The sequence below is a fragment of the Streptomyces sp. NPDC043812 genome (assembly GCF_056436245.1).
In genome coordinates this window covers 56,690-99,746 of sequence record NZ_JBWKCY010000029.1, presented here as the reverse complement: position 1 = coordinate 99,746, position 43,057 = coordinate 56,690, and the positions used below count along the sequence as shown (strand labels likewise).

Below are 43,057 nucleotides of genomic sequence, written 5' to 3'. Positions count from 1 at the left end.
CCGGTCCGACAACCGCTCACCCGACGACTTCACCTGTCCAGGCCTTGGCACACCACATCCAACGACCAACACCAGCCAAAGTCACCGGTATTGGGCCTAGGGCCAGTCTGAACAAACACCGCGTGGTTCCGCGGAGCCAGAGGATCGAACAGGCCAGCCACTGAACCTCTTTCGGCCCCTGCTGCAGGGGGAAATGAGCTGATCAGCAGGGATGCTGACGAGGCAGGGCCGGCCTCTGGTACGTGTGATCGCCTGATCAACTGTCGCCGGTTCCCCGAGGAACCCGGCCAACTGGTGACCGACTGTGGTCGCCGGCGGCGTATCGACTCCGGGCCCCACCGGTCTCGTTGCGGAGCCGGTGGTGGTCTTGTCGTGGTGGCCGAGAGCGTCCGCGACGGGCACGGGGCGGGAGAACGGCTGCGAACGGCGGGTGTTAACTTCCTTCCCGTGGTGGAGCACCAGGATGAGACCAGGGCGGCCTACGACGGGATCGTCGAGCTGTATGCGTCGATGTTCGCTGATCGGCTGGAGACGCAGCCGTTCACGCGGGCCATGGTCGGCACCTTCGCCGAGTTGGTGCGCGGGACGGGGAACCCGCGGGCGGCCGACGTCGGCTGCGGGCCCGGACATCTGACGGCCATGCTGCACGACCTGGGGCTGGATGCCTTCGGGCTCGACCTCTCCCCGGCCATGGTCGACCACGCCCGACGGGCCCATCCGGCGCTGCAGTTCGACGAGGCGCGGATGGAGGCCCTGCCTGTCGAGGACGGCGCGCTCGGCGGCCTGCTGGCCCACTACTCGATGATCCACACCCCTCCTGGGGAGCTACCCGCGCTGCTCGCCGAGCAGGCGCGTGTCCTGGCACCAGGTGGCCTGCTCCTGGTCTCGTTCTTCGCGACCGACGGGCCCGAGCCGGTCCGCTTCGACCACAAGGTGACGCCCGCCTACAGCTGGCCGGCGGACCGGTTCGCCGAGCTGCTGGCCGGGGCCGGGCTCGTCACGTTCGCCCGGCTGCTCCACGACCCGGCCTCGGAGCGGGGCTTCCTCGACGCCCACTTGCTGGCCCGCCTCTGCTAGAGCATGGCCGGCTGCGGCGGGAACTCCGACTTCGTTCAGGAGCTCGGATGTTGTCGAGGTTCGCGATGTGTTCCAGCAGCAGGTCGGCGACGGGTGCGGGAACGGGCGAGGCCGGTTCCCCGAGCCGTAGCAGCACGGTGTCGCCGTCGCGGATGATGTCGTCGACGCCGAGCCGGACGATGCGGCTCACGGGCTGGGCGTAGAGGAGCACGATGACTCCGGCGAGCCCGGCGAAGACGTGGAAGACGAGCCGGCCGCCGGGGGTGGTGGTGTCCAGGCGCTCGTGCAGCGAGCAGAGGCCGATCTCGCGGCGCCGCAGTTCGCGCCAGGTGGCGCCTTCTTGCGCAACCCGAGCCAGCGAGCACCGCTAGATGCTGTGGGAGCCGTCGCGCAGAGCGTCGAAACAGTCGGACCGAGCGCTGTCGGCCTGCTGCGGCAGGTCGTGACCGGCCTGGTCGGTCCGGGGGAGGTTGAGAGGGCGCGCATCGTTGCGCTGCCATCGGTGACGAGCGCGGGCAACCTGGAAGTTTCTTCGGGTGCCGGGGCATTGAGGGACGTGACCGGGGCAGGCGGGCCGGTGAGGGCTCCTGTCGCGCTTCCCCCGGTGCGGCAGGAGCCCTCGATGTGTTCGCACGTGCATGCGAGGTGAAACCTGGTGTGCGAAGAAACGTACAGAACGGCTGTTACCAAGATCGGCTCGAGCGTTCGGGTGGCGCGCCGGGTGGCGCGACCGGGTGTGCGCCGGAGCACGCAAGGGCTTTCTGTTGATCCTTCAACGGGTGGGTGTAGCGGTCAGTGAATGTCAGGGCCACGCCCGTCGCATATGCGTGTTCTGTGCAGGCGACAGTTACGGAAATGTCAGCACTCGGTAACCGGCCCCGGTTGTCCCGCCACCGGCTTCACGGAAGCTCCACAGTTTGGTTCCTCGGTCCACACGGACCGGGAACCCGCACCGCCACCACCTGCCTGTATCGGCCGGTGGGGCACCGTTCTTGAGGAGACATCACCTATGTCCGCTTCTTCGACCGCCCGCCGTATCGCGGCGACCGTCCTCGCCGCCGGCGCCGTCGTCACCGTCGTCGCTGTGCCGGCCTCCGCGCACGACGGCGACCGCCACCGCCAGCAGCCGCGGGTCGAGATCAGCCGCGTGCAGGCGGACAGCCCCGGACGCGACAACGGCTCCAACCGCTCGCTGAACGCCGAGTGGGTCGAGGTCACCAACAACAGCCGCCGCTCGGTGAATCTGGACGGCTGGACGCTGCGCAACAGCGACGGCGACCGCTACCGCTTCAACAACGTCCGCCTCGCCGGCCGCGCCACGGTCCGCATCCACACCGGACACGGCCGCGACTCTCGTGCCGACCTGTTCCAGGACCGCAGCCGCTACGTGTGGGACAACCGCTCCGACAAGTCGACGCTGCGCGACGACCACGGCCGCACCGTCGACACCAAGTCCTGGGGCCGCCACCACCGTCACTGATCCAGTCGGCAGGTGAGCCGGGGCGTCCGCCCGTCCATGGCGGACGCCCCCAGCTCGCCGGCAGGACGCTGAGCGTGTGTGCTGGGCAGCCTGACCTGCCCGGCGCACACCCGCACCGCCACCTGTCACACCGGCCGTCCGGCAGCAGAACACACCGTGAAGCCGAATGTCCGGGACAAGAAATTTGAAACCGCAACCAGCAACTCGTTCCGTCTGTAGGCTTCTGCCGCTCATCAGCACTATTGAGGGGGGACCTCACCATGCGCACCACCCATGCCGCCATAGCCGCTGCCCTCGCGGCCGGCACACTCGCAGCCTTGACCGCGGGCCCGGCTCAGGCCGCCGAATACTCCTCAGCGCTCAAGGTCGCCGGCGTCCAGTACGACGCACCGGGCCGGGACTCCAACAGCTGCTCCACCGGCAACACCCGCCACGAGTACCTGACGATCAAGAACTACTCGTCCTCGGCGACCGTCAACCTCAAGGGCTATGTCGTCAAGGACGCCGTCGGCAACCGGTTCACCTTCACCGCCAACCACTACCTGCAGCCCGGCGATTATGTGAAGCTCCGGGGCGGCAACGGCACCGACTCCGATGGCGGCAACGTCGTCTACCGCGACAACTGCAACTTCATCTGGAACAACGACCGCGACACCATCAACCTCTACAAGCCCACGGGCAGCCGCGCCGACGTCCACTCCTACACCAAGAGCGCGAACGACCGCGACGGCAACGGTTACGTCACCTTCCACTGACCCACGCCGCCACCGGCATGCGGCCGCTCGAGCCCGGGACACAAAGCGCCGGGCTCGATCGGCCTGCGCCATCGAGCGATCGTGCGGAAGTCCATGACGCCTGCGGAACGTCACGCGTCGCCTGGTCGGTCGCTGTTCGTCGATCAGCCATGTCGTGACCCGATCTGTCTGCTGGCGCACCAGGCTCCGGGCGTGTGCGGGCCCGAGGACCAGCACAGGAAACCGGGGGTATCACTGCATTGGCGACGAGCAGGCGTGAAAAGAGATGGTTCGGTGGCTTGGCCGTCCTGGGTGGGGTGTTGCTTCTGCTCCTGCTGAGGTCGTGTGGTGATGACTGTGACGACAAGGAGTCGGCGCCGGACGTGACGGTCACTGCGACCGTCACAACCACTCCGAGTCCAGCGGGGAGCCAGATCGGGGAGATGGTCGCTACCGCACGGGAGCGCATTCGGCGGATGGGGCTGAGCGTTGGCGTCCACGACGCCAGCGACAAGGACGAGACGCCCGCCGGCGACTGGACGGTGTGCTTCGAGAAGGCAACGCTGAGCAGGGTCGACTTCGCCGCCGTGCCGCATGCGGCGCCGTGTCCGAAGGGGGACGGCAAGCGCATCCCCTGGCCCGAGATGCTCGACGTGAAGGGCATCACCTACGCAGCAGCGGTGGAGAAGCTGGCGGGCCGGGCGGGCGACGTCGTGATCGTGGCCGCGTACGAGGACGAGAGCGCCTACGACACGAACAACGAGAACGGTGGATACGCAACGTGGAGAGTGTGCTTCCAAAGCGTCGAGGCCGGCACTGCTCTGGTGGCCGAACCGGAGATCCTCCTGCATGGCGTGGAGAACGGGGACGGCTGCCCGTCGGCCAGAGGGCTCTACAAGGACCCCGCCGCTGACCCTGACTACGTTTCCCCTGACCCGGGCCCCACAGCCGACTCCGACGCTGGAGTATCAGAAGACGACGACAGCGGCAGTGGGGGAGGCGGAAGCAGTGACGAGGACTACCACCCGGGCGACAAAGGCGGATGCCCACCCGGCGGCTGCTACAACCCCTGCCCGCCCGGCTGCCAGTAGGGTCGGTGGGAGCGCGCCAGGAGCACGGTCTCCGTCCGCCCCGACACCGCAGGGCAGCCAGTACGCGCGTCGCGACGGAACCTGCGTCTACTGCACACCGGGCTGGAACTCGATGCGCACATCGTCGGCTTCCCGAATGACAAAGACGTGGTCGGTCTTTGCCCTCCACCCGATGGGCACGGCGTAGTACCGCCCCTGGCGTGCCGAGATGATCCGAAGGCCCGTGTAGCGGTGGCGAAGGTGGACGTCCTCGCCGAGGTATTCGTATCGGAGTCTCGTTGCTGGTGCTGTGAGGCCAAGTGGCTGCGCGCTGTAGACCACCAGACCGGTGCGCGTGATCACATCACGGGCGTCGCTCCTGGCATTCTGCGCGCCCAGCTGGCCGGCGGCCAGGGTGACCGCCCATAGCAGGAACACTCCGGCGGCGAAGATCGACACAACTGTGTCCCGCAGGCCTCTCCGGCGATCCACGTCAGATTTCCGTGCTTCACCGAGCAGCAGGCCGACGGCGATGAGAAACGGGCCCGTCCAGCGATACGGGAGCAGCAACTGCCATTGCCACCACATGATGAGCAGGAGCAAGCCTGCCGCCACGACGACCAAGTAGTAGCGGGCCAGGGCCGACATGCACAGCGACGTGGCGCGCACCAACCCGCCGGGTAGTCCTTGGCGCGGCCGGCGCCCGCTGAGGCCAACCGCGATGAGCAGCACGACGGCGCACACGAGGACCGGGAAGGTCATCAGATGCAGGCTCTGCAGGACGAATTCAGCAAAGCCGAAGCCCAGAGAGAAGGGGGACAGGTGGAAGTAGCCGTAGTACGCGGTCGTATAGATGACGCCGACGTAGAACATCAAGGCGGCGATGAACGACGCCTGCGCGATCACGACATTGACCAGCGCGGTCGGCGACGCCCGGTCCGGGCCAGTTTGCTTGGCCGGCCGGGTCGGGCGAGGGTCCGTTTCGCTCACGTGCCGTCCGGCGTGGGCTCTTCAGGCGTGCGGTTCCCCGGGGACGGCGGGCAACCAGGAGCACCAGGGCAATCGGGGTAGTCCGACTCCGGCGGAGCGATGCCGGGTTCCTGCTTCTCAGACGGTCCTGTGCCCTTCGGAACAGCTGGAGGCCGAGAGATCGGCTCGCCGCCATAGGAAGGTGAGCTGTCGGACGGCGAGGGTGTGGGGCTCGGGGCTGCTGTCGCAGAGTTCGGCGACGACGGGGTGGGGCTCAGGGCTGATGTCGCAGGGCTCGGCGACGACGGGGTGGGGGAGGAGTCGTCCCCATCGCCGCCCCCTGCCGAACCACACGATGCGACAAGCCCGAGACACGCCGCGAACACGCCGATACGGGTCACCCAACCGAGGCCATGCCTCATACGCGCTCTCCGTGTCCTTTGGTGCGATAAGAGCGGAGCGTAACGCTGTTTCTGCTGCTCACTGAGGGTCCCACGGCAGCAGTGGCGCCTCACCGCTCGATCGGAGCAGCGCGGAACGCGCCGCCGGCAGCAGCAGGCCGATGCACCAGGTGGTCAGGCGCCTCGACCGACAGGAGGGCTCGTGCCTCCGCGTCCTGGAGAATCCCGACGACAAGCGTCTGCTGCCTGATGGAACAACGTACAAGCAGCACGGCGACCGGTACGAGTTGACGGCTGTGATCGCCGAGAAGTGCGCTGCGCCCGTACCGGTCAGGCAGTCTTCGCGCTGCGAAACGAGCGCCGGTAGCTGTCAGGTGGGACCCCGACGATCCGTTTGAACTGGCGCCGAAGTGTCGTGGCGGTACCCATGCCGGTGGCGAGGGCAACCGCCTCGATGCTCTCGTCGGTGGCCTCCAGCAGCTCCTGGGCGCGGCGTACGCGCTGGGTCAGGAGCCACTGAATCGGTGTCTGCCCGATCACTGATCGGAACTGCCGTCCGAGATTGCGCGGACTCGTATGCGCCCTCCGTGCCATGTCGGTCACCGTCAACGGCTGGTCCAGCCGTTGCTGGACCCAGGCGAGCAGGTCGGCAAGCACGTGGTCGCCCGAGACCTGTATCGGCGTAGCCACGAACTGGGCCTGACCGCCGGGCCGATGTGGCGGCATGACGAGGCGACGGGCGACGGAGTTGGCGATGGTGGCGCCGTGGTCGAGGTGGATCAGGTGCAGGCAGAGATCCACGGCGGCGGCCTTGCCCGCGGCCGTGAGCACGCTGCCGTTGTCCGTGTACAGCACGTCCGGGTCGACCACGGCCCGCGGATGACGTGCACTCAGTTCCGCGGCATGAGCCCAGTGGGTCGTGGCCCGCCGACCGTCCAGCAGGCCCGCGGCGCCGAGCACGAACGCTCCGGTGCACAGGGAGGCAACCCGGGCACCCGATTCGTGGGCCGCACGCACGGCTTCGATCAGCTCCGCCGACGGCGGATCGTCGATGTCGGCGCACGCCGGCACGATCACGGTGTCGGCGCCGACCAAGCCCTCCAGCCCGTGGTCAGGCTCGACCATGAACGGGCCGACCTGCACCGGGCCGGGCCCGCAGAGCAGTACGTCGTACCAGCCCGCCGTGGCTTCGCGCGGGGGATTGCCGAAGATCTCGTAAGCCACCGCCAGCTCGAAGTGCAGCAGGTGACCGGCGGTCAGCAGCGCGACAGTGGGCATGTCCGAAAGTGTACGGGTGATGTCGTTCCGGACCATCACCGTCGGGTCGCGCCCGCGGCGAGACTGGGCTCATCAGCACTTCGAGATGGGGAACTGTGAGTACAGCGGCTGCAGTAGTGGTCTACGGGGCGACAGGGCACACCGGTCGTTTCATCGTCGCCGAACTACGAAGGCGTGGCTTCGCCACTGTCATCTCCGGCCGTGACGCAGCTCAGTTGGGGGTGCTGGCCGCCGAGTGGGGAGATGTGGTGGTGCGGCCGGCCACCTTGGATGACGCGAGCTCGTTGGATCGAGCCCTCGCCGGAGCGGCGGCTGTCATCAACTGCGCCGGACCGTTCGCGGTGACGGCAGGCCCGGTCGTCGAGGCAGCCTTGCGCGCGGGGATCCCGTACGTCGACGTCGCGGCAGAGATCGAAGCGAATGTTTCGATGTTCGCCGACTATGCGGAAGCAGCACGCAAGACAGACACACCCGTGGTGCCGGCGATGGCGTTCTACGGTGGACTGGGTGACCTGTTGGTGACCGCGGCGATGGGGGAGTGGACTGCTGCGGACATGGTGCATGTCGCGTACGGCTTGAGCAGTTGGCATCCCACGGCGGGCACTCGGGTGGCGGGTCAGGTGTCCCATCAGCGTCGCGCGGGCCGTCGGGTGCGGTTCACGGACGGCGCGCTGGAATACCACAACGACAAGGCGTCAGAGCAGGACTGGCTCTTTCCGGAGCCTCTGGGCCGACGAGCGGTGATCGCGGAGTTCACCATGGCCGATGTCGTCACCGTTCCCAGCCACTTGGCCGTGCCTGAAGTCCGCACCTACATGACGGTCGAAGCCGCGAGGGACTTGGCCAAGGAGGACACGCCGGCGCCGGAGCCGGTCGACGCACTGGGGCGGTCGAACCAGACTTTCGTCGTCGACGTCCTGGTCCAAGCAGGTGGCGTCGAGCGACCCGCCACAGCCCGTGGCCAGGACATCTACGCGGTCACCGCACCACTGGTGGTGGAGGCTGTCCAGCGAATCCTGGCCGGGCACACGCGCACAACGGGCGTGGCCTCGGCCGGTGCAATGTTCGACGCAGCGGACTTCCTCCGGGCGCTGACCCCACACGTGTCGGTTGAGCTTCCGCACTGACCGGTCACGCGCTTGTGCCGCTGTCCCGGCACCACGAGTATTTGATCTTGGGGTCGATTCGACGCAGTCGTCCAGCCATGGGGGCCTGGTGCCGAATGCAGCCTCAACGCCGCGCGTGGCGGATCTTCAACCGTCCGAACCCCATGGTCCCGGAGATCCGGATCCTCGGCCCGCCGGAGTGGGGGTGCCGCCGGGCCTTGTAGTGCGTGTCCTTCCACCCGGTGTGCAGGTCTTCGAGGTCGACCGTCGCATCGCGAGGGACCGTGATCTTGGCATTGCCGGTGCCGAGTTGCAACTCGATGTCGACCACCGGATGGTCGATGACCGCCCGGGACAGGTCCAGGTGCACCCTTCCGAATGCGGACTCGACCTTGAGGATCCGAGGTACCCGCCATGCGCCGCGCCGCTGGATCCGTCCGCTGTGGGCGGCGATCGTGGACGGGGGGCCCGCATTCTCTGCCGGGAGCGAGGCCACAGTCGACACGAGCTCGTCGGCGGTCTTGGCGGTGAGCGCCTGGTGGAGGCCTTCGTCCATCTCCTCGTGCGAGATGTGCCCTGCGGCGTACGCCTCCTGAAGTCGCTGCACGGCCGTGTCGCGGTCGTCTTCGCTGATCAGTGACAACGGGTCTTCCGGCAGAAAGGTCACCGCCTCACTCTAGGGCCGTACCGGCGAGGCGAAAACATCAAAGTCCGTAGCGGGTAAGGGATTCGATGGGGCGGCCGGCCGCTCGTCATCATGGCCGTCACCGGCTGACGTGGCTCGGCTCCTCACAATCGCTGGCGGCTTCCCGGTCGAGGACGTCACTGGGGAGGTACGGCCGGATGCCGTCGAGGATGCGACGTTGCTCGCGGTCGATGTGCTGCTGCCACAGCGACAGAAGCTGCTCGATCCCGGGATCGTCGAGCGACGGGTCGAGTTGACGGATGCCGGCGCGGATACCGGCGGGTTCGTCGACGAGCGTGCCGAGCACGTCGAACACGACGGCATCGATCTCCAGCTCTGACATGGCGGAGGTCTCCTGAACGCGGCAGGGGCGTGAAAGTGGCCCGCCGGCGGCGTGCTGGTGGGCACGGTCGACGGACGCGCATTCGTCAGCACGGCCATCAGCGCGGGCGGTTGCGGCCGGGAGGCGGGTACTTCCTCTCCCGCAACTCGGGCAGCGAGTTTGGCCTGGGAGTCAACGGGGGCAGAAGCCGCCGTTCGGATCACCGGAGGCCGCCCTTCAGGTGATTGCCGGACTTCTGACGAGCCGGCCGCTTTCCCAGGGGTACGACGACTCAGCAGTGATGAATGCGCAACCCCGGTGAGGAGCTCGACGATGTACGCAGCAGTTCGGCGGTACGAAGGGGTGAGCGATCCAGCCGAGGCGGGACGCCTGGTGCAGGAGGGGTTCGTGCCGCTCATGCGGCAGGTCTCCGGCTTCATGGCCTACTACTGGGTCGATGCCGGAGACGGAGTGATGGTCTCGACCAGCGTCTTCCAGGACCGGGCCGGTGCCGAGGAATCGGTGTCGAGGGCGGCAGACTTCGTGCGGGACAACCTTGCGTCATTGCTCCCCAACCCTCCTCAGGTCATGGCCGGAGAGGTCGTGGCTTCCGCGTGAGAGTGTTCGGGCTGGAGCGTGCCTCTCCGATGGGTTGGTCAGTTGATCGGATGTGTCTGTCCGGTTAGTGATCACTGATGCGATGTGGGACCGGATCGAACGGCTGAGGCCCGCCGATCCGGTCCGTGGACGACGGTGGGCCGACCACCGCCGGGCCCTTTGGGCAATCGCGTGGAAGTTGACACCGGTTAAGAGCCGTCGCTGAACAATCAGGTCTCGATCACGCGCACGACCGTCTCACGACCGAATCTGGGCGACAGCCTCTAGTCCGCGGCTGCTCGCTCGGCCGCGCTGCGCTCGACGCAGAACTCGTTGCCTTCGGGGTCGCTCATCGTCGCCCAGCCGGTGCCGTCGGGGCGGCGGTGGTCGGCCACGAGGTTGGCGCCCAGAGCCAGGAGCCGTTCGATCTCTTCGTCCCGCGTACGGTCCTGCGGCTGCAGGTCGAGATGTACACGGTTCTTCACGGAGGCGGCCTTGCGCTCCGGGACCGTGACGAACAGCAGGGTGGCACCCGACGACGTGACAGTCGCTTCCGGGTCGCCCGGGTAGTCGTCGTCGGCCAGTGGAGAATCCAGGGCCTCTGCCCAGAAGCTGCCGAGGCCGTAGGCGTCGGCGCAGTCGATGGTTATGTGTCTCACCAGGGAAGCCATGCGCGTCACTATGTACGTGCAGACCACCGGCTTTCAAACTGGGGGGCTCAATTCACCCCGCCGGGCCAGCACTTGACAGGCTCCGCCGACCTGGAGGGGCAACGAGAACCGTACGGGTGGCCGCAGAGCTGACTGCAGCGCACCGAACGTTGTCGCCGGAATGCCGGGCCGGCCCCGATCGGTCGAACAGACACTCGCACTGGGCTGTGATGGTTCGCCGCTTCTGGTGTCGGCTGAAGGTCGGGTCATGGCGACCTCCGTCCGACTCCCGCTCCGCGGTGCCGTCACCGTGGATCAGGAAACGGACGACTGAGGCGTCATTCTCGGTCGTAACATCGCGGGCTGCCCAGGCGTGCTTATGACAGGACGCACTACGGGGTGCGGACGGAACACGGGAACAGAGGCACATGTCGACCGACGTAGAGTTCGACGCCTTCTACGCCGCCACGGCCAAACGGCTGGTCGCCACGGTCTACGCAATGACCGGGGACCTGGCCGAGGCCGAGGACGCAGTGCAGGAGGCTTATGCACGGGCCTGGCAGAGATGGAGCCGGCTCACACGGGAGGGGGACCCGTTGCCGTGGGTGCGCACCGTGGCATCCCGGCTGGCCATCAGCACCTGGCGGCGTACTCGCAATCGGTTGCGCGCCCAGCTGCGGCACGGCCCTGCGCCGGACGTGCCCGGGCTCTCCGAGGATCGCGTCGCCCTGGTAGCGGCGCTGCGCGAGCTGAGCCCGGACCAGAGGCGGGCGGTGGTGCTGCACCACCTGCTCGATCTGCCGGTGGAACAGGTGGCGCGCGAAACGGGTGCGTCGAGCGGCGCCGTACGAACCAGGCTCAGCAGGGCGCGCAAACTGCTCGGCGCCCAGCTCACGAGTATCGAGGCATGCGACGAGGGGGTTGTCACCAATGGCTGACGTCGAGGAAATGCTGGACGGCGTTCCGGTGCGGCTTGCGCCCGCACAGGCCGTACGTGCCCGTGGCGAGCGCCGCCGGGCGCGGCAGAGGGTGGGCATGGCCGCAGTCGTGGTGGTCGTCGCGACGGCAGTGGGTATCGGCTCGTGGACGGATCCGACGCCGGGGCCGCGCGGATCGCAGGTGGCCGCTCAGGGCGAGAACCCGTTCATGTCGCACGGGGTGGTGCAGCATCTGAAGCCCTCGGATCTCCCGAGGAACGCGGACCTGCACTGGAAAATCGACAACGAGCTCTCCGGCAGCGATGCGTCGCCGGCACTGCCGGAGGCCGGGCTGGGGCAGGTGTGCAACGGCCGGCCCGGTGGCATCGAGGAACCCGACCAGCAGTTCACCAGCACCTACACAGGTAAGGGCGATGCCAAGGCCCGGTACCGCGTCGCTCAGTACGCGACCTCTGAACAGGCCCTCGACGCGATCCGCGGACTCGGTCAGACACTGAGCGACTGCGGTCTGAAGGAGCGCAAGGACGGCGGCTACAGCGGCAGGACCAACGGCAACGGCCCCTTGCTCGACGTCGACGTGCGGCGCTGGGGAGCATGGGTCGGGGTGGTTGAGGCGCAGTACAGCCCGACATCCTGACGTGCAAGGACAACTTCGGTGGCGAAGGGAAACGCGGGGAACAGGCGGACGGCTCGGTAACCGCGCGACCGAGCCCTGCCCGGGACTCGGCTCGGAAGGACGGGCCCTCACGGTCCGGCAGACGGACGGCCACGTCATGGGTGGCGATCCGTCTCGCCGGCAGCCGGGGGCGCACGCCATACGTGCTGCGAGGTCGGGATTGGCGCCGGCCCACTGCAGGGAACGGCGCGACCGCCACCGCCGACTCGGGTTCGGCGGGGCGGTCATCCGGGAGCAAGTCCGGGGCCTCGGCCGTACGCGCGCAGCTCTCCACCGCTTCAGCGTCTCGATCGAGGCCCCACCCCTTCGGGCCACAACCGCGCGCTCAGCTGCCGGCAGCGCCGAACCACTCGGGCAGCCGGCTGAGGAGATCCTGCTGATCCTCACCGACCCACGCCACATGGCCGTCCGGCCGCAACAGCACCGCGGGCACGTCCAGTTCCTCGCTGACGTCGACGACGTGGTCGACCCGATCTGCCCAGCCCGCCACCGAGAGCCGGCCCGTCTGGTCGAGCAGCAACCCGCGGCCGCCGTGCATCAGTTCGTAGAGGCGCCCCCGCTTGAGCTCCACGTTCCGCAGCCGCCGGCCGAGCAGTTCATGCCCCTCGCCGAAGTCGTAGCGGACCCCGATCGCGGTGATCTTCTCGGTCAGGTACCGGTTCACCTCCTCGAAGTCCATCAGCTCCGACACCAGCCGGCGCACTGCCTGAGGACCCGGCTCGAGGGACATCAGCGTCATCTGTGCGCGGGTGTTGTCCAGCACGTCGGCGGCCACCGGGCGCCGTTCGATGTGGTAGCTGTCCAGCAGCCCCTCCGGTGCCCAGCCGTTGACCTCGGCGGCCAGTTTCCAGCCGAGGTTGAACGCGTCCTGGACGCCGAGGTTGAGCCCCTGCCCACCGGTCGGCGGGTGGATGTGCGCCGCGTCGCCGGCCAGCAGCACCCGGCCGGTCCGGTAGCGCTCGGCCAGCCGGGTGGCGTCGCCGAAGCGGGAGAGCCAGCGTGGTGAGTGCACGCCGAAGTCGGTCCCGGCGGTCACCTGCAGCTGCTGCTTGACCTCCTCGAGGGTCGGCGGGACCGTGCGGTCCTCGGCCACCCCCTCGGCGGGCACGACAATGCGGTACACCCCGTCCCCGAGGGGCATGGCGCCGAACCGAAATTGGGTCTTGCGGACTTCGGCCATCACGGCGGCCAGCGTCTCCGGCGGCACGGCCACCTCCATCTCGCCCAGCAGCGTCTCGACCCTTGAGGGCTCACCGGGGAAGCCCACGCCGAGCAACTTGCGCACCGTGCTGCGGCCGCCGTCGCAGCCGACGAGGTAGCGCGAGCGCAACTGCGTGCCGTCGGCCAGCTCGACGGTCACCCCGTCCTCGTCCTGGCTCAGCCCGACGAGTTCGCAGCCGCGCCGGATCTCGACGCCGAGTTCGGTGGCGTGCTCGGTCAGCAGGCGGTCGGTGGCCGGCTGCGGGATGCCGAGGACGTACGGATGTGCGGTGTCCAGCCGGTCCGGCGACGGCTTGGGGATTCCGGCGAAGAAACCACCGACCGGGTGCTGCCGGCCGAGCGCGAGGAACCGCTCCAGCAGACCGCGCTGGTCCATCACCTCGATGCTGCGCGCGTGCAGGCCGAGCGCGCGGACAACCCTGGTCGGCTCCGTCGCCTTCTCCAGCACGACCGCATGCACGCCGTGCAGCCGCAACTCGCCGGCCAGCATCAAGCCGGTCGGTCCGCCACCGGCAACGATCACGTCGATCATGAAAAGACCCCCCATTTGATCAAGGTTGCATTTCGGCCAGCTGCTCCGCTCCGTCCGCCGGCGCGCACACCCGCACCTGCGCGCCGAGTGCCTGCAATCGCACCGTGAGTCCCACCGGCGGTTCGACGTCCCGCGAGACCGATACGTCGACAGAGGCACACGTACTTCGCGAATCCCCGATTTCCGCAGACGCTGGCTTCGACCGGAGATTCTGCAGTACGACCAGGGTCTTGCCGCAAGGCCCCCCGTGCGCTATACGTTGAGAGTGGCAAGGAGCGGGTGACCTCCTTGCCTTTGCTTTGTCGTCCGCTGTGGACGGACACCCTCCTCCCGAAGCGGCGACGCGCCGGCTGCGGCCGCACCGCTGACGGGACCAGCGTCACCATTCGCCGGGGGACCCGCCTTCTCCGCTCCCGGAGCCCGTCGCTGACCTGATGATGTGGCCCTGCCTCGGCTGCCCCGGCCGCCGCGAGATCCCCAACTCGTCGCCCGAGGTACGGTCTTCATGTGATCTACCTGATTGGCGGCCCGCCGCGGGTGGGCAAGAGCACCCTCGCGTGGATGTTGCTGGACCGAGAGGGCCTCCCGGGATGCCCGACCGACGCTCTGGTGTCGATGCTGCAGCGCGCTGCGCCGGAGCACGGCGTGCGGCATGGTACGCATCCGGACAAGGCAGTGCCTGCCCAGACGTTCCTCGTCGAGTTCATCCGTGCAGCTGCGGAGGCTCTCGACGACTCCGATCCCCAGGATGGCTATGTGGTCGAGGGCGACATCGTCACGCCGGCGGCGGCCACGGCCGCCGCCGATCTCGGGTTGCCTCTGACCTCCGTATTCCTCGGAAATACGAAGCTGACCCCCGAAAACCTGCGGGCCGCCCCGGACTGGCTCGAGGGAGCCGATGACGCCACCTACCGGGAGATCGCCGCGTGGGTCAGGGACCAGAGCACTGCCCTGCGTGAAGCGTGTGCGGCCAGCGGCCATGTCTACGTCGAGTTGGGGACCGGCCACACACAGGGCCTCGAGCGGGCTTACACCACACTGGTCGAGAGGACCTGACCCGCTGCCGATGACAGGCCGGGCCCATCGCGTGATGCGTTGGCCGGCGAGGCGTCGCAGCTCGTTCATGTCACTGTTCTCGTCGGCGAGTTCGATGAGACTCGTTCCGTAGAGCCCGAGGAAGATGCCGCCCGGCGTGTTGAGGTCGTCGTTGTACAAGTGGAAGGCGCGGAGAGGAACCTGAGCTGCCGCCGCACAACAACTGCGGCCACGCCCATGTGGGGTGCGAGCAGAGTCTGCTCGCACCCCACAGCCGCCGAAACTCGCCGTGAGACAGCGGCTCCAAACAGTGTCTGCGTTCAGTTTCCGGTTGTGGTGAGATGCGGCGAGCGATCCCTGCGCGCGCTGAGCGGGACAGGTGCGCGCACTGTCTCGGTGGTCGGTTCCTGCGGATCGCGCAGGAGGTCCACCAAAGTGGCTCGGGCTCGGGCCACGCGAGAACGGACTGTGCCGATGGGGCAGCCGAGGGCGTCCGCCGCGTCCGCATACGGCAGGCCGAGCATCTGGGTCAGTACGAACGCTTCACGGCGTTCCGTTGGGACGGTCGCCAGCAGTTCGGCCAGAGCAACTCCCTCTTCGAAGCCCGGTGTTCGCGGCTGGTGCCTTTCCATCACCCTCTGCCAGTCGTCACGGTCGGAGAGCCGGGGGCGGGCGGCCGCATGCCGGAGACTGTCGACGACGGTGCGCCGAGCGATGGACAGCAGCCATGTCCGTGCGGAGGAGCGCCCTTCGAAGCGGTGGAGGCTTCCCAACGCGCGCAGGAATGTCTCCTGGGTGAGGTCGTCGGCTGCCTGCGGATCCGCGCTGAGATAGGCGACGTAACGCCAGATGTCGCGGTGCAGGGCACGGACGAAGCACTCCACCGCGCGCGCGTCGCCACTCCGGGCGGAGAGCGCGACGCGGGTGATCTCCTCATCCGGCACGGCTGGAGTCCGGCCGGACGATTCGGGCGCGTGTCGGTGAGGGCGTGCGAGGGCAGGGGGCATCGCCAGATGTCCTTCGAGTGTCGGTTTCCGACGCGCGCGGGGCGGCCGGTGAACGGTACGGCCTGCCGGATGGCATGACCGATGCCCGAGGCGCGGCTGAAGGCGCGCGTCGGGGTGCCGGCTGTCAGATGACAGCGATCCCGACAGGTGGTCCCCGTGTGTCACAGGATGAGGCGAGCAGGAGGCGCCGAAGGGGCACGGCGGTGCGCCTGCGGCGCACGCGCGTACGTGGTGCGCCGAGGGGTGGTGCGAGACGGACGACGAGGCGGAGGGGTGCCGACAGCCAGCCGGCGATCGCGCGGAGGGCACGGAAGGCGGTGCGTTCGCCGTGCGCGAGCCACAGTCCGCACAGCAGGGCTGCGATGAGGTGTGCTGCCGGCATGCCGACAGGCGACATGCCGGCCATGTCGTGACCGCCCCACATCGCGCCGTGGGCGAGATGTTCAGCGGTCTGGTGCGAGTGGCCGAGGGCGGACGACATGCCGTCGACGTCGTGGGATGTGGCCGCGGAACCCTGTCCCACGGCCCCGTGGCCGTCCGCCATCGGTGCGGACGGCATCCGGCAGAGCAGGTGGTCGGCCCACTGGCCGAGGAGTGATTGCCCCGGAGGCCGGGGCCAGGTCAGGGCCTGAGACAGCGAGAAGGCCGAGTGGAGGCCGGCCTGGACCGCCACGGTGGCCGTCGTCACCGCGCCCGTGGTGCGTTCGCGACCGGCGAGGGTCCATGCGACCGTCCCGGTCACGGCTAACGCGATGGCCAGGCCGGGCCAGGCGACGGGCGCGCCTGACATGAGGATGTGGCCGACGGCCGCGAGCAGCACACAGGTGGCCGCGAAGGTCGCGGCCCTCACTGCTCGGCAACATCGGCCTGAAGTCATGGCGGGCTCATCCTCGCACTCCTCTGCGGGGGCGGTGGAGGTTGGTACGGAAATCAGCGACCGGCCCCCTCATTCCACCTGGTGTGGCCCACGCCACAACTCGGCCTGGGAACTGGCAGGTTGACGCGTACGACTCCTGATCGCGGGCCGACGTCCGCGCGGCGGGAGCGAGGAGGCGGGCGTGAGGCAGCAGACGGCCCGGGCGGGCTCGGACGGCGGAGCGGTCGGTCCCGCCAGCAGTCGTTCCTTGACAGCCCTGCTCACATCGGCGATGGCGTTGTCCATGTTCCAGCTTTTCCTCCTCGGCGCCTTCGGGCCCCGGCTCACGGACGAGTTGGGCATCTCTCCTGTGGTGCTGGGGCTGACGACGACCCTTGGCTTCGGGACTGCTGCGGTGCTGTCGCCGCTGAGCGGCCGGTTGGTCGACCGCATCGGTCCACGCCGGGCGCTTGTCGCGCTGGCGCTGCTGACCGCGGTCGCGCTGGCTCTGATCGCCTCGGCTCCCGGGGCGGGATTGCTGCTGGGAGCCGTTGCGTTGGGCGGACTGCCGCAGGCGATGGCGAACCCTGCGACGAACAAGGCGATCATCGCGGCCGTGCCGCCGACCGCACGGGGTGCGGTGACGGGATGGAAGCAGTCAGGCGTTCAGTTGGGAGCATTCGCGGCAGGTCTGCCGTTCGCCGCGATCGCGGCCACGCTCGGGTGGCGGGGGGCGGTGTGGACGGCCTCGGCGGTGGCTGTCGGCGTCGCGATCTGGGCGGCGCGGCTCCTGCCCCAGGACAGTGTGGCGCCGCCCGCGGCCGGGCGCGCGTCGCTCGTTCCGCACGGGCATGTGGCGTGGCTGGCGGCATTCTCCCTGTTCCTGGGGGCGGGTATCGCGTCGGTGAACACCTATGTGTCGTTGTTCGGCGACCGCCGGCTCGGGATGGGGCCGACCGCTGCCGCCGCCCTCGTCGCCGTTCTGGGAGTCGCCGGCATCGCCGGCCGCGTGGGCTGGTCGAAGGCCGCACGGCCGGGGCGTGCCGAGTGGCTTCCCTCGGTGCTTGCTGTTGGCGCGGTCGGCGCCGCGCTGCTTCTGGCCGCCTCGGCGCGAGCTGCGTGGCTGGTGTGGGCGGCGGCCGTAGTCTTCGGCGTCTTCGCCGTCGCCGGCAACGCGGTCTCCATGGTGCTGGTGGTCCAACGGGCCTCCCCGGGCCGGGCGGGTCAGGACTCCGCGCTGGTCGCGGCCGGGTTCTTCGCCGGATTCGCGGTCGGACCGCCGCTGTTCGGCCTCCTCGCGCAGAGCGACCGCTATCCGGTCGGCTGGCTGCTCGTGGCCGCCGAGTTCACACTTGCTGCCGCCGTGGCGTGCCTGTGGGCCGTACGCGGCCGCAGCACCGGCGGAACGCGAAGGTGAGTGCGACCCCGTCCGGCTGGGCAGACGCCGCTCTGGACTCTGTGCTGGAACGCGTGGCGGTCACCCGTGCCGTGGTGGGATCGCGCTTCCCGCTGTACGCCGACCCCTGCACGGGGAGCTGGACCACGACCCGGCGCGGATCGTGGACCGGCGGATTCTGGGCGGGGCTGCTGTGGTTGAGGGCCCGCAGGACAGGCAGCGACGACGACCGGTCCGCTGCTGCCGCGTGCACCAGCGCACTCGCGGGCTGGGCGGATGCCGACACGGTGACCCGCGGTCTGATTCTCTGGTACGGCACCGCGCTCGCCGAACCGGGCACGGGCGCGGCGGAGTTGCGCGATCGTGCGGCTCGCGCCTGCCGTGCGGCGTTCGACAGCGAACTGGTGCTGGTGCCGTGGGGTGCCGCTCTCGGCGGCGAGCGGTTGCAGGCTCGTGCGGACGGGCTGCCCGGCATGCTGCAACTCCTCGTCCGTGCGGGGCCCGAGGGTGTCGTGGCAGCTGCCGGGCATCTTCGCAGCCATCTGGACCTGTGCCTGGCCGGCGGCCCTGGTGCGCGGATCCATCCGGCCTGGCGCTTCGGCGATCAGGGTTGCGGGTGGCAGCAGTGCGAGGACCCCGGTCCCGGATGGAGCCGGGGACACGCCTGGCTGTTCCTCGGCGTCGCCGACGCCGTGCTCCACCCGCAGATCGCCGGGGAAGAGCAGGAGTCGCTGGTGTCGGCTGCCTCACGGCTCGCCGACGCGCTTCTCGACGGACCGCCCGTACCGCGCGCCGACGCCACGCACCCGGAGGGGCCGGTCGACACCTCCGCGGCGGCGATCGGGGCCGTTGCCCTGCTCAAACTGGCCCGTGCCCGCGTACCGGGCGCCGGGCGGTACGAGGAACGGGCCGTGGCGGTCCTGCACAGCCTGACGACCTCGCACCTGTCCTCGGCGGGGGATGGCCGCCCTCCCGGAATGCTGCTGGACGGCTGTTACGACGCGGGCCGTGGCCTTGCGGTGCAACACGAGCTGATCTGGGGGGACTTCTTCCTCGCTCTGGGCCTGGCCCAGCTCGTCGGGCTGGTCGGCGTCAGCGAGGTGTAACGGCTCCCTCCGCCGCTCCGGCGCCGTCCCCGTAGCTGCGCAGGACCCGGCGGGCGACCGCGGTGATATGGAGCTCGTCGGGGCCGTCGAGGATGCGGGCCGCCCGTCCGACGCGGAACAGCGCGGGCAGCGCGGTGTCCGGGCCGAGCCCGGCGGCGCCGTGGACCTGGACGGCCGCGTCGGTGACCTGCTGGAGCATCCGGGCCGCGGCGACCTTCGCGAGGCCGACCTCCGTACGCGCGTCCCGTCCCGCGTCGACGAGAGCAACCGCCTCGTGCACGAGCGGCCGGGTGGTGCGCAGGGCGAGGAGCGCGTCGAACACGTGCTGCTGGACCAACTGGTGTGCGGCGAACGGGCCGCGAGAACCGATGCGGCCGACCGCCCGCTCACACATGAGGTCGAACGCCCGCTGGGCCTGGCCGAGCCACCGCAACGCACGCAGGGTGCGGCCGAGCTGAAGGCGCTCGCCGGCGACGGCCAGTCCGTGCCCCGGTGTCCCGAGGAGGTGGCCCGGGGGCACAGGGACATCGTCCAGTTCGATCTCCCCCTGGCCGGCCGCCCCGAGGACGGGTACCTCCCGCACGAAGCGGAATCCGGGTGCGTCGGTGGGGACCAGGAGCAGCGACAGCCCGTCGCGGTCACCCGGGCTGCCGCTCGTGCGCGCCAGGACGGTGACCAGATCCGCGTGCGCGGCCCCGGAGACGAACCACTTGCGGCCGCTGACCCGCCAGCCGCCGTCCGGGGACGGCTCGGCACGCGTCCGCGTGAGCAGCGGGTCGGTTCCGGGGACGTCGGGCTCGGTCATCGCATAGCTGCTGGACAGCTCCCCGGCCACCAGGCGTCGCAGATACCTGTCGCGGACCGCCGTGCCGGCGTGCCGGGCCAGCATCCCCGCGTCGAGGAGGGACGCCGAGCCGAGGGCCGCCGGGCCGTGGTCGCTCGCTCCCTCGGCTTCCGCCACCGCAGCGTACTGGCGCAGAGTCATCCCCCCGCCTCCCAGCTCCGTCGGAAGCGGAAGCGCCCACAGGCCGGCCTCCCTCGCCTCTCGGCGCAGTTCCCCGAGTGTGCTGCGAGCAGCGGGGCCGCCGGCGTCCAACTCGCCTTCCTTCGGGACGACTCGTGCGCGGACGAACTCCTCGACCCGCGCCCGAATGTGCTCCCCCTCCTTGTGGGCGGGTCCGGCGATGTGCGGGGACGTGGTCATGGCTTCTCTCCGGTCTGCCGGGAACTCCCGGCCACTGCGGTCCGACTGTCTGTTCCGTGGAACGGGTCGGGTGCGAGACCCGCACAGTTCCCGCAGTCGACACAACCTCGGGCGCTGCCACCGCCGCGCCGGGAGAGGAGAGGCATGGCGTCACCAGTCACCACGAGGACGGACCGGCCACTCGCATCACTCACCTTCGAGCCGTCAGGCCCGCCGCCGATCGCGCGGGTCGTCACGGACCACCTGCGGATGCTCGGCGCCGACTGCGGCGACCTTCGCGCTGCGGACGCCGGCGGGAGTGCACTGTCCGGCGGCGGTTTCGCCCCGGTCGGCGTCCTCACAGCATGGTCCGGGGCGGGAAGCTGCCTCACCGACGAGGCCACCGTGCAGGCGGCGACCGGAGTGATGGCCGTACACGGCCGCCGCGACGGCGCACCGCACGGCCTCGCCGCCGACTACGTCGCCACGGCCACCGGCCTGCTCACCGTGCAGGGGCTGCTTGCCGCCCTCGTCACACAGGCCCGGGGCGGCGCTGTCAGCCAGGTCTCCACCCGCGCCGATCTCGCCGGGTTGCTCGCGGTCTCCCAGTACCTCGCCGCCGCCGGGGCGGAGGAGGCCGAGGCGGCCGAACTGGCGCCCGGCGGCCCCCCGTTCACCTCGGCCGACGGGACCCTGTTCGAACTGGAGACACTCGACCCGGCCGCCTGGGCCCGGTTCTGGCGAGCCCTCGACGCCCCCAACGACGCGATACGAACAGGGTGGCTGCCCTTCCAGTTCCGCTACGCCACAGCGTGCGCGCCGTTCCCCGACGTCCTCCAACGCACTACGCGGCGGCACACGTTCGACACCATCACACGTGCGGCATCGCAGGCGGGGGCCGACGTGTGCCGTCTGCGCAGCCTGCGCGAGCGGGCTGAGGAGCACGACGGCGCCGCCCCGCTCTCGCTCTCTCCCCTGGGGCCCGGCCGGCCGGCCCGCACAGAGTCGGCCGGCCCGGGCGGACCACTGGCCGGAATCACCGTGCTGGAGGCCGGTCGGCGAATCCAGGCTCCGCTCGCCGCCCACCTGCTCGGGCTCCTCGGCGCCGACATCGTGCGCATCGAGCCGCCGGGCGGTGACCCGCTGCGCGGCATGCCGCCCGCCTGCTCAGGAGTCTCCGCGCGCTGGCTGGCCCTCAACCGCGGCAAGAAGTCCGTGGAGATCGACATCAAGGATCCGGGGGACCGGGACCGCTTGCGGGAGATGAGCGCAGAGGCGCACGTGTTCCTGCACAACTGGGCCCCCTGCACCGCGGCTCGCCTCGGCCTCGACGCGGACGACCTGGCGACGGCCAATCCGGCGCTGGTGTACGCGTACACGGGCGGCTGGGGCGACCGGATCGACGGCGCCCCGATGGGCACGGACTTCATGGTCCAGGCCCGCACCGGTGTCGGCGAGGCCGTCCGCCCCGAGGGCCAGTCACCTGCCCCCAGCCTGATGACGCTTCTGGACGTCCTGGGCGGACTGCTCGGCACGGAGGCGGTACTCGCCGCTCTGCTGCTGCGGGAACGTTCCTGCCACGGCGTGCGCGTCGACTCCTCCCTGCTCGGCGCGGCAGACATCCTGACCGGCCCCGCTCTGTCCCGCGCGGCCCGCGGGCAGAACCCCCGGCAGCCGGTGGGCTTCCGTCGGCCTCTGCCGACGGTTGACGGCTGGATCGCGCCGAGCGACGCCTGCGCCTCGGCGGCGGCAGCGTTCGACCTGACCGACCTGTCCACCGACGACGCCCTGCGCCGACTGCGTGACAGCGGGATGGCGGCCACCGCTGTCACCACCGACCTGTCCCGGCTCCACGACGACCCGCGCTTCTCCGGCTCGATCAGCCGCGACGCGCACGGAGCCCCTGCCGTTCCCGACCCCTGGAGCTTCGCATGACCCTCGCCCTGCACGACCTGCTGCCCGCCGGACTCCGTGAGTCCTGGGTCCTCGACGGCACCTGCCCGGACCTCGATCTCTACAGCCTCTACCGTGCCCGGCAGATCGCCGACGTGCACCGGACCGCCGTCGTGGATGCCATGGGCAAGCTCTGCTACACCGCGCTGGACCGCAAGGTCCGATGTCTGGCCACGGGGCTCAGAGACCTCGGCACAGTCCCCGGCGATGTCGTCGCCGTCCAGCTTCCCAACAACCGCAACGCCGTCATCGCCGACCTCGCCCTCGCCGCCCTGGGAGCCGTCGCCCTGCCGTTCCCCATCGGCCGCGGCAGCCTCGAAGCCGAATGCCTGCTGCGCCGGTCCGAGGCCGTCGCCGTCATCGCCGCCGCAGAGCACCGCGGTGCGCATCCGGCCGCCGATCTCCAGGCGCGCCGGACCGCGCTGCCCGCGCTGCGGCACGTCATCGCCGCCGGACCGGGCACGGTACCCGAGGGAACGATTCCGCTGTCGCAGCTCACCCGCACCGACGCGTGCGGCTTCACCCCGGCCCGGCCCGATCCCGACAGTGCGGCCCGGATCCTTGTCTCCTCCGGCTCCGAAGCCGAGCCGAAGATGGTCGCCTACTCCCACAACGCGCTGGCCGGTGGACGGGGCAACTTCCTCGCGTCACTCCTCCCCGACAGCGCCCCGCCGCGTTGCCTGTTCCTGGTGCCGCTGGGCTCAGCCTTCGGCTCGAACGGCACGGCGGTCACCCTCGCCAGGCACGGCGGCACCCTCGTCCTGCTCGACCACTTCACACCCGAAGCAGCCCTCGCAGCCGTACGGGAACACGAGCCGACCCACGTCCTCGGCGTCCCCACCATGATCCGCATGATGCTCGACCGGCTGGAGCAGGAAGGTGGCACACTCCCCGCGCCGACCGCGCTCGTCCTCGGCGGCGCGTCCCTCGACGAGGCGACGGCGCAGGCCGCGGCAAAGGCGTTCGGTTGCCCGGTCGTCAATCTCTACGGCTCCGCCGACGGCGTCAACTGCCACACCGGGCTGGACAACCCGACCCCACCCACCGACGCCTCCGGAGTCGTCGCCGGCCGTCCCGACCCCCGCGTCGCCGACATCCGCATCACCCACCCCGACACGCAGGAAGCACTCCCCGACGGCCGGATCGGCGAGATCACTGCCCGCGGACCCATGACACCGCTGTGCTACGTCGGCTCGCCCGAACTCGACGCCCGCTACCGCACACCGGACGGCTGGGTACGCACAGGCGACCTCGGCTACCTCGACGACGACCGGATCCTGCACGTCGTCGGACGGCTGAAGGACGTCGTCATACGTGGCGGCGCGAACATCAGCCCTGCGGAGGTCGAACGGGAACTGCGCTCCCACCCGCAGGTGCGGGACGTGGTGTGCGTCGGGATTCCCGATCCCCTCATGGGAGAACGCCTGGCCGCGTGCGTGGTGACGCGCGGCGCCGACGCACCGACCCTCGATTCCCTGACCGGCCACCTGGACAACCGCGGGCTGGAGAAGCACAAGCATCCGGAACGCCTGCTCGTGGTGGCCGAGCTTCCCCTGACCCCGGCCGGCAAGCCCGACCGCGCCGGCCTGCGCGAGGGCCTGACGGCTGCGCACACGCACCAGAAGCCGACCGCGCAGCCCCCGCTCGCCCACGCCGGACGACCCATCGGGGACCGTGCCCGGGCAGGCGCGGCTTCTACCACCACCGACAGGAGAGCTTCGTGAACCGCAGGAACCTGCTCCGCGCCTCGACCGCACTCGGTGCCGCGGGCGCAGTAGCCGGCGTTGCCGCCACCGCCTCCGCGGCGGCTCCGAAGGCAGGCCGTCCGCGCACCGGACCACTGCGCGTCCACATCGTGATGTTCGACGGCGTGGAGGAACTCGACTTCGCCGCCCCGTTCGAGGTCTTCTCCGCGGCCGGTCTCTTCACGGACCGCGACGTCGAGGTCCGCTATGTCAGCGCCACCGCCCCCGGCACCGTCCGGGCGTCCTATGGGACCGAGGTCCGCGTCGAGCACGGCTGGGCCCCGCGTGACGCGGACGTTCTCGTGGTCCCGGGCGGCGGGTACGCCCGCCGCGACAGCCCCGGCGTCTGGGCCGAGATCCGGCGCGGCACCCTCCCGAAGGCCCTGGCGCACGCCCGGCGGCGCGGGCTCACCATCAGCGCGGTGTGCACCGGAGCGATGATCCTGTCCGCCGCGGGACTGACCAAGGACCGCCCGTGCACCACGCACCACAGGGCCCGGGGCGACCTGGAAAGTCAGGGAGGCGTCGTCAAGAACGCCCGCGTCGTCGACGACGGCGACCTTGTCACCGCGGGCGGCATCACCTCCGGCCTCGACCTGGCGCTGTGGCTCGTACGCCGCGAACTCGGCGCGGACAGCGCGAGCGGCATCGAGACCATGCTGGAGTACGAAGCGCGCGGCACCGTCTGGGAGCCTGACAGGCGACAGTGAACGCCTCGGCCGGGCGTGAGGCAGACAACTCCTCACGCCCGGCGGCGGAGCCTGGCTTCAGCCGGCGCTCATGGCCGTCTTCAGCACCTCCGCGGCATTGCGGTACACCGCCAGCAGGTCGAGGTCGTCACCCGGGTAGTTCACGATCTTTATCTGCGTGGCACCGGAGTCCGGCAGAACGGTCCCGGTCGACATGTGGGCGTTGTCCACCACCAGTGCGGGCTTCTTCGCAGACAGCTCCGACAGCTGTGCCGGCGTGACCGCCTCGGGCCCGAAGGTGCCGACCGAGGTGGCACCTGCCATGCTCGCCGCCCAGGCGGTGAAGACCTGGCTGACGGCGTTCGGGCTCTTGCCGCCGGGCCAGGCGGACTTCAGGTCCTTGCCAAGGGCGGCGTACTCGGTGCCGAATGTCGTGTTCCACGCGCGCGCACTGTCCTCGGTGCCGAACTTCTGCGCCAAGCGCACGACTTCGGCCTTCACCTTGGCCGCGTCGTTGTCCAGGCCCACCTCGACGAGCTCGGCCTTCGATCCCGCGGCCTCCTTGATCTTCTCCGCGTACGGCTCGAAGGGCGCGTAGAGCACGAAGTCGGCCTCGGCGACGGCGGCCAGGTCCGAGGGCTTCGGGTCGTAGTCGGGGGCGTGGTGCACGGACTGCGGGACGATGACCTCGATGTCCTCCGCTCCGGCGGCTTTGGCGAAGGCACCCTCCCAGGTCGTGGTGACCACCACCTTCGGGCCGGTCTGCGCCTTGTCCTCCGGCTTCGCGGCCGTGGAGTCGTCGGTGCCGCAGCCGGTGACCAGCACCAGGGCAGTGCTCAGTGCGAGGAGGGCAGGGATACGGACGCGGGTGCGCGCCATGAGCGGTTTCTCCGTTCGGGTATGAGATGGACCCCGAGGACGACGGTCCCCGCGGTCAGGACGAGGACCGGGCCGGGAGGCCAGTCCAGCCAAAGGGCCACAAGGAACCCCGTGAGATTGACGGCGACGCCGATCGTCACCGCCCACACGGTCATCGACGTCAGCGACGCCCCCAGGCGGCGCGCCGCGAGCGCGGGCAGCAGGGTGAGGGCGTCGACCAGCAGAGCACCGGTGAGTTTGATCGCCCCGGCGACGGACACCGCCACCAGGACCAGAAGCACGAGGGTCAGGGCACGTACGGGAACGCCAGAGCACTGCGCAAGTTCACGGTCGTGGAGCAGCAACGCGAGGTCACGCCGGCGCCAGCAGAACAGGGCCGGAACCGTCACCGCCAGCGCGCCGAGAACGATCAGGTCTGCGGTCCCGACGGACAGGATCGAGCCCCACAGCAGCGCGAACGCGCCCGAAGCGTTGACTCCGGAGACGGCGAGCACAAGCAGCGCCGCCGCGATCGCGAGGCTCATCAACAGGCCCATCGCGCCGGAGAGACCGCTCGGCGTGCGTGCGAGCGGTGCGACGCCTGCGCCTGCCATGGCACAGGTGACCAGTGCGCACACCATGGGGTCCAGACCGGTCAGCAGGCCGACCGCCACACCGAGCAGGGCGACGTGCATCATGGCGAACCGCACCGGCATGATGTCGAGTCCGACGATCACGACGCCGACGACCGGCAGCCCGATCGCCGCCAGCAACAGGGCAACCCCCGCCCGCTGCACAGGTACCAGTTCCAGCAGGGCGCCGACGTCGGCGGCGACGGTGGTCACCGCGCCTCCCGCAGCTGACCGGCGGCCATCTCCAGCACGCGGTCGCACCGCTGGGCCAGGGCCCGGTCGTGCGTCACGACCACCAGCGTCACCGGCAGACCCGTGAGCACGTCGGCTGCCTCGTCCTGACCGGCGAAGTCCAGCGCCGCGGTGGGCTCGTCCGCCAGCAGCACCTGTGCACCGGACGCGACGCAACCGAGGGCCCGGGCCAGGTACATCCGTTGCAACTGGCCGCCGGAGAGAGTGTCGAGCGGGCGGTCGAGCATGTCGCCCACTCCCAGCCGTCCGGCCGCCTCCGCCGCCTTCCGCTGTGCCCCACTGCTTGCCAGGAGCTCGCGGCCGAGGAGGGGGAACCGGCCTGTGGCCGGCTTCTGCGGGATCCACGCACAGGCACGTCGCCGCCATGCCCACTCGGCGGTGGACCGCGTGCCGCGGCCGCCGACCAGGACCGTGCCGCTCACCTGCCGGTGCAGGCCGAGCACTGCACGCAGCAGCGTGGACTTGCCCGAGCCGTTGGTCCCGGTCAGCGCAACCCGCTCGCCCGCGGCAATCTCCAGATCGACGCCGCTCACCGCCTCCACGCGGCCGTGCCGGCACTTCACCTCGTGTATGCGCACGTCCAGCCCGCCCATCACACATCCCTCCGCGTTCCGCCCGGGCGGGAATCGATGCCCGCTCACGCGGCAGTAGTCGGGCAGCGAGGGGCGGGAGTTCCCGCGGGTTCGCAAAGGCTCCCCGTGCCGTTGACGGTCCGGCGCATGCCGACGTCGGCGACTGGCCCACTCAGGCCACGTGCGACTGCGACGCGATGCCGTACCCCGCTTCGGTGATGGCAGCCCGCAGTCGCACGTCTTCCATGTCCGTCCCGCGCACGAGGACGGCGCCGCTCGCCAGGTCGACGTCGACATCGCTGACGCCGGGCACTTCGGTGAGTTCCCCAGTGATCGTCGCGACGCAATGTCCGCAGCTCATACCAGTGACCGTGTAGCGCTTCTCGTTCATCCTCGGCTCCTCGTGTCCGGCTCTCCCCGAAGGGCGGGGAGAGCGTGTCCATGCGGCGCGGACCGGGCGTACGCCGTGGAACCAGCCCGCCGCGTACACGTGGTCGCTGGGCACAGCGGCGGCGTTCCCCGGCATCACCCTCACGGTGAGGCGATGTGAATCACTGCTGCTGCTGGGAACTTCGGAGCCTCGGTCGACGACAACTTTCCCGTCCCGGGCCGTGTGCGCGGCCCGCGTCGAGACTGTGGAGGCTCGGTCAGGTGGACCAGACAACAGCACCCGCACGCCGGCAGGCACTCGCCCGCTTCCTGCCGCCTTCAACCCTGTGCGGCTTTCTCCTGCTCCTCGCCCTGGTCTTCGCCGGCGCCTACGCGGTGGGCTCGGCTGTGGGTCCGGTCTCCCCGGTTCGGCACGGTCCAGGGACCACGGGCAGTTCGTCCGGTGAGGAGAGCGGTACGGACATGCCCATGGACCACGGAGGCGAGCACGAGTGAGCACAGACTCGGCCCCTGCGGCACTCGTCACCCACCTCACCGTCTCCGGCATGACCTGCGCCGCGTGCGTCAGACGGGTCGAGCGCAAGCTCGGCAAACTGGACGGCGTCACAGCCGAGGTGAACCTGGCCACCGAGCGCGCCCGCGTCAGTCACCCGCCGCACGTCACCCCCAGTGAGTTGGTGGCAGCGGTCGAGGCTGCGGGCTACACGGCGCAACTGCCCCCGCCACAGTCCGCGGAGAAGCCCGTACGAGCGGAAGACATCCAGGAGGGCGGCGCCGACCGGGAACGTGAGCGCCTCGTCGTCACCGCCCTGCTGTCCCTGCCGGTGCTCCTGCTCTCCATGGTCCCTGCCCTGCAGTTCCGTAACTGGCAGTGGCTGTGCTTCGCCCTGGCCGCGCCTGTCGCCGCGTGGGGGGCCTGGCCCTTCCACCAGCGGGCGCTACGCGGACTGCGTCATTCGAGCGCGACGATGGACACGCTGGTCTCCCTCGGCGTGGCGGCTTCGTTCTGCTGGTCGGCGTACGCGCTGTTCCTGGGCGGGGCCGGCGCGCCGGACATGCGTATGCCGTTCACCCTGGTCCCCTCGTCCGACGGCATGGCCCACGTCTATCTCGAAGCCGCCGTGGGGGTACCGCTCTTCGTCCTGGTGGGACGCTTCCTGGAGGACCGGGCGCGACAAGGGACCGGCGCCGCGCTGCGCTCGCTCGCACAGCTCGCGGCGAAAGAGGTGTCCGTCCGCCGCGACGGGTGCGACATGCTGCTGCCGATCGAACAGCTCCGTATCGGAGACGTGTTCGCGGTATGTCCCGGTGAACGCGTTGCCACCGACGGCGAGGTGGTCGAGGGCAGCTCGGCCGTGGACCTGTCCCTCGTCACGGGCGAAGCCGATCCCGTCGAGGTCGGCCTCGGAACGAAGGTGACCGGCGGAGCGGTCAACGAGGGCGGTCTGCTGCTCGTCAAAGCGACAGCGGTCGGCGCCGACACCCAACTCGCGCGTATCACGCAGCTCGTGACGGATGCACAGGCAGGCAAGGCCCGTTCCCAGAGGCTGGCCGACTCCGTCGCCGGAGTCTTCGTCCCGGTCGTCCTCACACTCGCCGCCGCAGTGCTCGGCTTCTGGCTCGGCGCGGGCGCCGACCCGCAGCCCGCGATCACGGCGGCCGTGGCCGTACTGGTCGTCGCCTGCCCGTGTGCCCTGGGACTCGCGACACCGACCGCGCTGATGGCGGCCACCGGGCGGGGCGCCCGTCTGGGCGTCCTCGTGAGCGGTCCCCAGGCACTCGAAGGGCTTCAACACGTCGACACTGTGGTGCTCGACAAGACCGGCACCCTGACCTCCGGGCACATGAGCGTCGGCCGGATCACGGAGGTACCCGGCGGGCTCGGCGCCGAAGAGACATTGCGTCTCGCGGGGGCGGTCGAGCAGGGCTCGGAGCATCCGCTGGGGCGAGCAATCACCGCCCACGCCCGTCGCGAAGCAGGGGAGAGACCTCTGCCCCCCGTACTCGACTTCCGCGCGCAAGCGGGGCGCGGCGTGAGCGGACGCGTCGACGGTCACACCGTCGAGGTGCTCACGCCCGACAGCGCGGACCTGACAGCGTCTCTGGAAACAGCGTTGGCGGCAGCGGAGGAGTCGGCCCGCACCGCGGTGCTGGTCCGTGTTGACAGCACCGCCGAGGCACTCGTCGAGGTGGCCGATCTGGTACGTCCTGGCAGCTATCGGGCCGTGGACGGGCTACGCCGGCTCGGCGTCCGGCCGGTGCTGGCCACCGGCGACCACTCGGCGGCCGCGCGGGCCGTCGCCGAGGACTTGGGCATCGAAGAGGTACATGCGCGCTGCTCCCCGGAAGACAAAGCCGAACTCGTACGAAGGCTCCGGGCCGAGGGGCACCGCGTCGCCGTCGTCGGCGATGGCGTCAACGACGCCGCCGCGCTTGCAGGCGCGGACCTGGGCATCGCGATGGGCACAGGAACCGACGTCGCCATCGGCGCCGCCGACGTCACCCTCGTGCGCGGGGACATCGAGGCGCTCCCGGACGCGGTGCGGCTGGCTCGCCGCACCCTTGCCACCATCCGCGTCAATCTGGTCTGGGCCTTCGGCTACAACGCACTCACCATGCCGCTCGCCATGGTGGGGCTGCTCAACCCCATGGTTGCTGCGGTCGCCATGTCCGCGAGCTCCGTACTCGTGGTGGCCAACAGCCTCCGCCTCCGCTCCTGGCAGGCGAAATCCTCGCGTCGCCCCGGACGCGAGCGGCGGCGCGGGAACCGCTGAAAAGAGCTGCGATCACGCACCATGCTGACCGGCGAGCTCCTGGCATCACAGAGCATCGGTGCGGGCTGGAACGAACCTCTCAAGCATCCCGGACCGGCATCAGCCGACGTCAGGAAAGACAGCAGCAGCTCCAGCGCGTGTCACGGCATTTGCCACGCACCCAGCGCGCACCGAAGGTGCTGAGCCGCTGACCTGCGCATTCGCTACGCCTTACATGCCGTGGCGCCATTGATGGACGCAAGTGGTGCCGCATCTGGCTCCTTATGGCGCCATCGATGTGCCACTATGGCGCCATGGATAACGCGCCCCTCGGCATCGCAGGCCGAGGGGTGCGCGTTTCGCGGAGTGAGCCATCAAAGGGGTCGGATCATGGAGACAGCGCAGAGCCGGCAGCAGGCGGCACCCGGCGCCTTCACCGCCTTCACCCGCTTCGTGCTCTGCGGCGGCGGAGTGGGGCTCGCCTCCAGCTTCGCCGTGGCGGCCCTCGCCTCCTGGATTCCCTGGGTCCTGGCCAACGCCCTGATCACCGTGGTCTCCACGCTCCTCGCCACCGAGCTGCACGCCCGCTTCACCTTCGGCGCGGGTGGGCGCGCGACCTGGCGCCAGCATGCGCAGTCGGCCGGGTCCGCGGCGGCCGCGTACGTGGTGACCTGCGTGGCGATGCTTGTCCTGCAGCAGCTGGTGGCGGCGCCCGGTGCGGTGCTCGAGCAGGGCGTCTACCTGTCGGCCTCCGCACTCGCCGGTGTCGCGCGGTTCGCGGTGCTGCGACTCGTCGTCTTCGCGCGGAACCGCTCGCAGGCCGCGGTCACCCTCCGCGCCGCCCGTCCCGTGCACGCGGCCGTGGCCCGCGCCTCGGTCCCGGTCGGCACCGCGGTGCTCTGCCGCGCTGCCTGACCGTTCCGCCGGGCGGCGTGCCGCGCGGGCCGGCGGGCAGAAATCCCCCGGTACGCTACGGGTTTGTCACTCCCGGAGGTGGTCGGCTCCGAGGGCGCGCAGTCGCTGGACCTCAACGGTGCCTGCACCGCGGGAACCGTCACCCAGACCTTCGACACCAAGGCCGCCGGCTGTACTTCGGGTGGAGCGTCTCGGTCCCATGGCGGGATGCCTTTGTCAGCGCGGCGTCTCAGCTCGTTCATGTCACTGTTCTCATCGGCGAGTTCGAGACACTCCTTCAGTAGAGCCCGAGGAAGATGCCGCCCGGCGTGTTGAGGTCGTCGTTGTACAAGTGGAAGGCGCGGAGGGACCTGGCAACCTCTCGCTGGGAGATGAACGCGTCACCGTCCAGGTCCAGCCGGCGGAAGATGATCGCGGCGTCAGAGCTGGAAATCTCGCAGAAATCGAGGTACCTGGCGAACTCGTCCTGGCTGATCCGCTTGTCGCCGTCGACGTCCAGGACATGGAAAACGGCCTGCGCCAGGTCCTCCAGCAACTGCGCCGCATGCGAGCCGTACCCCACAGCGCGGTGCGCCGCGACGAACTCGTCGCGGGACAGACGGTCCTGCCCCGGGGTCGCCTGCGACAGGAGCCCCAGCCACTGCGCCCAGTACGCCCTCTCCAGGTCCTTGATCCTCGTGTCACTCTTCGCCAACGCGTAGCCGGTCGAGTACCTGTCCACGATCCGCTGGTAGGTACCCCACGTCACAAAGCCTTCTCCGTCGGTGTCAAGGGCCGCGAACAGCCGCTGCAGCCGACGGGTGATCGGATCGGATGTCACCATGCGTTCCGTGTCCTCTCGCTGGATCTCATTGACGATGGTCCGTGCCTGCTGCTTGCGGTCCCGGGCCGCGAGCAGGAACGTCGACGTACCAGACGTCCAAAGGGTGCCAGAGGTTCATCCCTTGCCGAATGATCATGCCGCGAGCCGACTCGGTCGGGTGTGTCACCGGGTGCATGCCGGTGAAGCACTGGGGGTATTTGCAGGCAGCCGGGGTGGACCAGCTTCCGAGCTCTTGGCACAACAGCTCCGTCAAGCGCCGTCAGCCCGGTGCGGCGGCGGTGACATTGCGTATGGTCAGCGCAGGTCGGAGATCATGAAGACGGTGAGGGCCAGCTCCTGGTCGATGTGCAAGGACAGCCGCTGCAGGGGCAGTCGGCCAGTGGTCAGGGTGCCGCGGGCGATGCTTGTGCGGGCACCCGTGTCCAGGAGTTGCCACAGGGGCGGGTTGACGACGAGGACGCGGGGATCGAGTTCGAGGCGGTTGCCTTCGGTGTCCCACAGGATGAGGCGCTGCGAGACCCCGTCGTGCCATGAGACCGAGGCGAGCCGGTCGGTGTGGACGTGCTGTCGGCGGACGAGTCCGCGGGAGAGGAGAAGGCCCGGGGCGGCCGTGACGGAGGTCGGCCACAGGACGCTGAACAGGATGACGCCCAACGCCGCCCAGAGCAGGGCTCGCCCAACGGTGGTGGAGCCCGCAGCCGCGTCGACGCCCAGGAGCAGGAGCGGGAGAAGTGTGGCGACTCCGACGGCCGAAAGGGCGTCGCCTGCCCAGCGTACGTCGCGCGTGCACCGCGCCATCACTCGGCCAGTTCTCGTGTGTCCAGCGGGATCCGCAGGACGTTGCGCCGATGCGCGGCGGCGAGGTCGGCCTCGAGTGGTGAGGGGGGCACCGTCAGCACAGGGCAGCGCGCGTGCGTCAGGCAGTAGCGGGCAACGGACGGCATCAGCGAGCGCCGCAGGGAACCGCCCTTCCCGCTGCCCACGACGAGAACGTCCTGCGGGTGACGCGCGACATCCACCAGGGCGGCGCCTGGTGTACCGCAAACGGTCAGTCCGGCCAGAGTGACGCCGGGCTTCACGGCGCCGAACGCCGTGTCGAGGATGTCACGCAGCCGCTCGACGGCCACGGATCGGGAGTCCGCGTACAGCGAGGGCAACACGCAGGAGCGGCTGAGATCGCCGGCCGGTTTCCACGCCAGCACTGCCCACAGCTCCGCGTCCCTCATCCGGGCCTCGTCGGCGGCCCGGTGCAGTGCCGTGAGACTGCACGGGCTGCCGCTCACGCCGACCACGACTCGGCGGCGGGAATCGTTCGCTGGTTCGCGCATCGGCGCTCCCTCCCTGTCTGCCCCTTCCGGCTATCTCATGGAAGCTGTGTGTTGATCGACATCGTGTGCGGTACCTCCGTTGGACAAAGTGATGCCAGCGTCGGATCACGACGAACCGGTGAGAAGCGTTCTTGGCGGAATGCATACGCCGGGTGCCGGAGTCTTCATGCGCTCCTGATACGGCAGCTGGGAAGCCGTATGGCCTTCGTCAAAAGGTCGCTGACAGCGGCCCTCCGGGTGACCACGGTCACGCCCGACGCAAGGAATCCGTTAAGGGATTCCGGTCATCCGTAAGGGCTCCATCAAGGCCCCTTAACCCCCGGCCCAAGTGGAGGTTTGCTGAGATTCGGCCGCATGGCCGATTCCATCTCATCACTTCACCCAGGAGCTCACGATGGCCGACGTGGCCTTCGTCGTCACCACGATCGCGGTTTTCGCGCTGGTGGCTCTCATCGCCAAGGGGGTGGCGAAACTGTGACCGTCGAGAACATCGTCGGCCTGATCGTGGCCGTCGCCCTGCTCGGTTACCTCGTCCTTGCCCTCGTGTACCCGGAGAGGTTCTGAGCGGCACCATGAGTCCCCAACTCGCTGGTGTGCTCCAGCTCCTCGCACTGATCGCCGCACTGGCTCTCGCGTACCGCCCGCTGGGCGATTACATGGCCCGTGTCTATTCCTCCGAAAGGCATTACCGGCCGGAGAAATGGATTTACAAGGCGATCGGCGCCAACCCGAACGTCGAGATGCGCTGGCCCGCCTATCTGCGCGGTGTTCTCGCCTTCTCCGCGGTGAGTGTGCTCTTCCTCTATCTGCTACAGCGTGTCCAGGGCAGTCTGCCCGGCTCGCTCGGCTTCTCCTCCATCGACCCGGACCAGGCGTTCAACACGGCCGCGTCGTTCGTGGCGAACACCAACTGGCAGTCGTACTACGGCGAGCAGGCCATGGGCCATGTCGTCCAGACCGGCGGCCTGGCGGTGCAGAACTTCGTCTCCGCGGCCGTCGGCATGGCTGTCGCGGTGGCGCTGGTACGTGGCTTCGCCCGCTCGCGCACCGGAGAGCTCGGCAACTTCTGGTCCGACCTGGTGCGCGGCACCGTCCGCATCCTGCTGCCGATCTCCGTGATCGGCGCCGTTGTGCTCGTCGCCTGCGGCGCCATCCAGAACTTCGCCGGCATCCACGAGGTCGGCCAGTTCATGGGCGGCACCCAGCAGTGGAACGGCGGCGCGGTGGCCTCGCAGGAGGCCATCAAGGAACTGGGCACCAACGGTGGCGGCTACTTCAACGCCAACTCGGCCCACCCCTTCGAGAACCCCAATGGCCTGTCGAACCTGTTCGAGATCTTCCTGATCCTGCTGATCCCGTTCGCGCTGACCCGCACCTTCGGCAGGATGGTCGGCTCGCTGAAGCAGGGCTACGCGATCCTCGGTGTGATGGTCACGATCTGGCTCGGCTTCACGGCGCTGATGATGTGGACCGAGTTCGCGCATCACGGACCGGCGTTCGAGGTTGCCGGCGGTGCGATGGAGGGCAAGGAGACCCGCTTCGGCATCGGCGGTTCGTCGATCTTCGCGGTGGCCACCACCCTCACCTCGACCGGCGCGGTGAACTCCTTCCACTCCTCCTTCACCGGCTTCGGTGGCGGTATCACGATGCTCGGCATGCAGCTGGGCGAGATCGCGCCCGGCGGTGTCGGCTCCGGCCTCTACGGCATGCTGATCATGGCGATCATCGCGGTGTTCATCGCCGGTCTGATGGTCGGCCGCACCCCCGAGTACCTCGGCAAGAAGATCGGCACCCGCGAGATCAAGCTGGCGGCCTGTTACATCCTCATCACCCCGGCGCTCGTGCTGTGCTTCACCGCAGCGGCGATGACTCTGTCGACGCCGGCGAACTCGATGACGAACGCCGGCGCGCACGGCTTCTCCGAGATCCTGTACGCCTACACCTCGGGCGCCAACAACAACGGCTCCGCGTTCGCCGGACTCAACGCCGACACCCAGTGGTTCAACAGCACCATCGGTCTCGCGATGCTGCTCGGCCGGTTCCTGCCCATCGTGTTCGTGCTGGCGCTGGCCGGCTCGCTCGCCGAGCAGAAGCCGATCCCTGAGACCGGGGGCACCCTGCGCACCGACAAGCCCCTCTACACGGGCCTGCTCGTCGGCACCATCCTGATCATCACTGGTCTGACCTACTTCCCGGCCCTGGCGCTGGGGCCGCTCGCCGAAGGGCTCGCGTCATGACCATCGACGTGAAGAAGCACCACCGTGACTGAGACCCGCGCTCCGCACCAGGACCTGTCCGCCGGCCACGCGCAGGCCGGACGTGTCGGCGGCGGACTGTTCGACCCCCGTCAGATGATCAAGTCGTTCCCCGACGCGATCCGCAAGCTCGACCCGCGCGTCATGATCAAGTCTCCGGTCATGTTCGTGGTCCTGGTCGGCTCCGTGCTGAGCACGATCTATGCGATCAAGGACCCGACCGACTGGTTCGGCTGGGCGATCGCCGCCTGGCTGTGGCTGACCACGATCTTCGCCAATCTGGCGGAGGCGGTGGCCGAGGGCCGCGGCAAGGCGCAGGCAGACACCCTGCGCAAGGCCAAGACCGACACGGTCGCACGCCGCCTCGTCGGCAAGACCGAGGAGCGCGTGCCCGGCACTGACCTGCGTATCGGTGACCTGGTCGTCTGTGAGGCGGGCGACATCATCCCCGGCGACGGAGACGTCGTCGAGGGTGTTGCCTCGGTCGACGAGTCGGCCATCACCGGCGAATCGGCTCCGGTCATCCGCGAGTCCGGCGGCGACCGCAGCGCGGTCACCGGCGGCACGAAGGTGCTCTCCGACCGGATCGTCGTCCGCATCACGACGAAACCGGGCGAGACCTTCATCGACCGCATGATCGCCCTCGTCGAGGGGGCCGCCCGGCAGAAGACACCCAACGAGATCGCGCTCAACATCCTGCTCGCCTCGCTCACGATCGTCTTCCTGCTCGCGGTCGTGACGCTGCAGCCGTTCGCGATCTACGCGGGCGAGAAGCAGACCATGATCGTGCTGGTCGCGCTGCTGGTCTGCCTGATCCCGACCACCATCGGCGCGCTCCTGTCCGCGATCGGTATCGCCGGCATGGACCGGCTTGTGCAGCGCAATGTGCTCGCGATGTCCGGCCGCGCGGTCGAGGCCGCGGGCGACGTGTCGACGCTGCTGCTCGACAAGACCGGCACCATCACCCTGGGCAACCGTCAGGCCGCCGAGTTCGTCCCGGTCAAGGGCGTCACCGAGGCGAGGCTTGCGGACGTCGCACAGCTCTCGTCGCTCGCCGACGAGACGCCCGAGGGACGTTCCATCGTCGTCCTGGCGAAGGAGAAGTACGGCCTGCGCGACCGCCAGCAGGGTGAGCTGGCGGACGCCGGGTGGATCGCCTTCACCGCACAGACCCGCATGAGCGGCGTGGACCTCTCCGAGAACGGCGAGGCCCGCAAGGTACGCAAGGGCGCGACCGGTTCGGTGATCGCCTGGGTCAAGGAGCGCGGCGGCCAGGTCGCCGACGACGCCGACCAGGCGGCCGACAAGATCTCGCAGGCCGGCGGCACCCCGCTGCTGGTGGCGGTCGAGGACGCCGACGGCGCCCGCGTGCTGGGCGTCATCCACCTCAAGGACGTCGTCAAGGAGGGCATGCGGGAGCGGTTCGACGAACTGCGCCGGATGGGCATCAAGACGGTCATGATCACGGGTGACAACCCGCTGACCGCGAAGGCGATCGCCGACGAGGCAGGGGTCGACGACTTCCTCGCGGAGGCGACACCCGAGGACAAGATGGCGCTGATCAAGCGCGAGCAGGCAGGCGGCAAGCTCGTCGCGATGACCGGCGACGGCACCAACGACGCCCCGGCGCTCGCGCAGGCCGACGTCGGCGTGGCCATGAACACCGGCACCTCGGCCGCCAAGGAGGCCGGGAACATGGTGGACCTGGACTCCAACCCGACCAAGCTCATCGAGATCGTCGAGATCGGCAAGCAACTCCTCATCACGCGCGGCGCGCTGACCACGTTCTCCATCGCCAACGACGTGGCGAAGTACTTCGCGATCATCCCCGCCATGTTCGCCGTCGCGTATCCGTCGCTGGACAAGCTCAACATCATGAACCTGTCCTCGCCCCAGTCCGCGATCCTCTCGGCAGTCATCTTCAACGCGCTGATCATCATCGCGCTGGTGCCGCTCGCCCTGAAGGGTGTGCGCTATCGGCCGACCAGCGCGGACAAGATGCTCCGCCGCAATCTGGGGATCTACGGCCTCGGCGGCCTGATCGCCCCGTTCATCGGCATCAAGCTCATCGACCTGCTCATCTCCTCCATCCCTGGCATCGGGTGACGACCACCATGAACAATTCCGTCTCCAGCACCGCACGGCTCATCGGGGCCGGGCTGCGGGCCCTGCTGGTCCTGACCGTCATCTGCGGAGTCCTCTATCCGCTCGCCGTCACCGGCGTCGCCCAGGCACTGTTCAGCGACAAGGCCAATGGCTCCGAGATCACGTCCGGCGGCAAGGTCGTCGGCTCCGACCTCATCGGCCAGACCTACAACCTGCCGAAGAAGGACCCGAACGACGCGGAGGAGGCGGCGGTTGCGGACCTGAAGTGGTTCCAGCCGCGCCCGTCCAACGGCCTCGGCTCCAACAGCGTCAACACGCAGTACTCGCTGCTCCTGTCCGGCGCGACCAACCGGTCGGGTGACAACGGCGCGGTCAACGGCCGCTGCCCGCAGGACGCGGAGGAAGGCAGTCTCTGCGCCCAGGTCGTCGCTGCCAAGGACGCCGTCATCAACGACAACTCCACCGCCACCTACAAGGTCGAGCGCTCGGACGTGCCGGCTGATGCCGTCACCTCGTCCGGCTCGGGCCTGGACCCGGACATCTCCCCGGAGTACGCAAAGCTCCAGGTCCAGCGCGTCGCCGAGAAGAACGACCTCGACGTCAAGCAGGTCGAGAAGCTCGTCGCCGATCACACCGACGGCCGGATGCTCGGCTTCATCGGCGAACCACGCGTCAACGTCCTGGAGCTCAACATCGCGCTCAAGGAACTGACGAAGAGCTGATGGTGCACCTCGCACGGACAGGTGGCCGACTGGGCGCGGAGCATCCGCGCCCAGTCGGCGCCTTCCTGCGCCCTCAACGAACGGAAGGCTGCACACCGATGACCCGGGTGCTGGTGGTGGAGGACGATCCTCAACTCGTCCGCGCACTCAAGATCAATCTCCAGGCGCGCACGTTCGACGTCGAAACGGCTGCCGACGGCAAGGCGGCCATCCGGCTGACGGCCTCCTACCGGCCGGACGCCATCGTCCTGGACCTCGGACTGCCCGACATGGACGGCATCGATGTGGTCAGGTCTGCATTGCCCAGCTGCGACGCATTGGAAGCGGACCCGTCGCACCCGCGGTATCTGATCACCGAGCCCGGCATGGGGTATCGCTTCGAACCGTGACGGCTCACGCCCGCGGACGGCCACTGGACCGCTCACAGACCAGTCAGCCCACAAGAGAAGTCGGCATCATGGGACGCGGCAAGCTTCGGATCTACCTCGGCGCGGCACCGGGCGTCGGCAAGACGTACGCCATGCTTGCCGAGGCCCATCGAAGGATCGAGCGCGGCACCGACATCGTCGTCGGTTTTGTCGAGCACCACGACCGGCCACGCACCGAGGTCATGCTGCACGGCCTGGACCTCGTCCAGCGCCGTGAAATCGACTACCGGGACAGCACCTTCACCGAAATGGACGTGGACGCGGTGCTGCAACGGCGCCCCTCCGTCGCGCTGGTGGACGAACTCGCCCACACGAACGTGCCCGGCTCGCGCAACCCCAAGCGCTGGCAGGACGTGGAGGAGCTGCTACAGGCGGGCATCGATGTCGTCTCCACCGTCAACATCCAGCATCTGGAGTCGCTCGGCGATGTGGTCGAGTCGATAACCGGCGTACGGCAGCGCGAGACCGTGCCCGACGAAGTCGTACGCCACGCCGACCAGATCGAACTCGTGGACATGTCGCCGCAGGCCCTGCGCCGACGCATGGCGCACGGCAACATCTACAAGCCGGACCGGGTCGACGCGGCGCTCTCGAACTACTTCCGCCCCGGCAACCTCACCGCCCTGCGCGAACTCGCCCTGCTCTGGGTCGCCGACAGGGTCGACGAGTACCTGCAGGAGTACCGGAGCGATCACAACATCCGCTCCACCTGGCAGGCCCGGGAGCGGATCGTCGTCGGTCTCACCGGCGGTCCGGAAGGCAGCACGCTCATCCGCCGTGCGGCCCGGCTGGCGGAGAAGGGCGCGGGAGGCGAGGTCCTCGCCGTCTATGTCGCCCGCAGCGACGGACTGACCTCTGCCTCGCCCAAGGAGCTGACCGTCCAGCGCGCACTGGTGGAGGACCTCGGCGGCACCTTCCACCACGTCATCGGCGACGACGTCCCACGCTCCCTCCTGGAATTCGCCCGCGGGGTCAACGCCACCCAGATCGTCCTCGGAGTCAGCCGCCGCAAAGCCTGGCAGTACGTCCTCGGCCCCGGCGTCAGCGCCACAGTGGCCCGCGAGTCGGGTCCCGACCTGGACGTCCACATGGTCACCCATGACGCAGCGGCCAAAGGCCGGGGTCTCCCCGTCGCCCGGGGGGCACGTCTGGGCCGCTCCCGCATCATCTGGGCCTGGCTGGTCGGCATCGCGGGTCCGGCCCTGCTCACCCAGCTGCTCAACACCGCCGTTCCCGACCTCGGGCTCGCGAACGACATGCTGCTCTTCCTCACGTGCACAGTGGCGGCGGCGCTGGTGGGCGGTCTGCTCCCCGCGCTGGCGTCGGCAGCCGTCGGCTCCCTGCTCCTGAACTACTACTTCACACCGCCGCTGTATCAGCTCACTATCTCCGACCCCCGGAACATCGTCGCCATCGCGATCTTCGTCGGAGTGGCGGTATCCGTGGCCTCCGTCGTCGACCTGGCTGCCCGTCGTACCCACCAGGCAGCCCGGTTGCGCGCCGAGTCCGAGATCCTCTCCTTCCTCGCCGGCAGCGTCCTGCGCGGCGAAGACTCACTCAATGCCCTGCTCGAGAGTCTCCGCGAAACCTTCGCCATGGACTCCGTGGCATTGCTGGAACGCGCGAGCGAAGTCGAGGCATGGTCGACGACCGCCGCCGTCGGCAACCGTCCGGTCGCACGGCCCGAGGATGCGGACGTCGACATGCCCATCGGCGACACCATGGCCCTGGCCCTGTCAGGACGTGCGCTCCCCGCCGAGGACCGCCGGGTCCTCGGCGCCTTCGCCGCCCAGGCTGCTGTCGTACTCGACCGGCAGCGACTCGTGGGCGAAGCGACGCAAGCACGCGAACTCGCCGAGGGCAATCAGATCCGTACGGCCCTGCTCGCCGCAGTCAGCCACGACCTGCGCACCCCGCTTGCGGGCATCAAGGCCGCCGTCACCTCGCTCCGCTCCGACGACGTCGAATGGTCCGAGACGGACCAGGCCGAGCTGCTCGCAGGAATCGAGGAGGGGGCCGATCGCCTCGACCATCTCGTGGGCAACCTCCTGGACATGTCGCGCCTCCAGACCGGCACGGTCACCCCGCTCATCCGGGAGACCGACCTCGACGAAGTCGTCCCCATGGCGTTGGGCGGTGTACCCGAGGGGAGCGTCGAGCTCGACATCCCCGAGACCCTCCCGATGGTCGCCGTCGACCGCGGTCTACTCGAACGAGCCGTCGCCAACCTCGTCGAGAACGCCGTCAAGTACAGCCCCGACAGCCAGGCCGTCCATGTCTCGGCCAGCGCCCTCGCCAACCGCGTCGAACTGCGGGTGGTCGACCGGGGTCCGGGCGTCCCCGACGACGCCAAAGAGAACATCTTCGAGCCCTTCCAGCGCTACGGCGACGCCCCGCGCGGCGCCGGAGTCGGCCTCGGCCTCGCTGTGGCGCGCGGCTTCATCGAGGCGATCGGCGGCACTCTGAACGCCGAGGACACGCCCGGCGGCGGCATGACAATGACCATCACCCTGCCCACCTGATGAGCAGCGAAATACCTTCCTCGTCCCTGATCACCGACCTTGCGGTGGTCGAGGTGGGCGGCGGTCCGCTCGTGGTCTGCGCCGACCGCGACGATGCCGTGTGGACCTGGGACCCGCGGCGGGACCTGTGGCAGAAGCGGTGACAGGTCCTTCGCGGTAACCGGGGGTGCGGACGCGACCGTACGTGTGTGGGACCTGGCCGAGGGCGGGGGAGTCGGTGCCCCGCTGACCGGCCATCGGGGCGGCGTCGCGGTGGTGCGGACCACCATGCTCAGCGGCCGCGAAGTCGCCCTGAGCGCCGGCCTGGACGGCGTGATCCGCGCCTGGGACCTGGCCGCCTTGGTGTCGTAGTGGCCGGATTCGGAGGACGCTACGGCGCTACCACCAGCTGACGGGGATTCGCCGTCTACTCGTCGGCACCAACACGTACGAGGACTCGCTGCTGCCCACCGGCGTCTCTGCGGCACCGCGGATATCTGATGGGGGAGGTGCTACCGCTCGTGGCGCCGACGCGCGAGATGGACGGTGATGTCGGCGGCAATCTCGACCCTCTCAGGCAGAACCTGCATGATCTGGCCAAACACCTGCTCCTGCTCCACGGTCGGCAGTACGAGATAGGCCGAGATGGTCGAGAGCTGGCCAACGTAGTCGCGCGCACTCATCGTCAAGCGCCGTTCGATCATGGACTGTTGAACGCCGGTGAAACACTCGGACCGTTGGAGCTCCGTACCCGGCCACTGCATGTCATGCTCCGGAGGTGTCCCGTCCGGGGACGGAACCTCGTCGCTCTCCAGAAACGGTGCTCGTGCCGCGCGAACAGCTTCCTCCACAGCCGGGTCGGCCAGTCGGATCGGCCCGCCGAACGAGGCGAACACGCCGCCCGGCTCCAACAGCGCGGCCATGCGTGACCACCGACCCTCCGGGTTCGTCCAATGCAGCGCTGCTGCCGCATAAACCAGCCCGTACCTCTCGCCCGGGCGCACGTCCTCGAACGCGGCTCGCACCGTCCTGACGCTTGCCGGCACGTGCTTGCGCAGCTCGGCGAGCATCGCCCCGTCAGGCTCGGTCGCGGTGACCGTGACCCCCCGTTGAGCGAACAGGCGGGTTGCTTTGCCTGTCCCGGCGCCAATCTCGAGGGCAGTCCGAACCGGCTGACCCGCGTACGCCAACACCGAGTCGAAGAGCTCCACGGGATACCCCGGCCGGAACCGTTCGTATGCTTCCGCCATCGCTCCGAAGCTCAGTGCGCGTCCAGACATGCCGAGCATCCTGACATGATCTGCGTCGTCGATGTTTGGTCTTTTCGTACGGCCCAGACGCCCGATCATGGTCAGCCAAAGCCTGAGGCAACAACAGCAACAACGTCTCTGCATGGGCATGAGCGCGTGGTCAGGCCACCAGCGTGGCTCGCGTGTACTGCTGCCGGCCGGCATGCCGATGCGCGCGCAGTGCACTGATCCGACATGACGGCGGTGGCCCTGCGCGATCGCTCGCGCAGGGCCACCGCTCAGCAGAGCCGGCAGCCATGAGGTCGCGTCAGTCGGCGCAGCCGGGTACCGGCGAGGGGCTGCCCTGGCAGTTGGTGGGGATGTTGTTCACCACAGGGGTGGAGACCAATGTCACCGTGGCCTGGTTGTAGATGCCGGCCGGAGCGGTGTTGGCGAAGTTGTAGGTGACCGAGCTGTTCGTGAGCGTTGCTTGGGCGTCGGTGTCCTGGTTGGAGAGGCCGCCGCCTTCCGCGTTGGTGGCCTGGTTGGCGTCGATGCGGCTCCTGTTGACTTCCAGTACTTCCCTG

General features: G+C 69.4%; 41 protein-coding genes and 3 pseudogenes (1 of these 44 only partly in view). 26 read left to right on the top strand and 18 right to left on the bottom strand.

Features of this window, described 5'->3' with window-relative positions; translation table 11 throughout:
- Positions 1-447 precede the first annotated feature (447 nt).
- The 4 genes from AC067Z_RS32440 to AC067Z_RS32425 all read left to right on the top strand — a co-directional run bounded on the left by AC067Z_RS32440 (position 448) and on the right by AC067Z_RS32425 (position 4,382).
- Positions 448-1,077 carry a class I SAM-dependent methyltransferase gene (locus AC067Z_RS32440; RefSeq protein ID WP_478793221.1) on the top strand — a complete coding sequence of 210 codons (630 nt, stop codon included), beginning with the start codon at positions 448-450 and terminating at the stop codon, positions 1,075-1,077.
- A gap of 1,009 nt (positions 1,078-2,086) precedes the next feature.
- Positions 2,087-2,557: a lamin tail domain-containing protein gene (locus AC067Z_RS32435; protein ID WP_478793220.1), complete on the top strand. Its 471-nt coding sequence runs from the start codon at positions 2,087-2,089 to the stop codon at positions 2,555-2,557.
- A 260-nt stretch (positions 2,558-2,817) separates the two neighbouring features.
- Positions 2,818-3,312, top strand: coding sequence for a lamin tail domain-containing protein (locus tag AC067Z_RS32430; protein ID WP_478793219.1), 495 nt, complete (start codon positions 2,818-2,820; stop codon positions 3,310-3,312).
- A gap of 278 nt (positions 3,313-3,590) precedes the next feature.
- Positions 3,591-4,382 carry a hypothetical protein gene (locus AC067Z_RS32425; protein WP_478793218.1) on the top strand — a complete coding sequence of 264 codons (792 nt, stop codon included), beginning with the start codon at positions 3,591-3,593 and terminating at the stop codon, positions 4,380-4,382.
- An 87-nt stretch (positions 4,383-4,469) separates the two neighbouring features.
- On the opposite strand, the gene AC067Z_RS32420 is transcribed toward AC067Z_RS32425, so the two are convergent.
- Positions 4,470-5,351 carry a hypothetical protein gene (locus AC067Z_RS32420; RefSeq protein WP_478793217.1) on the bottom strand — a complete coding sequence of 294 codons (882 nt, stop codon included), beginning with the start codon at positions 5,349-5,351 and terminating at the stop codon, positions 4,470-4,472.
- 710 nt (positions 5,352-6,061) lie between these two features.
- Positions 6,062-7,009, bottom strand: coding sequence for a helix-turn-helix domain-containing protein (locus tag AC067Z_RS32415; RefSeq protein ID WP_478793216.1), 948 nt, complete (start codon positions 7,007-7,009; stop codon positions 6,062-6,064).
- 95 nt (positions 7,010-7,104) lie between these two features.
- Here AC067Z_RS32415 and AC067Z_RS32410 point away from each other — a divergent pair, with 95 nt between their 5' ends.
- A complete protein-coding gene (locus tag AC067Z_RS32410) occupies positions 7,105-8,136 on the top strand; it encodes a saccharopine dehydrogenase family protein (RefSeq protein WP_478793215.1) in 1,032 nt (343 codons plus the stop codon).
- A 103-nt stretch (positions 8,137-8,239) separates the two neighbouring features.
- On the opposite strand, the gene AC067Z_RS32405 is transcribed toward AC067Z_RS32410, so the two are convergent.
- Entirely contained in the window at positions 8,240-8,782 is a 543-nt protein-coding gene (locus tag AC067Z_RS32405) for a DUF1707 SHOCT-like domain-containing protein (protein WP_478793214.1), read from the bottom strand.
- Between the two features lie 133 nt (positions 8,783-8,915).
- Positions 8,916-9,143 (bottom strand): annotated as a pseudogene (locus AC067Z_RS32400) (haloacid dehalogenase type II); the annotation flags it as partial.
- 312 nt (positions 9,144-9,455) lie between these two features.
- Between AC067Z_RS32400 and AC067Z_RS32395 the strand changes: the two are divergent.
- The gene (locus AC067Z_RS32395; RefSeq protein ID WP_478793213.1) at positions 9,456-9,740 is read left to right on the top strand and encodes a hypothetical protein; all 285 of its coding nucleotides are present in this window, start codon (positions 9,456-9,458) and stop codon (positions 9,738-9,740) included.
- A gap of 52 nt (positions 9,741-9,792) precedes the next feature.
- A pseudogene (locus tag AC067Z_RS32390) lies at positions 9,793-9,918 on the top strand (IS5/IS1182 family transposase); the annotation flags it as partial.
- Between the two features lie 85 nt (positions 9,919-10,003).
- On the opposite strand, the gene AC067Z_RS32385 reads toward AC067Z_RS32390, so the two are convergent.
- Positions 10,004-10,390 (bottom strand): VOC family protein, encoded by a 387-nt coding sequence (locus tag AC067Z_RS32385; RefSeq protein WP_478793212.1) that lies wholly within the window; start codon positions 10,388-10,390, stop codon positions 10,004-10,006.
- A 407-nt stretch (positions 10,391-10,797) separates the two neighbouring features.
- Here AC067Z_RS32385 and AC067Z_RS32380 point away from each other — a divergent pair, with 407 nt between their 5' ends.
- Positions 10,798-11,307: a SigE family RNA polymerase sigma factor gene (locus tag AC067Z_RS32380; protein WP_478793211.1), complete on the top strand. Its 510-nt coding sequence runs from the start codon at positions 10,798-10,800 to the stop codon at positions 11,305-11,307.
- Complete coding sequence (locus AC067Z_RS32375; protein ID WP_478793210.1) at positions 11,300-11,944, top strand: hypothetical protein; 645 nt, start codon at positions 11,300-11,302, stop codon at positions 11,942-11,944. The genes AC067Z_RS32380 and AC067Z_RS32375 overlap by 8 nt, the downstream gene beginning before the upstream one ends.
- A gap of 364 nt (positions 11,945-12,308) precedes the next feature.
- Here the strand turns inward: AC067Z_RS32375 and rox are convergent, their stop codons facing one another.
- Complete coding sequence (gene rox, locus AC067Z_RS32370) at positions 12,309-13,736, bottom strand: rifampin monooxygenase (RefSeq protein ID WP_478793226.1); 1,428 nt, start codon at positions 13,734-13,736, stop codon at positions 12,309-12,311.
- 507 nt (positions 13,737-14,243) lie between these two features.
- On the opposite strand from rox, the gene AC067Z_RS32365 reads away from it, so the two are divergent.
- Positions 14,244-14,792, top strand: a complete 549-nt coding sequence (locus tag AC067Z_RS32365; protein ID WP_478793209.1) for a hypothetical protein — start codon at positions 14,244-14,246, stop codon at positions 14,790-14,792.
- Between the two features lie 299 nt (positions 14,793-15,091).
- Here AC067Z_RS32365 and AC067Z_RS32360 read toward each other — a convergent pair whose 3' ends face one another.
- Entirely contained in the window at positions 15,092-15,778 is a 687-nt protein-coding gene (locus tag AC067Z_RS32360; RefSeq protein WP_478793208.1) for a sigma-70 family RNA polymerase sigma factor, read from the bottom strand.
- Positions 15,779-15,902: 124 nt separating this feature from the next.
- Entirely contained in the window at positions 15,903-16,628 is a 726-nt protein-coding gene (locus AC067Z_RS32355; RefSeq protein ID WP_478793207.1) for a hypothetical protein, read from the bottom strand.
- Between the two features lie 298 nt (positions 16,629-16,926).
- Here AC067Z_RS32355 and AC067Z_RS32350 point away from each other — a divergent pair, with 298 nt between their 5' ends.
- Positions 16,927-18,051: an MFS transporter gene (locus AC067Z_RS32350; protein WP_478793225.1), complete on the top strand. Its 1,125-nt coding sequence runs from the start codon at positions 16,927-16,929 to the stop codon at positions 18,049-18,051.
- Positions 18,048-19,136: a sugar ABC transporter permease gene (locus AC067Z_RS32345; RefSeq protein ID WP_478793206.1), complete on the top strand. Its 1,089-nt coding sequence runs from the start codon at positions 18,048-18,050 to the stop codon at positions 19,134-19,136. Before AC067Z_RS32350 ends, AC067Z_RS32345 begins: the two co-directional genes overlap by 4 nt.
- Here the strand turns inward: AC067Z_RS32345 and AC067Z_RS32340 are convergent.
- Positions 19,123-20,340 (bottom strand): acyl-CoA dehydrogenase family protein, encoded by a 1,218-nt coding sequence (locus tag AC067Z_RS32340; protein ID WP_478793205.1) that lies wholly within the window; start codon positions 20,338-20,340, stop codon positions 19,123-19,125. The two genes, AC067Z_RS32345 and AC067Z_RS32340, sit on opposite strands and share 14 nt — an antisense overlap.
- 144 nt (positions 20,341-20,484) lie before the next feature.
- On the opposite strand from AC067Z_RS32340, the gene AC067Z_RS32335 reads away from it, so the two are divergent.
- Genes AC067Z_RS32335 through AC067Z_RS32325 form a run of 3 tightly spaced genes read left to right on the top strand, consistent with a single transcriptional unit; the run spans position 20,485 to position 24,727 of the window.
- Positions 20,485-22,254, top strand: coding sequence for a CoA transferase (locus AC067Z_RS32335; protein WP_478793204.1), 1,770 nt, complete (start codon positions 20,485-20,487; stop codon positions 22,252-22,254).
- Entirely contained in the window at positions 22,251-23,996 is a 1,746-nt protein-coding gene (locus tag AC067Z_RS32330) for a class I adenylate-forming enzyme family protein (RefSeq protein ID WP_478793203.1), read from the top strand. The genes AC067Z_RS32335 and AC067Z_RS32330 overlap by 4 nt, the downstream gene beginning before the upstream one ends.
- On the top strand, positions 23,993-24,727 hold the full coding sequence (locus AC067Z_RS32325) for a DJ-1/PfpI family protein (protein WP_478793202.1): 735 nt from the start codon (positions 23,993-23,995) through the stop codon (positions 24,725-24,727). Before AC067Z_RS32330 ends, AC067Z_RS32325 begins: the two co-directional genes overlap by 4 nt.
- 57 nt (positions 24,728-24,784) lie before the next feature.
- On the opposite strand, the gene AC067Z_RS32320 is transcribed toward AC067Z_RS32325, so the two are convergent.
- From AC067Z_RS32320 to AC067Z_RS32305, 4 genes are all read right to left on the bottom strand, one after another.
- Positions 24,785-25,585, bottom strand: coding sequence for a metal ABC transporter solute-binding protein, Zn/Mn family (locus tag AC067Z_RS32320; protein ID WP_478793201.1), 801 nt, complete (start codon positions 25,583-25,585; stop codon positions 24,785-24,787).
- Positions 25,543-26,409: a metal ABC transporter permease gene (locus AC067Z_RS32315; protein ID WP_478793200.1), complete on the bottom strand. Its 867-nt coding sequence runs from the start codon at positions 26,407-26,409 to the stop codon at positions 25,543-25,545. Before AC067Z_RS32315 ends, AC067Z_RS32320 begins: the two co-directional genes overlap by 43 nt.
- The gene (locus AC067Z_RS32310) at positions 26,406-27,041 is read right to left on the bottom strand and encodes a metal ABC transporter ATP-binding protein (RefSeq protein WP_478793199.1); all 636 of its coding nucleotides are present in this window, start codon (positions 27,039-27,041) and stop codon (positions 26,406-26,408) included. The genes AC067Z_RS32315 and AC067Z_RS32310 overlap by 4 nt, the downstream gene beginning before the upstream one ends.
- Positions 27,042-27,192: 151 nt before the next feature.
- Positions 27,193-27,411, bottom strand: coding sequence for a heavy-metal-associated domain-containing protein (locus tag AC067Z_RS32305; RefSeq protein WP_478793198.1), 219 nt, complete (start codon positions 27,409-27,411; stop codon positions 27,193-27,195).
- Positions 27,412-27,671: 260 nt separating this feature from the next.
- On the opposite strand from AC067Z_RS32305, the gene AC067Z_RS32300 reads away from it, so the two are divergent.
- The 3 genes from AC067Z_RS32300 to AC067Z_RS32290 all read left to right on the top strand — a co-directional run bounded on the left by AC067Z_RS32300 (position 27,672) and on the right by AC067Z_RS32290 (position 31,078).
- The gene (locus AC067Z_RS32300; RefSeq protein ID WP_478793197.1) at positions 27,672-27,905 is read left to right on the top strand and encodes a hypothetical protein; all 234 of its coding nucleotides are present in this window, start codon (positions 27,672-27,674) and stop codon (positions 27,903-27,905) included.
- A 50-nt stretch (positions 27,906-27,955) separates the two neighbouring features.
- Positions 27,956-30,184, top strand: coding sequence for a heavy metal translocating P-type ATPase (locus AC067Z_RS32295; protein WP_478793224.1), 2,229 nt, complete (start codon positions 27,956-27,958; stop codon positions 30,182-30,184).
- A 369-nt stretch (positions 30,185-30,553) separates the two neighbouring features.
- Positions 30,554-31,078 carry a GtrA domain-containing protein gene (locus AC067Z_RS32290; RefSeq protein ID WP_478793196.1) on the top strand — a complete coding sequence of 175 codons (525 nt, stop codon included), beginning with the start codon at positions 30,554-30,556 and terminating at the stop codon, positions 31,076-31,078.
- A 277-nt stretch (positions 31,079-31,355) separates the two neighbouring features.
- Here the strand turns inward: AC067Z_RS32290 and AC067Z_RS32285 are convergent, their stop codons facing one another.
- The 3 genes from AC067Z_RS32285 to AC067Z_RS32275 all read right to left on the bottom strand — a co-directional run bounded on the left by AC067Z_RS32285 (position 31,356) and on the right by AC067Z_RS32275 (position 33,229).
- On the bottom strand, positions 31,356-31,901 hold the full coding sequence (locus tag AC067Z_RS32285) for an EF-hand domain-containing protein (RefSeq protein ID WP_478793195.1): 546 nt from the start codon (positions 31,899-31,901) through the stop codon (positions 31,356-31,358).
- A 294-nt stretch (positions 31,902-32,195) separates the two neighbouring features.
- Complete coding sequence (locus tag AC067Z_RS32280) at positions 32,196-32,699, bottom strand: hypothetical protein (protein ID WP_478793194.1); 504 nt, start codon at positions 32,697-32,699, stop codon at positions 32,196-32,198.
- Positions 32,699-33,229, bottom strand: a complete 531-nt coding sequence (locus AC067Z_RS32275; RefSeq protein WP_478793193.1) for a universal stress protein — start codon at positions 33,227-33,229, stop codon at positions 32,699-32,701. Before AC067Z_RS32275 ends, AC067Z_RS32280 begins: the two co-directional genes overlap by 1 nt.
- 474 nt (positions 33,230-33,703) lie before the next feature.
- On the opposite strand from AC067Z_RS32275, the gene kdpF reads away from it, so the two are divergent.
- The 8 genes and pseudogenes from kdpF (at position 33,704) to AC067Z_RS32235 (ending at position 41,613) form a co-directional block, all read left to right on the top strand.
- Entirely contained in the window at positions 33,704-33,793 is a 90-nt protein-coding gene (gene kdpF, locus AC067Z_RS32270) for a K(+)-transporting ATPase subunit F (RefSeq protein ID WP_478793192.1), read from the top strand.
- 8 nt (positions 33,794-33,801) lie between these two features.
- Positions 33,802-35,466 carry a potassium-transporting ATPase subunit KdpA gene (kdpA, locus tag AC067Z_RS32265; RefSeq protein ID WP_478793191.1) on the top strand — a complete coding sequence of 555 codons (1,665 nt, stop codon included), beginning with the start codon at positions 33,802-33,804 and terminating at the stop codon, positions 35,464-35,466.
- 24 nt (positions 35,467-35,490) lie between these two features.
- Complete coding sequence (kdpB, locus tag AC067Z_RS32260) at positions 35,491-37,590, top strand: potassium-transporting ATPase subunit KdpB (protein ID WP_478793190.1); 2,100 nt, start codon at positions 35,491-35,493, stop codon at positions 37,588-37,590.
- 8 nt (positions 37,591-37,598) lie between these two features.
- Positions 37,599-38,312 (top strand): potassium-transporting ATPase subunit C, encoded by a 714-nt coding sequence (locus AC067Z_RS32255; protein ID WP_478793189.1) that lies wholly within the window; start codon positions 37,599-37,601, stop codon positions 38,310-38,312.
- Positions 38,313-38,410: 98 nt separating this feature from the next.
- Positions 38,411-38,605: pseudogene (locus AC067Z_RS32250) on the top strand (response regulator transcription factor); the annotation flags it as partial.
- Positions 38,606-38,769: 164 nt separating this feature from the next.
- Positions 38,770-41,262, top strand: a complete 2,493-nt coding sequence (locus AC067Z_RS32245; protein WP_478793188.1) for an ATP-binding protein — start codon at positions 38,770-38,772, stop codon at positions 41,260-41,262.
- Entirely contained in the window at positions 41,262-41,405 is a 144-nt protein-coding gene (locus tag AC067Z_RS32240; RefSeq protein ID WP_478793187.1) for a hypothetical protein, read from the top strand. The genes AC067Z_RS32245 and AC067Z_RS32240 overlap by 1 nt, the downstream gene beginning before the upstream one ends.
- Before the next feature lie 43 nt (positions 41,406-41,448).
- Positions 41,449-41,613 carry a hypothetical protein gene (locus tag AC067Z_RS32235; protein ID WP_478793228.1) on the top strand — a complete coding sequence of 55 codons (165 nt, stop codon included), beginning with the start codon at positions 41,449-41,451 and terminating at the stop codon, positions 41,611-41,613.
- A gap of 140 nt (positions 41,614-41,753) precedes the next feature.
- Here AC067Z_RS32235 and AC067Z_RS32230 read toward each other — a convergent pair whose 3' ends face one another.
- Both AC067Z_RS32230 and AC067Z_RS32225 read right to left on the bottom strand, forming a co-directional pair.
- A complete protein-coding gene (locus AC067Z_RS32230; RefSeq protein WP_478793186.1) occupies positions 41,754-42,590 on the bottom strand; it encodes a class I SAM-dependent methyltransferase in 837 nt (278 codons plus the stop codon).
- A 208-nt stretch (positions 42,591-42,798) separates the two neighbouring features.
- Positions 42,799-43,057: the 3' end of a right-handed parallel beta-helix repeat-containing protein gene (locus AC067Z_RS32225; RefSeq protein WP_478793185.1), read on the bottom strand. The gene runs 821 nt beyond the window's last position; the window shows 259 of its 1,080 coding nt (coding positions 822-1,080); its start codon lies beyond the right edge, outside the window; the stop codon is at positions 42,799-42,801.

Coding starts and splice junctions, on each gene's coding strand:
- AC067Z_RS32435 (WP_478793220.1), top strand. CDS start 2,087: ATGTCCGCTTCTTCGACCGCCCGCCGTATCGCGGCGACCGTCCTCGCC.
- AC067Z_RS32430 (WP_478793219.1), top strand. CDS start 2,818: ATGCGCACCACCCATGCCGCCATAGCCGCTGCCCTCGCGGCCGGCACA.
- AC067Z_RS32415 (WP_478793216.1), bottom strand. CDS start 7,009: ATGCCCACTGTCGCGCTGCTGACCGCCGGTCACCTGCTGCACTTCGAG.
- AC067Z_RS32395 (WP_478793213.1), top strand. CDS start 9,456: ATGTACGCAGCAGTTCGGCGGTACGAAGGGGTGAGCGATCCAGCCGAG.
- AC067Z_RS32385 (WP_478793212.1), bottom strand. CDS start 10,390: ATGGCTTCCCTGGTGAGACACATAACCATCGACTGCGCCGACGCCTAC.
- AC067Z_RS32380 (WP_478793211.1), top strand. CDS start 10,798: ATGTCGACCGACGTAGAGTTCGACGCCTTCTACGCCGCCACGGCCAAA.
- AC067Z_RS32375 (WP_478793210.1), top strand. CDS start 11,300: ATGGCTGACGTCGAGGAAATGCTGGACGGCGTTCCGGTGCGGCTTGCG.
- rox (WP_478793226.1), bottom strand. CDS start 13,736: ATGATCGACGTGATCGTTGCCGGTGGCGGACCGACCGGCTTGATGCTG.
- AC067Z_RS32360 (WP_478793208.1), bottom strand. CDS start 15,778: ATGCCCCCTGCCCTCGCACGCCCTCACCGACACGCGCCCGAATCGTCC.
- AC067Z_RS32350 (WP_478793225.1), top strand. CDS start 16,927: ATGGCGTTGTCCATGTTCCAGCTTTTCCTCCTCGGCGCCTTCGGGCCC.
- AC067Z_RS32340 (WP_478793205.1), bottom strand. CDS start 20,340: ATGACCACGTCCCCGCACATCGCCGGACCCGCCCACAAGGAGGGGGAG.
- AC067Z_RS32335 (WP_478793204.1), top strand. CDS start 20,485: ATGGCGTCACCAGTCACCACGAGGACGGACCGGCCACTCGCATCACTC.
- AC067Z_RS32330 (WP_478793203.1), top strand. CDS start 22,251: ATGACCCTCGCCCTGCACGACCTGCTGCCCGCCGGACTCCGTGAGTCC.
- AC067Z_RS32320 (WP_478793201.1), bottom strand. CDS start 25,585: ATGGCGCGCACCCGCGTCCGTATCCCTGCCCTCCTCGCACTGAGCACT.
- AC067Z_RS32310 (WP_478793199.1), bottom strand. CDS start 27,041: ATGGGCGGGCTGGACGTGCGCATACACGAGGTGAAGTGCCGGCACGGC.
- AC067Z_RS32305 (WP_478793198.1), bottom strand. CDS start 27,411: ATGAACGAGAAGCGCTACACGGTCACTGGTATGAGCTGCGGACATTGC.
- AC067Z_RS32295 (WP_478793224.1), top strand. CDS start 27,956: ATGACCTGCGCCGCGTGCGTCAGACGGGTCGAGCGCAAGCTCGGCAAA.
- AC067Z_RS32290 (WP_478793196.1), top strand. CDS start 30,554: ATGGAGACAGCGCAGAGCCGGCAGCAGGCGGCACCCGGCGCCTTCACC.
- AC067Z_RS32285 (WP_478793195.1), bottom strand. CDS start 31,901: ATGGTGACATCCGATCCGATCACCCGTCGGCTGCAGCGGCTGTTCGCG.
- AC067Z_RS32280 (WP_478793194.1), bottom strand. CDS start 32,699: ATGGCGCGGTGCACGCGCGACGTACGCTGGGCAGGCGACGCCCTTTCG.
- AC067Z_RS32275 (WP_478793193.1), bottom strand. CDS start 33,229: ATGCGCGAACCAGCGAACGATTCCCGCCGCCGAGTCGTGGTCGGCGTG.
- kdpA (WP_478793191.1), top strand. CDS start 33,802: ATGAGTCCCCAACTCGCTGGTGTGCTCCAGCTCCTCGCACTGATCGCC.
- AC067Z_RS32255 (WP_478793189.1), top strand. CDS start 37,599: ATGAACAATTCCGTCTCCAGCACCGCACGGCTCATCGGGGCCGGGCTG.
- AC067Z_RS32245 (WP_478793188.1), top strand. CDS start 38,770: ATGGGACGCGGCAAGCTTCGGATCTACCTCGGCGCGGCACCGGGCGTC.
- AC067Z_RS32240 (WP_478793187.1), top strand. CDS start 41,262: ATGAGCAGCGAAATACCTTCCTCGTCCCTGATCACCGACCTTGCGGTG.
- AC067Z_RS32230 (WP_478793186.1), bottom strand. CDS start 42,590: ATGATCGGGCGTCTGGGCCGTACGAAAAGACCAAACATCGACGACGCA.